Annotated in this window: 47 protein-coding genes (2 of these 47 only partly in view); 13 read left to right on the plus strand and 34 right to left on the minus strand. The window is 53.2% G+C overall.

Annotated features, from left to right (window positions below; genetic code table 11):
* A protein-coding gene (locus SK3146_RS13140; protein ID WP_249865464.1) for an S-layer homology domain-containing protein crosses the window boundary here: on the minus strand, positions 1 to 632 show its 5' end (the start). Its footprint begins 4,483 nt before the window's first position; the window shows 632 of its 5,115 coding nt (coding positions 1-632); the start codon lies at positions 630 to 632; its stop codon lies beyond the left edge, outside the window.
* A 527-nt stretch (positions 633 to 1,159) separates the two neighbouring features.
* Between SK3146_RS13140 and SK3146_RS13145 the strand changes: the two genes are divergently transcribed.
* Positions 1,160 to 1,348, plus strand: a complete 189-nt coding sequence (locus tag SK3146_RS13145) for a YqaE/Pmp3 family membrane protein (RefSeq protein ID WP_249865465.1) — start codon at positions 1,160 to 1,162, stop codon at positions 1,346 to 1,348.
* A gap of 32 nt (positions 1,349 to 1,380) precedes the next feature.
* On the opposite strand, the gene SK3146_RS13150 is transcribed toward SK3146_RS13145, so the two are convergent.
* From SK3146_RS13150 to SK3146_RS13185, 8 genes are all read right to left on the minus strand, one after another.
* Positions 1,381 to 1,611: a cold-shock protein gene (locus SK3146_RS13150; RefSeq protein ID WP_249865466.1), complete on the minus strand. Its 231-nt coding sequence runs from the start codon at positions 1,609 to 1,611 to the stop codon at positions 1,381 to 1,383.
* 101 nt (positions 1,612 to 1,712) lie between these two features.
* Positions 1,713 to 1,913 (minus strand): cold-shock protein, encoded by a 201-nt coding sequence (locus SK3146_RS13155; RefSeq protein ID WP_249865467.1) that lies wholly within the window; start codon positions 1,911 to 1,913, stop codon positions 1,713 to 1,715.
* Positions 1,914 to 2,398: 485 nt separating this feature from the next.
* The gene (locus SK3146_RS13160; protein ID WP_249865468.1) at positions 2,399 to 2,917 is read right to left on the minus strand and encodes a spermidine/spermine N(1)-acetyltransferase; all 519 of its coding nucleotides are present in this window, start codon (positions 2,915 to 2,917) and stop codon (positions 2,399 to 2,401) included.
* Positions 2,918 to 2,961: 44 nt separating this feature from the next.
* On the minus strand, positions 2,962 to 3,387 hold the full coding sequence (locus tag SK3146_RS13165) for an NUDIX hydrolase (RefSeq protein ID WP_249865469.1): 426 nt from the start codon (positions 3,385 to 3,387) through the stop codon (positions 2,962 to 2,964).
* Positions 3,388 to 3,524: 137 nt separating this feature from the next.
* Positions 3,525 to 4,088, minus strand: coding sequence for a maltose O-acetyltransferase (gene maa, locus SK3146_RS13170; RefSeq protein WP_249866286.1), 564 nt, complete (start codon positions 4,086 to 4,088; stop codon positions 3,525 to 3,527).
* Between the two features lie 117 nt (positions 4,089 to 4,205).
* Positions 4,206 to 4,466: an SRPBCC family protein gene (locus tag SK3146_RS13175; protein WP_249865470.1), complete on the minus strand. Its 261-nt coding sequence runs from the start codon at positions 4,464 to 4,466 to the stop codon at positions 4,206 to 4,208.
* Between the two features lie 48 nt (positions 4,467 to 4,514).
* Complete coding sequence (locus SK3146_RS13180) at positions 4,515 to 4,736, minus strand: hypothetical protein (RefSeq protein ID WP_249865471.1); 222 nt, start codon at positions 4,734 to 4,736, stop codon at positions 4,515 to 4,517.
* Between the two features lie 196 nt (positions 4,737 to 4,932).
* Positions 4,933 to 6,303, minus strand: a complete 1,371-nt coding sequence (locus SK3146_RS13185; RefSeq protein ID WP_249865472.1) for an aminotransferase-like domain-containing protein — start codon at positions 6,301 to 6,303, stop codon at positions 4,933 to 4,935.
* Positions 6,304 to 6,505: 202 nt separating this feature from the next.
* Here SK3146_RS13185 and blaOXA point away from each other — a divergent pair, with 202 nt between their 5' ends.
* Entirely contained in the window at positions 6,506 to 7,315 is an 810-nt protein-coding gene (blaOXA, locus tag SK3146_RS13190; RefSeq protein WP_249865473.1) for a class D beta-lactamase, read from the plus strand.
* An 86-nt stretch (positions 7,316 to 7,401) separates the two neighbouring features.
* On the plus strand, positions 7,402 to 8,589 hold the full coding sequence (locus tag SK3146_RS13195; protein ID WP_249865474.1) for an epoxide hydrolase family protein: 1,188 nt from the start codon (positions 7,402 to 7,404) through the stop codon (positions 8,587 to 8,589).
* 597 nt (positions 8,590 to 9,186) lie between these two features.
* Here SK3146_RS13195 and SK3146_RS13200 read toward each other — a convergent pair.
* From SK3146_RS13200 to SK3146_RS13235, 8 genes are all read right to left on the minus strand, one after another.
* Positions 9,187 to 11,373, minus strand: coding sequence for a helix-turn-helix domain-containing protein (locus SK3146_RS13200; RefSeq protein WP_249865475.1), 2,187 nt, complete (start codon positions 11,371 to 11,373; stop codon positions 9,187 to 9,189).
* Between the two features lie 54 nt (positions 11,374 to 11,427).
* On the minus strand, positions 11,428 to 14,484 hold the full coding sequence (locus tag SK3146_RS13205; protein ID WP_249865476.1) for a CBM96 family carbohydrate-binding protein: 3,057 nt from the start codon (positions 14,482 to 14,484) through the stop codon (positions 11,428 to 11,430).
* 70 nt (positions 14,485 to 14,554) lie between these two features.
* The gene (locus SK3146_RS13210) at positions 14,555 to 16,213 is read right to left on the minus strand and encodes an extracellular solute-binding protein (protein WP_249865477.1); all 1,659 of its coding nucleotides are present in this window, start codon (positions 16,211 to 16,213) and stop codon (positions 14,555 to 14,557) included.
* Positions 16,214 to 16,244: 31 nt separating this feature from the next.
* Positions 16,245 to 17,141 carry a carbohydrate ABC transporter permease gene (locus SK3146_RS13215; RefSeq protein WP_249865478.1) on the minus strand — a complete coding sequence of 299 codons (897 nt, stop codon included), beginning with the start codon at positions 17,139 to 17,141 and terminating at the stop codon, positions 16,245 to 16,247.
* A 22-nt stretch (positions 17,142 to 17,163) separates the two neighbouring features.
* A complete protein-coding gene (locus tag SK3146_RS13220; protein ID WP_249865479.1) occupies positions 17,164 to 18,066 on the minus strand; it encodes an ABC transporter permease in 903 nt (300 codons plus the stop codon).
* A complete protein-coding gene (locus SK3146_RS13225) occupies positions 18,066 to 19,358 on the minus strand; it encodes an ABC transporter substrate-binding protein (RefSeq protein WP_249865480.1) in 1,293 nt (430 codons plus the stop codon). The genes SK3146_RS13220 and SK3146_RS13225 overlap by 1 nt, the downstream gene beginning before the upstream one ends.
* 31 nt (positions 19,359 to 19,389) lie before the next feature.
* Positions 19,390 to 19,638 carry a hypothetical protein gene (locus SK3146_RS13230; RefSeq protein ID WP_249865481.1) on the minus strand — a complete coding sequence of 83 codons (249 nt, stop codon included), beginning with the start codon at positions 19,636 to 19,638 and terminating at the stop codon, positions 19,390 to 19,392.
* A gap of 113 nt (positions 19,639 to 19,751) precedes the next feature.
* Complete coding sequence (locus SK3146_RS13235; protein ID WP_249865482.1) at positions 19,752 to 20,285, minus strand: hypothetical protein; 534 nt, start codon at positions 20,283 to 20,285, stop codon at positions 19,752 to 19,754.
* A gap of 627 nt (positions 20,286 to 20,912) precedes the next feature.
* On the opposite strand from SK3146_RS13235, the gene SK3146_RS13240 reads away from it, so the two are divergent.
* Entirely contained in the window at positions 20,913 to 23,390 is a 2,478-nt protein-coding gene (locus SK3146_RS13240; RefSeq protein WP_249865483.1) for a hypothetical protein, read from the plus strand.
* An 86-nt stretch (positions 23,391 to 23,476) separates the two neighbouring features.
* Positions 23,477 to 28,411, plus strand: a complete 4,935-nt coding sequence (locus SK3146_RS13245) for a pectinesterase family protein (protein ID WP_249865484.1) — start codon at positions 23,477 to 23,479, stop codon at positions 28,409 to 28,411.
* 89 nt (positions 28,412 to 28,500) lie between these two features.
* On the opposite strand, the gene nagZ is transcribed toward SK3146_RS13245, so the two are convergent.
* Positions 28,501 to 29,787 (minus strand): beta-N-acetylhexosaminidase, encoded by a 1,287-nt coding sequence (nagZ, locus tag SK3146_RS13250; RefSeq protein ID WP_249865485.1) that lies wholly within the window; start codon positions 29,785 to 29,787, stop codon positions 28,501 to 28,503.
* Between the two features lie 206 nt (positions 29,788 to 29,993).
* On the opposite strand from nagZ, the gene SK3146_RS13255 reads away from it, so the two are divergent.
* A complete protein-coding gene (locus SK3146_RS13255) occupies positions 29,994 to 30,653 on the plus strand; it encodes an SGNH/GDSL hydrolase family protein (RefSeq protein ID WP_249865486.1) in 660 nt (219 codons plus the stop codon).
* Positions 30,654 to 30,829: 176 nt separating this feature from the next.
* Here the strand turns inward: SK3146_RS13255 and SK3146_RS13260 are convergent, their stop codons facing one another.
* The 4 genes from SK3146_RS13260 to SK3146_RS13275 all read right to left on the minus strand — a co-directional run bounded on the left by SK3146_RS13260 (position 30,830) and on the right by SK3146_RS13275 (position 37,577).
* Positions 30,830 to 31,924 carry a M24 family metallopeptidase gene (locus SK3146_RS13260; RefSeq protein WP_249866287.1) on the minus strand — a complete coding sequence of 365 codons (1,095 nt, stop codon included), beginning with the start codon at positions 31,922 to 31,924 and terminating at the stop codon, positions 30,830 to 30,832.
* A gap of 421 nt (positions 31,925 to 32,345) precedes the next feature.
* Complete coding sequence (locus tag SK3146_RS13265) at positions 32,346 to 35,534, minus strand: bifunctional cytochrome P450/NADPH--P450 reductase (RefSeq protein WP_249865487.1); 3,189 nt, start codon at positions 35,532 to 35,534, stop codon at positions 32,346 to 32,348.
* Positions 35,535 to 35,733: 199 nt separating this feature from the next.
* Entirely contained in the window at positions 35,734 to 36,312 is a 579-nt protein-coding gene (locus tag SK3146_RS13270; RefSeq protein WP_249865488.1) for a TetR/AcrR family transcriptional regulator, read from the minus strand.
* Positions 36,313 to 36,569: 257 nt separating this feature from the next.
* The gene (locus tag SK3146_RS13275) at positions 36,570 to 37,577 is read right to left on the minus strand and encodes a helix-turn-helix transcriptional regulator (RefSeq protein ID WP_249865489.1); all 1,008 of its coding nucleotides are present in this window, start codon (positions 37,575 to 37,577) and stop codon (positions 36,570 to 36,572) included.
* Positions 37,578 to 37,672: 95 nt separating this feature from the next.
* Between SK3146_RS13275 and SK3146_RS13280 the strand changes: the two genes are divergently transcribed.
* A complete protein-coding gene (locus tag SK3146_RS13280) occupies positions 37,673 to 39,040 on the plus strand; it encodes an MFS transporter (RefSeq protein WP_249865490.1) in 1,368 nt (455 codons plus the stop codon).
* Positions 39,041 to 39,438: 398 nt separating this feature from the next.
* On the opposite strand, the gene SK3146_RS13285 is transcribed toward SK3146_RS13280, so the two are convergent.
* Complete coding sequence (locus SK3146_RS13285; protein ID WP_249865491.1) at positions 39,439 to 39,945, minus strand: ADP-heptose synthase; 507 nt, start codon at positions 39,943 to 39,945, stop codon at positions 39,439 to 39,441.
* A gap of 629 nt (positions 39,946 to 40,574) precedes the next feature.
* On the opposite strand from SK3146_RS13285, the gene SK3146_RS13290 reads away from it, so the two are divergent.
* Positions 40,575 to 40,940, plus strand: a complete 366-nt coding sequence (locus SK3146_RS13290) for a FlxA-like family protein (RefSeq protein ID WP_249865492.1) — start codon at positions 40,575 to 40,577, stop codon at positions 40,938 to 40,940.
* A gap of 338 nt (positions 40,941 to 41,278) precedes the next feature.
* On the opposite strand, the gene SK3146_RS13295 is transcribed toward SK3146_RS13290, so the two are convergent.
* The 7 genes from SK3146_RS13295 to SK3146_RS13325 form a co-directional block, all read right to left on the minus strand.
* Positions 41,279 to 42,616, minus strand: a complete 1,338-nt coding sequence (locus tag SK3146_RS13295) for an amidohydrolase family protein (RefSeq protein ID WP_249865493.1) — start codon at positions 42,614 to 42,616, stop codon at positions 41,279 to 41,281.
* 32 nt (positions 42,617 to 42,648) lie between these two features.
* Complete coding sequence (locus SK3146_RS13300) at positions 42,649 to 43,467, minus strand: carbohydrate ABC transporter permease (protein WP_249865494.1); 819 nt, start codon at positions 43,465 to 43,467, stop codon at positions 42,649 to 42,651.
* 133 nt (positions 43,468 to 43,600) lie between these two features.
* Positions 43,601 to 44,875, minus strand: coding sequence for an ABC transporter substrate-binding protein (locus SK3146_RS13305; protein WP_249865495.1), 1,275 nt, complete (start codon positions 44,873 to 44,875; stop codon positions 43,601 to 43,603).
* Positions 44,876 to 44,894: 19 nt separating this feature from the next.
* Positions 44,895 to 45,821: a carbohydrate ABC transporter permease gene (locus SK3146_RS13310; RefSeq protein WP_249865496.1), complete on the minus strand. Its 927-nt coding sequence runs from the start codon at positions 45,819 to 45,821 to the stop codon at positions 44,895 to 44,897.
* Between the two features lie 18 nt (positions 45,822 to 45,839).
* Positions 45,840 to 46,775: a nucleoside hydrolase gene (locus SK3146_RS13315; RefSeq protein ID WP_249865497.1), complete on the minus strand. Its 936-nt coding sequence runs from the start codon at positions 46,773 to 46,775 to the stop codon at positions 45,840 to 45,842.
* Between the two features lie 66 nt (positions 46,776 to 46,841).
* The gene (locus tag SK3146_RS13320) at positions 46,842 to 47,612 is read right to left on the minus strand and encodes an IclR family transcriptional regulator (RefSeq protein WP_249865498.1); all 771 of its coding nucleotides are present in this window, start codon (positions 47,610 to 47,612) and stop codon (positions 46,842 to 46,844) included.
* A gap of 83 nt (positions 47,613 to 47,695) precedes the next feature.
* The gene (locus SK3146_RS13325) at positions 47,696 to 48,592 is read right to left on the minus strand and encodes a tyrosine-type recombinase/integrase (RefSeq protein ID WP_249865499.1); all 897 of its coding nucleotides are present in this window, start codon (positions 48,590 to 48,592) and stop codon (positions 47,696 to 47,698) included.
* Positions 48,593 to 48,727: 135 nt separating this feature from the next.
* On the opposite strand from SK3146_RS13325, the gene SK3146_RS13330 reads away from it, so the two are divergent.
* From SK3146_RS13330 to SK3146_RS35135, 4 genes are all read left to right on the plus strand, one after another.
* Entirely contained in the window at positions 48,728 to 48,931 is a 204-nt protein-coding gene (locus SK3146_RS13330) for a cold-shock protein (RefSeq protein WP_249865500.1), read from the plus strand.
* A 114-nt stretch (positions 48,932 to 49,045) separates the two neighbouring features.
* Positions 49,046 to 49,324 (plus strand): HU family DNA-binding protein, encoded by a 279-nt coding sequence (locus SK3146_RS13335; protein WP_249865501.1) that lies wholly within the window; start codon positions 49,046 to 49,048, stop codon positions 49,322 to 49,324.
* 422 nt (positions 49,325 to 49,746) lie between these two features.
* A complete protein-coding gene (locus SK3146_RS35130; protein WP_349655206.1) occupies positions 49,747 to 50,199 on the plus strand; it encodes a fatty acid desaturase in 453 nt (150 codons plus the stop codon).
* A 10-nt stretch (positions 50,200 to 50,209) separates the two neighbouring features.
* Positions 50,210 to 50,740: a fatty acid desaturase family protein gene (locus SK3146_RS35135; protein ID WP_349655207.1), complete on the plus strand. Its 531-nt coding sequence runs from the start codon at positions 50,210 to 50,212 to the stop codon at positions 50,738 to 50,740.
* A gap of 186 nt (positions 50,741 to 50,926) precedes the next feature.
* Here the strand turns inward: SK3146_RS35135 and SK3146_RS13345 are convergent, their stop codons facing one another.
* Entirely contained in the window at positions 50,927 to 51,844 is a 918-nt protein-coding gene (locus tag SK3146_RS13345; RefSeq protein ID WP_249865502.1) for a helix-turn-helix domain-containing protein, read from the minus strand.
* Between the two features lie 156 nt (positions 51,845 to 52,000).
* Between SK3146_RS13345 and SK3146_RS13350 the strand changes: the two genes are divergently transcribed.
* A complete protein-coding gene (locus SK3146_RS13350; RefSeq protein ID WP_249865503.1) occupies positions 52,001 to 53,317 on the plus strand; it encodes an ABC transporter substrate-binding protein in 1,317 nt (438 codons plus the stop codon).
* 70 nt (positions 53,318 to 53,387) lie between these two features.
* Here SK3146_RS13350 and SK3146_RS13355 read toward each other — a convergent pair whose 3' ends face one another.
* The 3 genes from SK3146_RS13355 to SK3146_RS13365 form a co-directional block, all read right to left on the minus strand.
* Complete coding sequence (locus SK3146_RS13355) at positions 53,388 to 54,653, minus strand: ABC transporter substrate-binding protein (RefSeq protein WP_249865504.1); 1,266 nt, start codon at positions 54,651 to 54,653, stop codon at positions 53,388 to 53,390.
* Positions 54,654 to 54,825: 172 nt separating this feature from the next.
* Complete coding sequence (locus SK3146_RS13360; protein ID WP_249865505.1) at positions 54,826 to 56,385, minus strand: response regulator transcription factor; 1,560 nt, start codon at positions 56,383 to 56,385, stop codon at positions 54,826 to 54,828.
* Positions 56,363 to 57,671, minus strand: partial view of a cache domain-containing sensor histidine kinase gene (locus SK3146_RS13365; protein ID WP_249865506.1) — the 3' portion only. 479 nt of this gene lie beyond the right edge of the window; the window shows 1,309 of its 1,788 coding nt (coding positions 480-1,788); the start codon falls outside the window, past its right edge; its stop codon occupies positions 56,363 to 56,365. Before SK3146_RS13365 ends, SK3146_RS13360 begins: the two co-directional genes overlap by 23 nt.

Here is a 57,671-nt window from a genome sequence, read left to right on the forward strand (position 1 = left end):
TGATCTACGGTTACGGTATCCCCTGCCAGACTGCGTATAAGTCCGGTCGCCTCCTGCCCGGCGGGCAGATGAAGCAGCCTGGATACGACCTCCGCCATCTCCTGTCTCGTCACAGGGCGCTTAGGAGCGAACTGCTGACCGTCGCCTACCATTAATCCCGTTTTGTTAACCGCTTGTACGGCCGCCTTGGCCCACTCGCTGATATCATCCTTGTCGGCAAAGTCCGGCCCCGTTTCGTTATTCGCCGCGCGAATCTGCTTGGCCCTTGCCAATACGACGGCCAATTGCTCCCTTGTAAGCGTTTTCCCTTCGCCGAAGCTTCCTTCTTCCTCGCCTTGGAAAATGTTCGCCTTGACCAACGCTTCAACATAAGGAAACGCATAATGAACAACCGGAATATCCCGGAATGTGGCCGTAGACGGCGGATTGCTCACGTCAAGCTGCAGCGCCTTGGCAATCAGCACGGCAAAATCCTGCCTTGCGATATACGTCTGCGGCGCGAATGTATCTCCGCTCACCCCGTCCACAATCCCCATTCGTTGAAGCTCCATAATCGCGTCTTTGGCAAATGAAGCGTCAATGTCGGTAAACACAGCCGGATCGGCAAACGCCGTGGCCCCTTGCGTAAGCAATAACAAGGATGCCGTTATAGAAATCATCTTTTTCCTCATCGATCCCAGCCCTCTCCCACAACTACAAATCTAGTACTAATATACTACTTACTGCTGGGAAATGTAATGTGAAATTACACACTTTATCAGAAAAAGCAAAGGATCGTGTCGAATCCTATCACAAAATGTCATTTTTTTCGTAACATCATTATACTAATCCAACCGCATTCTTCATATTAAAACATAATTGATCGTCTTGCCCGATCCCACAGTAACGATTAAGGATTGACAGGCGCGAAGGATTGGCGGAGAATAAATCAACACGATTTTCAAAAATCTGCATACCAATAACGGAACGGATGCCCCGCTCCCAGGCGCCATGTCTTTTGCAATGGCATGCCGCGCAGCCAATAGAATCCTCCGGACATCATTGAACAAAGCCGGGGGCGCAGGCGGTACAAAACAGGCTGCCTGGCCGTCCCCGCCCGAAACTCTGCTAATTCACAGACGTATGATTAATTAACTTAGAAAAACGCGAGGTGATTGACATGTATTTATTGGCGATCCTGCTTCCCCCGGTTGCCGTCTTGTTTTGCGGGAAACCGTTTCAGGCTGTTCTTAATCTGATTCTGACCTTATTTTTCTGGTTGCCTGGAGCCATCCATGCGTGCATGGTCGTTCACGAGAGAAAACAGGATAAGCGAATGGAAAAAATGACGAGGCATTGGAACAAATAAACGTCCCGAATTCTGGAGGCAAACCGGTGAGGTTAGGAAATTTGAATGCCTTTTTTGATCAGTTTCAAATTTCCGTTAGTGTTGACAAGCAGCGGCAGCATTCTCATGCTTTTTACCATAGGGGATTGACATTGCCAGCAAGTCGGTACGTATTCGAAGGCAAAGTTGTCACGAATCCATCCTGAGCAGTTTTCTTTGGTGCAAGACCAAATCATAGTGTCCTCTTCCGGGACATTTTCCATTGTTTTTTTTCTAGAATACATGTTTACCCCTCCTCGTTTTAATGAACTCATGCATTATGAACCGGTAATAAAAAAACTGCCCCTAACACATGTTAAGGGCAGTTTTTGTAGTGGAGCAAAGCTTACAGCTTTACTACGTTTTCTGCTTGTGGTCCGCGGTTGCCTTGAACAACGTTGAACTCAACGCGTTGGCCTTCGTCCAAAGATTTGAAGCCGTCGCCTACGATTGCGCTGAAGTGAACGAATACGTCGCTTCCGCCTTCTACTTCGATGAAACCGAATCCTTTTTCTGCGTTAAACCATTTAACTGTACCTTGTTGCATAATGTATTACCTCCAAAATTGGTATTTAACATGTTCTTTTTATTTTGTAAAATAAAAAATTCACACATTGTAAAAGGCTCCATCGCACAAATGACAACCCTTTACAACACGTGAATAAGGTTCTAATGTATGATTTAATGTTAGAATAGCATACTTTTTTATTAAAAGCAAATGTTTTTCTTGTTTTCCATCTTTCTTTTTTCAAAAAAATTACCGCTTTGAAATGTACAGCCCTCTTCCATTGATGCCAACAGGTTAACAACATTTACATAACCGGGGAACCAAGTGTCTGGCGTAAACCAAGATTCATCCGATCGCCTCACATTCGTCAAGATTCAAACCGCATCATCCTCACTCTACAAATAAGGCAATATTCGTTTTACTTCAGGATGTCTCTGCAGTTCTTTAACGGGAACCACTTTAATTCGAGTAGCTCCAGATCGGCAGCGTCTCCAATCAGCCACCGCTCTTCGTAGTAGAAAACGTTATATCAGCGTTTTGGTCATTATAAAATCAATTTGTTCTTCGTCGCCCATGTAAAAAGAGTGCGCTCCGGTTTGCACAAAACCCATTTTTTTATAAAAGGCTATTGCGTTCTCATTCTTTTCCCATACGCCCAGCCAGATCGTCTTTTTGTTTTGTCCGCTGGCGATGTCCATCGCTTTGTTCAGCAGGTGTCTCCCAAGCCCTTTTCCTTGAAAGGAGCGTCTCATATAAATCCTCTCGATTTCGAGCGAATGCTCGCCCATGGGTTCGGATTGGGACTCGTTCGCATTGACCTTTAAATACCCGGCAAGTTGTTCATTGAGATAGACGAAATAAAATTCCGAAGATGGATCGGACAATTCCTTTTCCAGCTGTCTGGCGTTAAATGCTTTTTCCAAATAAGCTTTCATATTTTCAGGCGAGTTCTGCTCTTTAAACGTATCGTTGAAGGTTTCCATACTTATTTCTTGAAGTTTGTGTAAATCTTCAGGGCCGCACTTTTTAATTTCCACAGTCATTTCAAATACTAGCTCCTTTACATTCGTCCCACGTTCGCAGCAGCCTAACAATCCTTGAGCGGAATCGAAAATTCAACATAAAACGGGTGAAGCTTTTCATCCAAACAAAACTGAATTCTTTGCTTAAAATTCCCCCAGCTTACCATCTCCAATGCTGTTTGGATTGGGAAAAATCCTACTTCCAAAGACTCCGTAGAAGTTGTTAATTCCCCGCCGACTGGTCTGCCCAAAAATAAAGTGTTACAAATACAACTGCTTACATTTTGAAAAATACCACAAAACTTGGTCACTTCTATATCCATACCGCTCTCTTCCTTAGTTTCCCTTATCGCTGCATCTTTCAACGATTCGCCTTCTTCAACCTGCCCTCCCGGCATTTCCCATCCTCGTTTAGGCCCTTTTATCAATAAAATTTCGTTGCGCTCATTAATTACAATGGCTGCCGCAGAAACTATATGTTTTGGAGCCACTTCATCGTCCTCCCTTTTTTACAAATGAATACAACTATATTACCACTAATTTCCTATTGCAGTATACTACCGGTTAGCGCAATAAAGCTGCCGTTCACCGCGGCAGCTTTATTATGGTGTAATCGTACGCTAGCTTACTAGCCATTATCAATCTGCTTGATGACCTTGGCGGGGCTGCCGCCTACGACCGCATTGTCGGGGACGTCTTTGGTAACGACCGCACCGGAAGCTATAACCGCGTTATTGCCAATTGTGACGCCAGGGTTGATAACGGCTCGCCCGCCGATCCATACGTTGTGCCCGATCGTAACCGGCTTGCCGAACTCGGCTCCGGAAATTCTCTCTTGGGCCTCTAGCGGGTGCGTCGCCGTATAGATATGCACACCGGGAGCAAGGAAGCAGTTATTGCCTATACGAATTTCACATACATCGAGAAACACGCAATCGAAGTTCGCATAGAAATTCTCGCCGACATGAATGTTGTAGCCATAGTCGCAGCGGAATGTTGGCTCTATGTAATAATGGTTCCCCATGGAGCCGAATAGCTCCCGTAAGAGTTCTTTTCTTAGTTCGTCTTCCGTTTCGAGCGACTGATTAAATAATCGGGTCAACCGGCGTGCGTTCAAACGATCCTTCGTTAACTCCGGGTCAGCCGCCTGGTAAAGCTCGCCGCTTACCATTTTTTCTTTCTCCGATTTGATTTGCACAGAAGTATTCCTTTCACAAATTTTTTCTCAATTGTACCATCTGCGCCCTTTTTTAACCACGCTTTTACAGAGATTCTAAGAATCGCTTGATTGCCAGACATCCTGCCTCGACTAAGGGTTCGACGCGCTGTGATGGGTGAAACCGCCGTCCGCTACGCTATAGGCTAAGCGGCATGTTTCTTCATCTACACTTACAAGCCGCTCTTGAACGACGTATCCGTTGTCGAAAGTCACCGTTCGCATGCCCGCAGTCTCCCGGCAATCCACCAAGACGCCGGCGAACAAGCTTGCGGCATTTCCGAAGTCCCGAAGCTGGGCCCAAGCTGTATCAAGGCTGCAATCGATTTCAAGTTCACGATGGATAGTTGCCATAGTTTGTCCCCTCCCAATGTTCCGATTCATAGATAATCAAAGTTGATGTCAGACGGTCCATGAGCCTTGTAATTTACGGATGAACACGATTTGCCCGGTATGATAAATGTCGTGAAGAGCAAGATCCGATACCCATTGATAAATCGTGATCCCATCCAATTCCTTCTGCAGTTTTTGATCGTCCATCGTTATAAGCTTTTCGCGAACGCGCGTATGTACATTTTTCAATTTCGCAACCGTTGCCTGCCACTCTTCCTCCGTTATCATCACCAGGATCTAAACGCCAAGGATTGGAAACCTGGATAGCCATTGAGCGATTAGCGGAGAGGGCAGGCGCTGCCCGTCCGGTCGAGTTGGCGGAACTATTGCGCATGTTATGCAATGGCGCCGTTATGCTGTCCTATATACAACAGTCCGACTTTAATCCCGATAATTTTTCCAAAGCGGCTCATACGCTCGTTGATTCTCACTTGTCCGGCTGGGCTGGACGGAATCTTCCGGATCGTTGAGGCGCCGTATTAAGCAGTTCCTTCATAACGTGCGCTATTTTTTGAACCCCAATGCCGATCCGTTCCTCCTCCACCTGCGACACGCTCAAGCGGATGACCGAATCTTGTTCAAGCTCGGGCAAATACATACTTTTGGCATCGGCCACATGCACGTTTTCCTTCTTCAAATGCTCTATAAACGTCTTGGCCTTTAGCGGACTCGGCAGCCGGATTGTCGAATAGAAGCCCGAGAGCGAACCCGAATATACGACGTCGCGCGGCAGCGTCTCTAGATAGGCCTTTTGCAATAAAGCCGCTTTCCTTCTGTAGATCGACCTCATCCGCTCAATATGAGCCTTAAACATCCCGCTCTTCAAATAAATCTCCAGTGCTCCTTGCGTGAGAACCGGCGAATGCAGATCCGAAGCGAACTTGGCATTTAGAAACGAGTTTCGCATGGGCTCCGGAATCACCGCCAGTCCCAATCTTAAGCCGGGCAGCATCACTTTGGAAAAGCTTTTGGTATATATGACTCTTCCTGACGGATCATAAGCGAACATCGGGTCCTGACGCGTGTCGGAGTCCAGATCGCCCAGGTAATCGTCTTCGATGATATAAACGTCGTATTTTTGCGCCAGCTCCACCATTTTCCGTTTTTCCATGTTCGAATAGCTGTAGCCTGTCGGATTATGAAACCTTGACACAGTGTAAAAAAATTTAATATCGTTGCATTTGAACAGATGTTCCAGACGCTCCATGTCGAGTCCATTAGAAGTAATTTCAATCCCGTATGCCGTGGCCTGCTGAAATTTGATCGATTCGACCATACTCATATGCGTGGGCTGTTCGACGCAAATATTCCTCTTGCCGTTGGGAAACGGAAGCGCGATGAATAGATGAAGAGCCTGCTGCGACCCGGATACTACGCATATTCGATCCGGCACCGTAAACACCTGCAGCTCCCGCAGATGACGAGCCAGCTCCTCCCTTAACGAATACAGCCCCTGAATCTCCGAATACGTAAACATCTCCTCTTTATATACTTCAATGGCTTGATTAATACAGTGCTGATAGTCCCGGTAAGGCATTGCCTTCTTATCCGGTCCGGCCGACAGAAAGTCGATGATTCCCGCGTCCGTTGAACCTAAGTAGCCGGAGGGAACCCGCTCCACCACATAGTAGCCGCTCTTGGAGACGGAATAGATGATATGCTTCTTTTCCAATTCGGAATAAGCTTTGATGATCGTATTGACACTGCACTCGAACCGCTTGGCCAGAGACCTGATGGACGGCAGCCTCTTCCCCGGCTTTAACTCGCCGCTATTGATTTGCCGTTCAATATGTTTCATAACCTCGGCATAGATCATTGATGTCCCCCTCCCCCTCTTCCAATCTGTACAGGTACAAACCGTAAAAAACATGATTTACTTGCCGCACCCGTATAACTAGACTAATAATATCAAAACGCTTTTGATATTGGGAAATTGTTCCTCTCGATGGCCATCGAAACCATTCCCGAAAAAAACGAACGCACTAAGGAGGGATTCAGGAGTGTTACAGGTGAAAAAGGCAAGCCGACTATCGATTTTTATCGCTATATTCGCTATGGTTCTTTGCTTATTTGCTTACTCCCCGGGCGCCGATGCCAAGTCGCGCTTTCATCAGCTTGAACTGGAAGATATATTTCATAACACCCAAGGGACAGTGGTCCTCAAGAACCTGAAGACCAATCAAGTATATGAATACAATCCTGAAAGAAGTAAGGAACGGTTTACCCCGGAATCCAGCTATAAAGTGGCGAATGCGCTAATCGGGCTGGAAGTAAAGGAAGTGGCCGACGAATACGAAGTCAAGAGATGGGACGGTATTGTAAGAGAGTTCCCGGGCTGGAACCGGGATCATTCGCTCGCTTCGGCCATGAGGGAGTCGGCGATTTGGTTTTACCAGGCAATGGCTCGCGATATCGGCCAAGAACGGATGCAGGATTACGTAAATCGAATCGGCTACGGTAACCGCGACATATCGGGAGGAATCGATACGTTCTGGCTGGACAGCAGCTTGAAGATCTCTGCCGAAGAACAGGCGGAATTTATAGAAAAGCTGGTTGAGGAGAAGCTCCCTTTTCAGAAAAAAACGATGAAGACGGTCAAGCGGATTATGATCGACAACGAACAGGACGCGTATACGGTTCATGGAAAAACCGGTACTAGACTGTCGGACATGGGGCTTGGCTGGTATGTCGGTTATATTGAAACGGATAAGGATATATGGGTTTTCGCGACGAATGTAGCCGGCAGCGGTTCAACCGCCAAACAATTGACGCTGGATACGCTGAAAAAAATGAAGATCGTGAAAGAGTAACGGGCAAGAAGCCGAACATGCTGCAACAACTTCAGTTTCCCCGGCAAACCGTTGTCAGGAAACAATCCATAGGAGAGGAACTTCAAATGATGAATCCAATATATTCCGCAGCGACAAAGGATATCCGGCCTTTTCGAATCGAGACCTCGCAAGAGGCTTTAGACGATCTCAGTAACCGTCTGGCGCTCACCCGCTGGCCTGACGAGCTCCCCGGAGTGGGCTGGAATTACGGCGTTCCGCTGAATTTCGTGAAAGAAATGACCGAGTACTGGACAGCGTCCTTCGACTGGCGCAAGCAAGAACAACGCCTGAACGAGATCCCGCAATATATGACGACGATTGACGGTGCCAACATTCATTTCTTCCACATCCAATCGCCGGAACCGAATGCGACGCCGCTTCTGCTCATTCACGGTTGGCCGGGCTCCCCGGTCGAGTTCCTGGATCTGATCGGACCGCTGACAGATCCCGCCTCCTATGGCGGAGATGCGGGTGACGCTTTCCATCTGGTCATTCCCTCGATCCCGGGCTTCGGCTTATCCGGGCCGACGAAGGAGGCGGGATGGACGTCCGGCCGCGCGGCTCAAGCCTTCGCCGAGCTGATGAACCGGCTGGGCTATGAGCGATACGGCGTGCAGGGAGGTGATATGGGAGCGATGATAGCGCCCGAGCTTGGTCGCTTCGCGGCTGATCGAGTTATCGGCGTGCACGTGAATGCCGCTACGCTAGGATTCATACCGATGGGGCAGGTGGAAGAGGAAGTATTGGGCTCGCTTTCGGATGCCGAAAAAATCCGGTTGGGTCGTCTCGGCCAGTTTATGAAGGAGCGGTTCGGTTTTAATGCGATTCAATCAACTCGACCGCAGACGTTGGCCTACGGACTTCACGACTCGCCGGTCGGTCTGCTCGCTTGGACTTCCGAATTGTTTTATGGCTTCGGAGATGCGGTAGGAGCCGTCGACCGAGACCGGTTTTTAACGAATCTGATGCTGTACTGGCTGAGCGGAACGGCCAATTCCTCGGCAAGAATGTATTATGAAGGAGCGCATGATCCGGCAGCCTGGGCACCTAAAGCCCCATCGAATACGCCTGTCGGCGTTGCGGTATTTCAGTCATCTGATGTCGCGATCCGCCGCTACGCCGAGCAAAGCAACCGTATCGTTCATTGGAGCGAGTTCGACAGAGGCACTCATTTCGCTGCGATCGATGCGCCTGATTTAATGATCGGCGATATCCGCAATTTCTTCCGCGGGTTGAACGTACTTCGGGTTTAGAGATACGATGAAGGCGATCTGAAGCCCGTTGTTTCAACGAAACGCAGCGAGTCTGACGCTATTATCGGCGTATCTTTGGGTTCCTTCGTTTGCTCCTTAAAGCGCCGACGGTGTCATACTTCCAATGTGGTAAGCGTTCCGAAGCAAGCGATAGCGGCGATAAAGATTACCCAACGATGTATCGGATTAGTGGGATCAAATAGACCGATCATTGTTCAGCTCAATATATAAATAAAATGTCGCTATCTCGTCCTTTAGTTACTCCGGGCAGCAAGACTAAACTTCAGTAATGGGCTAAAATCATATTACAACACGTTTTTCCTTCAGACGCCAAATAACCCCGTCATTAGCTCGACGGGGTTTTATCGTATATAAATGTCTATCGAACCCGTTGGCCTGACGGGCATTTTTCCTTAGGCCCCCCCTAAAATCAGCTTCAATTGTACGCGGCTACACGCAGCAATTTCAGCACTCTGACGGAGTTCCCTCGGATCACCGGTTCAATCATTCTCCGGCCAGTCCCAGCCAAGCTTAAGGAAAAGTCCAAGACGCTTTTTCCATCGTTATCCGTTCCTTTCGCTGCTTATGCACGCAAATCTAACCCTGGCTTCGGTAATCCCCCGGCGTCTTGCCCACCCAGCGTTTGAATGCGCGAATGAACGAATACGAATGAAGATACCCTACCTGTTTGGCCACATCCTGAATGGAATCCTCCGTCTCCTTCAGCAGCTTTTGCGCTTGTTCCACCCGGATACGAGCCAAGTAGTCCATGAACGTTTCCCCGATTTCTTCCTTAAATAGACGGCTGAACTGCGGTGAGGTCATCTGGAAGAGCTCGCACATCTTGGCAATGGACAGATCCGGGTCGGCATACTGTTCCTGAAGCAGCTCCCGCGCCCTCTCAATCGTCGAGCGTCCCTCCCTCATCTGCCGCATAGCTGTCAAGGCAGCGCCGAAACGCTCCAGCGATCCCAGGACCCGCTGCGTCAGCTCCTCCATCGTGACCAGCTGCGCAACCGCTTCCGACAGCTCCAGTGAAACGCGGTTCCACAGCCTCTGATACTCCGCAGACATTTCGCTCATCTCATTGCTGAAGCAATAAATCAAATAATTCATCAGATTGATAATCTCCGCATTGGATAAGTGCTGAGACTCCATATGCCGGAAGATCCCGGCAAGCTCCGCCCTCCAAGAATCCCGGCCAAGACGCAGCGACCCGGCCACCGAGCGAAGCTGAGGCAGATAGCCGTAAACCTCCCTCTCCTTGTCGTCCTGGGCATCCCAATAGCCTATTACCTGATTAGTCCCAAGAGAAGCGCTGTAATTCAACGCATCGAGCGTGGTTTGGCGGGAGTGGCTCACATGCTCCATCCCGGCCACCGGCTCTCCGATGGCAATAGTGACATCGAGCTTGTAATGCCTGTTGACCCAATCCCGCAGCTCGTACCCGTACTGAGAGGCGAGTTTTGCGAAATCCCCGTCCTTATTGCTTTGCAGTATAATGCCGATCTGATGGCTCGCGATCCATTCATGCCACACGTGCAAGCCGTGATTGTCGGCCATTTCCTTGACAACGCTGTAAATCGCGAATTTAAACAGATTTTGATCCCGGTACGAAAATTCCGCTTCAAACTGCGAGTAGCGGTCGATCCCCAAGACAGCAAAAAGAAACTGGTTGCAGCCGGGGTTCAATCCCAGCTCCCATAAGCTTTCTTCCTTCACGCTCTCGAACACGGTCAGATCGCCTTCTATCAGCTTGTTGAAAAAATATGTTTTCCGAAAAGCGGCGTTTTCCTTGGAGAAGTCCTCCACCTGCTGCGACGTCTCAAGCAGCTGCTCGATCGAATGCTGGATGAACTGAAATTCATCCCATTCGCCTTCCCGGCGCGAGAACCGCTGGAAGGAGGCGATTATTTTTTCAATCGGCTTGTAATTTCGGTATACGGCGTAGATTAGCCAGCCGAAGCAGCCGAGCAGCACGGCAAAGCCTGCAAGCACCCACGTATGCGAGAAAAGCGAAAGCTTCCTCAACGGCTCATTGAGCTGGATATACGTGTCCATCGTCCAACCCGTCAGCTTCGAGGGCAGTCTGGAGGCTACATCTTTTACTTCCGGCAGAGGTCCGAATATCCGTTGTCCTCGGCTATCCAGCAGAACCGATGCGGCAATCGACGATTGGGTATAGTCGGTAAATATCCGCTCCAGCTTGCGCATATCCAGATTAACGACGACGAGCCCCTTATTCCCCGAGCCGAAGGAGACCTGCTTCGTTAACGAGACGACGGCGACGGGCTCCTCCGACATATACACCTTAAACGGGCGAGGATCGGACCATACGGCCCGATCGGTGCCCCCCGCATAATATTCCACATTCGCCTTATCGCCAAAAGCGCTTAAATCGGTCGTTCCGTAGGTGGAGACGATCATCTCGTCGCGCGTTCGGTACAAATAGAGCGAGCTGATAAGATCATTGGCATTTTTGAGGCTTACCAGGTACTCCAACATTTGATATTGCTCGAACACATTGAATTCCTGCTGATCAAAAAACGTTTTCAGCTTGGGGCTGGACAAGATCTCCGCCGTTATCAACTGGTCCACGGAAGACAGTGCGCGTTCGTACAGCTGCAAGGAATTTTCCGCATGAGCCTTCGCCATTTCCTTGGTATTGCGGTCTACGTAATCCATAAACGTCAGTACAAAAGCTAAAATCAGCACGATCGACGAAATGGCGAATACGGGTAGGTAGGAAAGCAGCAGTTTGTGAAATCCTCTGTTACGCATCATGTTGTTCGTTTCCCCCTGCTCGATAGGCTCGTTGGATTTTAGCGTAGTACGACGTTAATGATATGTCAATATTCCGCTCGCAACCGTGAACGGAACGGATACGCCGTTGACTTTTAGCGAAGTAATGGTCTGGGAGCCGATATTCACGCCGACCGTCCCCAGACTGGAAGGGGATTGATCGACCGTGAGCGACGAGCCGTCAACCGCTGCCGAGAAGGTCCTGGGCGCAGCGGCTGCGGTGAAATAAACCGTTCCCCCGACGTTCACGTTGGCGTATCCAATATTTTCAATTCGTGCGACCTGCCCGGACGGCGTCTTGGCTACATAAGCAAACATATTATGATCCAGGTCGTACCGGACATAGTCCATTCCCCCGCTGCTGCGGGTAATCTTCACGGCGGTGCCCTCCAGGCCGACGGAAGCTGCCTGCGGACCCGCTGCCGTATTGAACGGCTCATGCACCGAAATAAAATCCGTATTGCCGGTGGACGCAACCGATTTGCTCGCCACCAGAACGGGCCCGGTCTCTCCCGGGGACACCCCGATCCCCGGGGCCAGACCTGCGGTCACCTGCATACCGTTCATCGGAACCATCGATATTTTATATTTCAAGGAAGGATCGGCGTTATCCGTAAATACCGCATTCCACGCAGCGTTGGTCGTTCCCTGCTGCAAATGGTCGATGTAGGAGTATCCGTTGGCCGTTCCCAAGGCTCCCGGGACGGAGCTTAAGGATACGCCGTTGACGCTCAAGCTGCTGTTCGGATTATGATAAGCATAGTCGTAGATGACGCTGCTGTTGCCGTCAATAAGCAATACAGGCGGATTCGCAGCGTTCTCCGAGCTGTTGAAAATAACCGACCGTCCCGAATGGCTGGAATCGACCAGCACAAAGCTCGCCTTTTTATCGCCGATATTGTCGTTTATAAATGAAGTCACATCCAAGCTGTAATACTGGCTCACATTGGACACCTGCAGCGTTCCAAGCAAAGTGGCCGTCGAGCCTATGTCAGTCACCGCCGCGTCGGTCGAGCTGTGATTCGGCGAGCCGCTATTCCAGGTCATCGTGGAAGCGTCCCACGTATCGTCCGCAATACCGTACACATCTATAGGCACCGTTGCGGTATCCGCGGCATTATGACCATACAGCTTCAACGTAGCCTTGCCTGTGCCGGGGTCCGTAAATCGGCTGAAATCCATCTGCACGTAAGCCATTCGTTTCGTGCCGGACGAATTGATCCCCTTCACCGTTATCGTTGTGGAAGAACCAAAGTTGGTGTCGCTTGCGCTTCCATCTTGAATATTCGCATCCTGAACGGCCGGATAGGCGACTTCGCTCGCATTCGCCACACGGAACAAATCGACGACATACGGCTTGATCAGCACGTTCGCGCGCATATATTTGGCGCTGCTGCCGTAGGCCCCCGGCGCTTCCGCCTCCGCCACATGCATCTGGCCGGAAGTCCGTAATACGCGGTATGCGGCATCCGTTTCGTTCTGCGATTCATTGCGAATCCCCAGTGTATTATGGGCAATGGTTTTGATGAACCAGCCGTTCTTGAGCGGAGAGCCGTAGTTGGGGGTGCCCAAATCTTTCCCCCATATATGCCCTTTGCCGTATAAGGTCATGTTTAGTTTGTCGTAGTGCCCGTGTTCGCCGCCGTGCTCGCCGTAGTCGAGCGTGGATTGCAATTCATCTCCGGCCGCCGTGCTATCGCTAAGGCGAAGCGTTTGCATCCCCAGGTAGGCGCCTTCAGGGGAAGGAACCGCCGTATTGGCCGAGCTGTAAGGTTTGCCGATGAACATCGCCTTATATCCGTACAAATCGGTCGTGCCCGATGTGAGATCATACCGGCGCAGCGTCCCTGAGTACGCCGCATTCAGCAAATCGGCGTAGACCTGATCCCCGTAAAGACTGTTCGCCGCCTCCAGGTTGGCGACAATCGCTCTTTCCTTAATCACCGTCTGAATGGTGGAATCGTTATTCATCTGCAGACCGCCGTCCGGATAGGCCGCCTTGGTCAGCATTTCGAACATTTTCTCCATATTGGCATTGCCGTACAAATTTTCGTGGGTAGAAGCCCCCCGGCGGTAAGCGGATTCGGCCAGGATAAACAAATTATCGAGCACCATATTGTGATAAACCATGGTCCCTTCCCACCAGAAACCGTCTGACCTTACCTGATTGTTCATCTGGAAGGCGAATCCGTCTTTCGCCCTTTGCTGCATGGTCGTGTCTCCCAGCAGATAGCCGACCGCCGCCTGAGCGGCGCTGTTGACCGTCCCCCAGTTGTACGGAACGCTCCACTCCGCATCGGGATCGCTGGTGGAGGGAAGAAGGGCTACCCCGCTGCGGAGAGCGCTTTCAATCGCCGTTTTATCGGAGGACGACAAGTATCCTGAGTCGAATAGCATATCGTAGGCCCAGGCGCCCGGCTGCAAGAAGAAGGAGGCGTCGTCCAGCCATTGCACCGAAGCTTTGCCGGCGGTCGACTTGACGGCGGCAGGCTCCACGGCCCCCGCGTTGTCGTGCCGCTTGTAATTCACATACTTGGAGCTGTAATCGACCAGAAAATCCCGGGCCTTCTGAGCGTAGAGTCCTTTGCTCGGATCGGTCGCATCGGCCAGCTGGTAGGCGAAGGACAACTGCAGGATGGCATTCAGCTGGTCAAACTCCCGGCGGGTTTCCCAGCCGTGAATCAGCTGCGTCCATTGAGCCGGCGTCACGTCGGCTGCGGTGATCGTATGGTTATCCGCTGCGGAGCCGATGGAACCGTCAGGTCCCGGACACAGAAATGATGACGGAATCGTAGTGGAATACTCATATTGCGGAGCGGCGTTATCCATGACACAGATGAAATCGGGCCTCTGGGTGTAATGGGACTCTGCGTCTGTTTCGAATATCGGTGCTCTCGAAAGCCAAACATCGGCTTTCGAAAGCAGGTTGTTCTTGAAGGTTTGCGCCCAAGCATCGGAGGCAACACGGTTGTTGATATCGGTCATATCGATGAACCAGGGGTGAGGATCGGCCGCAAGCGCTTTTGGCGCAGGCAGCCACGGAAGAAACAACAGTGACGAGACGAGCCCGGTTACGAGCCATTTTCTCCACATATGAATAAACCTCCCTGAAATACGGTTATCCTTGCTCGACTTGGACTTTCATAACACACTCTCCCCAAGCTTACGGATACAAGTCCTCCACCTTCGGAATGCTCTTGCTCCCCTTCTGCCACCAATCCTTCATCCATGCCTCGACTTTACCCCCGCTTGCCAGCTCCCAAGCCTTGCGGGAATCCGCTACCGCCTGATCAACGGTGTAAGAGCTGCCGCTTACGATCGCTTTCTGGAAATTATCATAGATCGCTTTATAGCCGTTAGTTTGATTAATTTGCAGATCGTCGGGCATAATCGGCTGAAGAATGTAAGTCGCCGCCTCCGGCCGTTCTTTGACGACGTACACTTTTTTCGCTTCATCCTGCAAATGCTTATACCATTTGTTGATTTCGAAAGTAGCCATAACCTCCGGGGTCCGAGCTTTCGGCTCTCTGATCACCCCGTAGCATTTCCCATACTCTTTGGATAGCTGGTTCCATTCCAGTACAAACATGGCGCGCATGTCCGACGTATATACGAGCTGCTTGTTGTTTACCACCGAGAAGTCGCTTGGGTCCGGGCAGCCGTCTTCGGCAATCGCATAGTTTTGATTCTCAACGCCGAACCAGAACATGGTTTTGGCTTCCGGAGTCAGCATGAAGTTAATGAACTCCATAACCGCCTTCGGGTTCTTTGCATTTTTATTAATCATGGTAAAATTGCTGAACGGCGGCGAGATTTGAGCCGAGAACGAGCCGAACGTCGTTGTCGGCAGCGGCATAGGCACCAGATCGGCGTCCGGGTTGGCCGCCCTGAATTTCTTCAGCGTATTCTGGTCATAGCCGCTGTAAACGCCAAGCTTGCCGTTAATGAAGTCCTGATCCGCCTTCTGCCCTTTGTCATCCGTCAAGTAATCCTTGCTGACCAGACCGTTGTCGTACAGCTTCTTCTGGAAAGCTACAGCCGCTTGGAGATTGTCCCAGCCGAATTCCAGATTGCCCTGCTGGTCCTTCACCCACGGATGCTTCTCGAACTTATCCAGCCGGTTGCCGAACATCATGTGGACGGCAACCTGACCCCGCTGCGACAAATTCATGCCGAACGTATCGTCTTTCCCGTTGCCGTCCGGATCTTTTTCTTTAAATGCCTTCAGCACGTTGTAAAAGTCGTCGAGGGTCGCCGGCATCGCAAGTCCCAGCTTGCTTAGCCAATCGCGGCGGATCAGCAAATAGTCGAGCGGCTCGACCGGCCGCGGGTTCCCGATCACATACAGCTTGCCGTCCGGGTAGGTGCCCGCCTTGCGCAGCGCCGGGTTGGCATCCAATATTTGTTTGTAATTCGGGGCGTATTGAATGAGATCGTCCAAAGGCATAATCTGCTTGGTGTTGTACAGCTGCGCCTGGTAGGCCGGATCGTACTCCAGGATGAGGTCCGGCGCATCCCCTGCGGCGAACAGCGCATTCAGCTTCTGGGCGTACTCATTGCGCGGAATGGCGACGAATTCGACATCCACCGGAGCGTTCGCTTGAATCCATTTCGTCCAGCGGTTGTTCGTAATCGTTCCCTCTTCGGGCGGCACGTTGCCGCGATCGTAGATCGTCACGCGAATTTTCGGCTTCGCGCCGCTCTCTTCCCCGCCGGACTTGACCTCCTCACCGGCCGCGGCCGGCTGCTTGGCGGAGCAGCCCGCCAGTAGTGTACCTGCCGCCAAAGTAAGCGCTAAGGCGGTCGTTAACTTTGTATGCATGTCATAACCCCTCTGTCTTATATTAGTAAACTCAACCTTTGATCGCGCCGATCATCATACCTTTAACAAAAAATCGCTGCAGAAACGGATAAATCAGCAGCATCGGCAGTAAAAACATAAAGATGCCCGCCGATTTGACGCTTTCCTGGGAAAGCTGATCATATTTCATGCTTTCCTGCTGTGACATGACCTCCCCGGAGGTCATGACATCGGACAGGGAAGACGCATTGCTGATCATTTGCTGAATAAGAACGGTCAAATTATATTTGGTCGTATCGTTAATGAAGATAAGGACGCTGAAATACGAATTCCAGAAATGCACGGCATACAGCAGCGTTAAGGTTGCAAGCATGGGAGCGGACAGCGGCAGCAAAATCCGGACAATGAACGGCAGCTCGCCGCAGCCGTCCATCCGCGCCGCCTCCTCCAGCTCGCCCGGCAAGTTCTCGAAAAAATTTTTCATAATGAGCATATTAAACGGGCTGATCAGTCCCGGCAGCCAAAGCGCCCAATAGCTGTCCACCAGACCTAGCGATTTGACTACAAGATACAACGGGATAATTCCTCCGTTGAACAGCATCGTGAATACAATAACCATCGTAAACAGTTTTCGTCCGCAAAATAACTTTTGCGACAACGGGTATGCCGCCAAAAACGTACAAAGCATACACGAGGTCACCCCGATTGCCGTGATCGCCACGCTGTTCGCCAGCGCTCTTGCCACAGACGAGCCGGAGAACAGCGTCTCATAGGCAATCCATGTCAGATGAACGGGCAGCAAAGACACCTTGCCTGCCATAATCGCATCGGAGGCGCTTAGCGATACCGCCAATACGTGGACAAACGGCAGTATGACGGAGAAGGAAGCCAGCGTCAGCAGCGTATACGTGATGCCGTAAAACCAGGCTTCGTCCTTTGATCGTTTCATTCAATTCCCTCCTGCCAGTTGCCTACCATAAACCTTGGTCGAATTTGCGGGCAATGCGGTTCGCGGATACGACCAGAATAAATCCGACCAGCGATTCAAAAAAACCCATCGCCGCCGTCAGGCCGAATCTGCCGCCCTTCAGACCATTTTTGTAAATGTATGTGCTGATCACCTCGGAAACTTGGGACACGATCGAATTTTGCAGGATGAAAATATGGTCGAAGCCTACCTCCATCACACGTCCCATAGCGAGAATCAGCATCAGCACCGCAATCGACTGCAGTCCGGGAAGCGTAATATGCCGCAGCTGCTTCCATTTCCCGGCGCCGTCGATGCCGGCCGCTTCGTACAGATGGGGATCGATGCCCGCCAGCGCCGCCATATAAATGATGGCTGCAAAGCCGGCCTCTTTCCACACCCCGGAGCCGAGAAAAATCCCGAGCCATGTAACCGGGTCGTACAAGAACGGGTACGGTTCGCCGCTCAGATGCCGGATCATCACGTTGACGATCCCCGTTTCCTGCGAGAATATCTCCAGAATGATCCCGCCGACAATGACCCATGACAGAAAATGAGGCAAAAACAACAGCGTCTGGGACACATTGCGGAACCATTTCAAACGAACCTCGTTCAACATAATCGCCAGCGCGATCGGGAACGGAAACCCGACCGCAATGGACAAAACGCTGATCAGCAGCGTATTGCGGATCGTATTGAACGCGAGAGGGTCCGAGAACAGCAGCTTGAAATTGTTCAATCCCACCCAGGGGCTGCCCCAGATGCCGTCGGAGAAATTATAGTTTTTAAAAGCAATGATCAAGCCGCCCATGGGCAAGTACTTGAACAGGATAAAGTAAATCATGACAGGAATAAACATCAGCAGCCAAGGTCGGTTTTGCTTAAATCGCCGGGACGCCGCGCTCATTATTTTTTCTTCTCGGCTTCCACAGTTTTTACGGCATCCTCTTGGATCGTGGCGAGCACGGTATTCAGATCCGGATTGTTTAGGATAATGTTCTTGGACTGTTTATTGAACGAGCGCTCGACCAGGCTGTCGTACTTCGATTTCGGTGCAGGGGCTGCGTATTTATTGCTGTACAGCGCATTCTTAACGTTTTTATCCTTATACGCCGTTTCCGTGGCAAACAGCTTTTTAATCTCGTCGCTTTTCAGCACCGGTATTCTTCCCGACTTGGCGTAGTAGCTTTGGAAGGCATCCGACGTCAGCGCTTTGATGTATTCCATCGCCTGCTCCTTCTTCTTGCTGTTCGCCGAAATAAACATGAAATTCGGGTATGGCTGGGTTCCTACGCCCGGCAAATCCTTGAAGGTCGGCAGGGAGACGACATCCCAGTTGAGTCCTTCGAAATCCTTGCCGTTCTGCAGGCCGTAATTCATGACATACATGGCCACATTGCGCTGCTTGGAGAAGCCGTCGTTGGCCGGAAGCCCCTTATCGCGCACCACCGTCCGGTAGCCGTCATCCTCCGCCGCCCGCACCACCGTCGTTTGAAGCAGCTGCAGCATTTTCGGATTGCCGAAATTCGGCTGGCCGCTCGCAGAATCCAGCACCGGGAGGGAGTACGAGTTCATTCGCAGCAGATGCGGCGGCGAGATGACCAGCCCCATATACTGCACTCCGTCCTCGCTGCGCGTCAGCTTTTTGCCCAGCTCGATCGCATCGTCCCATGTCATCCCGTCCTTCGGATAAGACACGCCGAACTTGTCGAATAAATCTTTATTGTAATATAACACGAGACCGCCGCTGTTGATGGGCAATCCGTACAAGCCGCCGAACTGCTTGACCGCTTCCAGCATGGAGGGCTCGAAGCGCGAGAGGTCGATGCCGCTTTTTTGGGCGAGTTCCGTAATATCCGTCTGGTAGCCCACATTCAGGATGGAACCGGCCGCATTGCCAATGGACGATTGAAACAGGTCGATCTCCGTCCCGGAAGTGACCATTCCTTCGAGCGTTCCCTTCTCTTCCCCAATGTACTTGATGGTATAATTGGGTAAAATCTTTTTCACTTCATTGCCGATCGACTGATCGAATTCCTCCTGCGTGCCCCCCGCATCATTGTACAGAACCAGCGTGACCGGTTCGGCCGAGTTGCTCTCGGATTGCGCCGCATTTGTTTCCGGTTGAGACGCACCCGGTTGACAAGCTGTAAGTAGGGTGAAGATTAAACCGAGGACTCCCCATTTCCAATGGCTCATATGTTGTTGACCACCTTTCTGAATTCATGCTTCATGTTTGATAACTGCCGGCTATATTAGCGTAATCGCTGCGGTTCATTGCATCCATACACATTTGTTGCACATCCACATGAGGGGTTGCTCCGCTCGTATCAAGCTTTTCATCGGCCCATTGGTCTGATAAACCTGTGTTCATTCCGCCCATAGCCCCTGTAAAATTATCCCCATTGGCAATCCGTCCTTCATTTGCGGGGAAGGTGAACAATAGGCTGGATTTGACGCTTGCGATTGGATAATTCATCGGGAAAAGAATAAAGCCGGGCGGAAATCAGGGAAACTGCCTGATTCCGATCGGCTCATCGGTAAACTTAATTAGGCTCCATACTTAAGTGTGGCGAAAACGCTCTCCCAGCTTCAAATGGCCCCCATAAATCGTATCAAACCTAACAGGGCGAAGCCGAATAGCACCGTGCCGGCGCCAATGCCCGTAATCGCGCTATTCGCCACTCGGAGCTTAGGAGCTATAATTACGGCAACAATCGAGACGGCAATCATAAGCGCTGCCAGAATCCATAAGCTGGGATCATCGAATACGCTCTTCAAGCCAATAAAGTGAATGCCGACGATAAAAGCGATCCAGGGGGAGATATAAGCTTTGCGCTTCGATCTGCTCAGTACAAAGGCTCCGGCCCCGGCCAAAGCAAATTCTGCATAAAACGAGATTAAATAATTCCGGAAGGCGGACGCCTCCGACAAAGCGGATGGCGCTTCCCAGTTCGTCAAGCTTAAATAGACACCCGTTAAGCAGACTGCAAGCGCAATACCGGATGCAATCCCGATATATAACCGCCAGGTTGGCCTGGGGCCTTCTTGCGCCCAGCCGAACCAGACAAAACTAAACATGCCAAATACGGATGCATACATGGCGTAATCCCTAACGTATTCCATTAATTCCCGCCTCCGTTTCATTAGTCAGCCGAGCCGCCTTTCTCAATAGCCGATTTATCCCATCCTCCCTCCATTCTTTACAATAGACGAAACGTCCGGGCAAAGTGTTACGTTAATCTGCCTTTAACGGAACGAGACTGTCGATTATGTCGGCAGCCTCACCCTTGTTGTTCATTACGCTCTTGTTTCTCCGCTTTCAGAATTCCCCCTCATTTTACCGCAAAACATTGTAATATAATTGAAATATTACTTTCATCTTGCTTTAATATAGCTGGGCTATAATAATACATGACCCCCTTTTTAAAATATAAACCTTTGACCCGCGGCCCGTTGCCGACGGGTTTCTTTTTGTATATTTAGGAAGTTTGTAAATATGATCGTTTTCCCCCATGTATTTGAAATCCTCCCCCTATTAGGTAAGAAGCTTTTTGTAATACAGTAAGTTGGGATGTTCCTAGTTTTTATTATTTTTCAAAAAGGAGGAGGGAAATCCCCTGAAAATGTGAAAGCGATTACACTTTTCGTATGCCCTTGCCAAAGGAGGTGCCCGTTTAGAAAGACGATCGATTCATTTCTAGCCGTCATCAAGCGAAAAACATGGTTTATTGAAACCGGAGGTGTATAGATTTGCGATCTATTATTTATCGCCTGCTATGCTTTGCTTTATTGATTCAACCGTTAGCAGCCGGAGGCCTGCTGCTGCCGAATCCGGCTCCTGCCGCCGCAGCCTCCGTGAACGATATCGAGACGATGCTGGAAAAGGATTTTTCCGTTATTGCCGAAGGTACGTCGGGCGCGCAAATGGGGTTTGATTACGGCTCGCTCCCGGCCGGCGCCGAAGGCACTGCCGTTATCGAGACCGAACCAGCCACCGGACAAAGGGCGCTGCACATGTCCGTCAAAGATGCCGGGGAAAATATGTTCCTCATGAGCAAAACCTTTTCAGAGAGCCAAACCGGCACCATTACCGCCGAAATTACGTTTTTGCAGCCCGGCAGCAAAAAACAAGATCAGCTGCTTCAGCTGTACAATTCCGGTATCGGCACCAACAGCAAATATCTTGTCGTAGGCGGCATTGATCCGAATAAAGGGGCCGTCTATTGGACCGATACCGCTCCTGCGGATTTGAAGATTCCTTATCAAATCGATCAATGGCATACGATGAAGATCGAAGTGAACACGGTTAATAAAAGGTTCAGCCTTTGGCTCGACGGCGTTCTGATACGCGCGCGAGAGAAAGCCAATTTGTTTTCCGTACCCGAAGCCCAAGTAGACATATTCAATTTTAAAAAGCTGGTTATCGGAACTCCGAAAGGAGACGGCGATCTGTACGTGAAGAAAATTAAGGTGACCCGTGCGCCTTTTGCCAAACCGGAGACACCGCAAATCGCCTACTGGCTGGAGCGCAATCAATCTATAGCCGTATGGATTTATCCCGACACTGCGGTTACCCGATACGTCTTGAGAATTAAAGCCCGGGAAGAGGATCCGTGGTACATCTCCACTTCTTACACGGGAACACCGCAAACAATCCCTATTCTTGCGTCTCCATCCGCAAACAATGAGTGGGATTACGACTTAAACAAGGCCGTCAAAATTACAAACGGCAAAAAATATTATATCGGCATTACTGCGATTACAAGGGACGAGTTTAACAAAGCAGATATTGAAAGCAAAATGACCGAATTTGAGGCTACGCCTACTGCCGTCACACCGATGGAGACACCGGACACCAATATTATCGGAACGATTCAGGCTTACAACAATTACAACATTAACCGCTGGTCGCTGCAAAGCGGATTGAAGAAGGGCGATGAAGTATTCGCCGACAGAACCTCTCCTCTCAAGATCGATGAGGCGCCTGCCAAGTATCAATCCGTCGACAGAATTAAAATGCACGCGGATACGATGAAGTACAGCGATACCAGCCAAATTGCGACGTTCCCCGTACGCGACAAAGCCAATGTATATGTGGCGATGGATCAAAGGGAGACGCCTCCGGACTGGCTTCAGCCCGAGCAAGGCTGGTCGGATACCGGAGATACGGTGAAGCTTTCGGATACGGCCCTGTCTTATACGTTCAAAATTTACAAGAAAGTGTATGACGCGAACGAAGAGGCCGTCATGGGCTTGAACCGATACGCCGATTATAACAGCGGCAAGAACGCCGGGTACTTCGTCTTCGCCGAACGCATTCCCACCGGGCTAACTATCGATCCGGTAAAGGAGTATACGAATACGGCTCACTATACGATCTCAGGCTCAGTCACCGATAACGTGTACGCAGCCAGCGTCTCCTCTTCGGTTTACCAGAGCGTATACGATGCCCCGGGCAGCGTCACCTTAGCGGTCTATCATAACAAAAGCCTGGTCTATAACAGTCCGCTGTCCGGCAACCGCTATGAGCTGGATCTTACATTGACACCGGGCGAAAATCTGGTCGAAGTCATAGCGTCGCGCAGCCATTCCGCCTTCTCCGATCAAGCGACGGCGCTTATTCATTACGACCGCGACACGCCGGAGCTGCAAATTCCTGCCCCGCCCTCGGTTGTTAGAGAACCCGTCTACAACCTGGAAGGAACCTTAAGCAAAGCCGCTTCCTTGACCGTCAAGCTGAACGGCCGAGTCGTTGCGGACTCCGTCGGGCAGTCCGTTTACGGTCCGTTCGCCTACCCGCTGACCTTGGATGAAGGCAGCAATATCATTGAAGTATCCAGTGTGGATTTGGCAGGCAACGAAGCGTCGGTCAGTTATATGATCCGGTATGAATTTTGGGCCGGGCTGCCGCAGGCGTTCGACTTAAGCGGAGCCCCCGTTTCCGATAATCGCTTCTCCGACCAAATGCTCGCCCGCAAGCAAATCACGAATACGACAGCAACCGTCAAACATGTGACCTTGTGGTTCGTCCTATACGACGACAACCGTACGATGCTGGACTACTCCAGCTTGGAGACGGAGCTTGCGCCGGGCGAGACCAAGTCGCTGCATGCAGGATTCTCGGTTCCCGCTTCCTTCAGCGGCTATGTGAAAGCCTTCGTTTGGGACAGCATGACCGGCATGAAGCCGCTGTCCGATACGCTTAAGCTCAGCGGATCGACGGAGTGACCCCGCAAAGTACCTGAACGGACTTAGGAGCAAGGCCCCGCTTGGGGTTATTTTGGGATTGCATAACTTGAAGGAGGGTTGACCCTATGAAGATTGCCCTGCGGCTAGGGCTTTGCCTAATGATCAGCATGAATCTGACGCCTGCGACTCTCTACGCCGAAGCTGCTTCGGCATCCGCCGCTGCGGCGCAGACGGCGGCGGTAGTGGAGCGCCCCGCCGAGCTGGCGGCCATAGCAGGAAACAACCGCGTTTCCTTATCTTGGAAATCAGTTGTGGGTGCGGATACTTATCAAATTAAACGGAGCACGGTAAACGGAGGACCTTACGCGCTCATCCAAAGCATTCCAAGCTCAACGGAATATACCGATCTGACCGCAGAAAACGGACAGACATACTACTACGTCGTTACAGCAAGCCGCGCCGCTGCGGAAAGTATGATTTCCGATCAAGTCAAAGCGGTGCCTTACGCTCCTCTAGCAGGCGTTCCGGAAGCGCCCCGCGATTTTGCGGCGACGGCGCATTACGGCAGCGTCGATTTGACGTGGACGGCCGTTCCGGGCGCAGCCTCGTACACTGTGAAGAGAGCCGAAGCAAGCGAAGGTCCCTACGTGACAGCTGTTGACGGACTTACGTCCCCTAGCTTCACGGATAACGTAGTGGAAGGAGACTCTTCCTCCATACAAAACGGAAAAACATACTACTATACCGTTGCGGCAGTCAATGAACACGGAGAGAGTCGGCCCGCAGAGGAACTGGCCGTCTCCCCTGCCAAAGTCATTACAGTCGCTCAAGACGGCAGCGGAGATTTTACGAATCTCGCGGATGCGGTTGTCGCCGTCAATGCACAGCAGCAGGACAGCCGAACCGTCTTATATGTAAAGAAAGGAACGTATACCCAAGCCGATTCGGTTCAAATTACGGCGCCTTACGTCAGCCTGGTCGGCGAAGGCTCGGATAATACCAGAATTGTAGGCAACAAGTCCAATGCGGACGCTCCGAATCAAGCGATTCAAAAAGCGACGCTGCTCGTTAGCGGAGATCATTTTACAGCCTCCAACGTGAGTATCGAGAACAACGCCGCGCCGGAAAAAGGACAGGCCGTTGCCTTAGCCGTCCTAGCCGATCAGGCTGTTATGGACAATGTGAAGCTCGTCGGCTATCAGGATACGCTGTATGCGGGCATACGCAGCGAAAGCCCCCGTCTCGGGCGGCAATATTACCGGAACAGCACGATTATGGGGAGAACCGATTTCATCTACGGTCCCTCGAACGCGGCGGTATTCGATCATGTTGACGCCATCAGCATTAACAGCGGCGACAGCGGCGGCGTAATCACCGCCCCGGCGACGAATAATAAGACGGATGCAGGGCTCGTTTTCATAAATTCCCGCCTTTTAAAGAACGGTACAACGCAGGGAAAGCATTATCTCGGCAGGCCGTGGCAGGACAACCCGATCATCCGGTTCATTAACACGTACATGGATGATCATATCGATCCAGCGGGCTGGACAACGATGCAGGTCCCTCCTTATTTGTTTGCCGAATATAACAGCACCGGACCGGGAGCAAGCCCCGGCACGCGCGTCATGGGAACGCAAATGACTGCGGAGGAAGCAAGCGAGCTGACGATTCCGCGGATATTCGACGGCTGGGACCCGACCCGCTCCCTTATCGTTCCGGAGATGTTTCCCGAACTTAGAGCGCAGGTGGCGCCTTCCTTGCCGGACGGATTAAACGGCTCGTATACGAAGCCCGTGATGATCTATTTGGAGCAAAATGAGGAGCTGCCTGAATCGGACCGGGTGCAGTACCGGATTAACGGAGGAGACTGGACCGCGTACGCGGCGGAGTTTGAAGTCGCGGCATCCGGGGCAAATCGGATTGAATTCCGCTACGTCGACAAATCCGGCAATGCAAGCGCCGTCCAGTCGATCGCCGTTACGATCGATCCTTCGGCGGAAGCCCGCGTTCCCGCCTTCCCGGGAGCCGAAGGAGCCGCCATGTACGCCAAGGGCGGCCGCGGCGGCGAGGTCTACGAGGTAACGACGCTGGACGACTACGATACTGCAAGCGGAGAGGCCCCGATTCCCGGTACCTTGCGCGATGCCGTGAGCCGCGGAAACCGCATCGTCGTTTTCCGTACGTCCGGAACGATCCATCTCAAGCGTGAGCTCGACATTACTTCAGGCAATTTGACGATTGCGGGGCAAACCGCTCCCGGAGACGGTATTGCCGTAAGCGGCTATATGGTCAAATTCGGCAATAACGATGTCGGCACCGATCTGATTATCCGGTATATCCGGTTTAGAGACGGCATCAATGTGCTCAGCGACGCCGCGGACATTACCGGCAACAATATTATCGTCGATCATTGCTCCTTCAGCTGGAGCTCGGACGAAACGTTCACCATCAAAAACCGCAAAAACTTCACCGTACAATGGAGCATTATCAGCGACAGCCTCAACCTGTCGATTCACGGCAAAGGAGCGCACGGTTACGGCGGTATTTGGGGCGGCACGAATGCGACCTACCATCATAACCTGCTGGCGAACCATAACAGCCGGAATCCGCGATTCGACCGGCAGACCGATCCGGATAATTATCCTACTACAATCGATTACCGAAACAACGTCGTGTACAACTGGGGAGGCAACTCCGCCTACGGCGGAGAGCAAGCGATCGGCATCAACATGATCAACAACTACTACAAGCCGGGGCCAAGCACGTTCGACGGCGTGAAGAACCGGATTGTCGCTCCTTCCGGGGAAGCCAACAGCGGTTCCTGGTATATCGACGGCAACTATATGGAAGGGGCGCCCGATGTTTCTCAAGATAACTGGGTGACCGGCAGCGACGGGAAGTGGAAGGCGATCAAGCCGGACGGCCCGCTTGTCCGTAAATATAAGCCGTTTCTGATTCCTAACGAAATGGACCCGATTGGCGGTCCCGTTGCTACGGATACCGCGCAGGACGCCTACGCCAAAGTGCTTGAATCCGCGGGAGCATCGCTGCCCAAACGAGATTCGCTGGACGCTAAGGTAATCCAAGATGTGAAGGACGGGACGGGACGAATCATCAATACCATTCAAAGCGACGGCGGATTGCCTGAACTGAATTCGGCTCCCGCTCCTGCGGATAGCGACCACGACGGAATGCCGGATGATTGGGAGCTGCAGCAGGGACTCAATCCGAACGATAGCTCCGACGGCGCGTTGACGGCGAGTAACGGCTATACGAATCTTGAAAATTACATCAATTCGCTGGTTGTGCCCGTCACCCCCAATCCTGAAGTAAAAACGACGGGAATCCAAATGCACCAAGCGTATACCGCCGGACAACCGATTGTCATCCAAGCCGATGCGCGAGCGGAGAGCGGCATTGCCAAGGTCGTATTCTATACCGGCGATCAGGAGATCGGTCAGGACAATACCGCTCCGTACGCTCTGGAATGGAAGGACGCCCCGCTCGGCGAGCATTACATTTATTCCAAAGCGATCGACAACACCGGCCGGATGACGCTATCCTCCGTTACGATCATTTACGTCAACGGAGCAGGCGATATCGCCCCGTGGGCCCAGCAGGATATCGGACAGATCGCCATACCGGGGAGCGCCAGCCTGGAAGAGCCGACCTTCACGGTTAAAGGCTCGGGAGCGATCAGCGGCGGCTCCGATTCGTTCCATTATGTGTACCAGCCGGTGCAGGGAAATTTCGAGATGATGGCCTATGTCAATTTTAATTCGGAAATCGACGATCCGGCCAAAGCCGGGCTGATGGTTCGCGGCAGTTTGGCGCCGAACGCTCCGGGAGCCGCTATCATGCTTACGCCGGACGTCAGCGACCATGCCGAATCGGGGCGGATGGGGCTGTTCATGAGCCGCTCCGCCGAAGGCCAAAGCTACGTCTCCAAGTCGGCCACTTCGAGCATCCTGAAGGCTCCGTTCTGGCTTAAGCTTACGCGAACCGACAATACGATCGCCGGTTATGTTTCGACCGATCAGATCAACTGGGGCTTGGTTGACTCCAGCACGCTGACCTTCCCGGACACCGTCTATGTCGGCATGGCGGTCGACGCTCCCAAGGCGACGAGCAATTCCAACTATTTGACCTCGGCCACGTTCACCGGGGTTCAATTGAACCGATCGGCGCAGTTTACTTTGCAGAACCCGGCGGAGGAAACGGCCGACATTCCCGAATACACCGTCACGGGCACGGTAATTGACAGCGCAAGCGTCAGTATTGCTCGAAACGGAGAAACTGTCGTCAGCTCCGATCATTATGACGCTGGGGCGCAATTCTCTTACGACCTTGCCTTGAAAGAAGGAGTTAACACCATTACCGTATCGGTCCTGGGAGACGAGCCCGGCAGCGTCGTCTCCGCCAAAACGATTCAGGTCACTTACAACAAGTCGGCCGTCGTATTTAAGCCGGAAACGGAACTGCCCGGACAAGTGTCCAATCAGGAACTCACTTTCACCGTGAACGTGAATAGAGATGCGACGGCCTCCGTCCGGCTGAACGGCAGCGTGATTATGCAGAATGTCGCCGCGCATGCCGGAACCCCGCTGCTGATTTCCCTGATGCTCCAGGAAGGAATCAACGAGATCGTCCTATCGGGAACGGATGAATACGGCAACTCCGGCTCGAATACGTTCCGCGTGAAATACAACAAAGATTGGGGAGCGGGCAAGTTTACGATTCAAAGGCTGACGTTAACCGATCTTAACGGCAATCTGACGTACAGCTTGAGCGGGTTGCGCGATATCGTCGCAGAAGTGCAAATATCCAGCAACTCCGAGGTTGAACAAGGCGGTACGATAGTCATAGCTGTCCTGGATTCGCAAAATCGTATGGTGCGTTACGCCTTATTGCAGCAAACCGTGCCGGCAGGGGCAAGCGTTCAAGCCAAAGCCGTAGTAAGCCTGCCTGAAAAGACGGATACCGGATATAACCTGCAGGCCTTTGTATGGGACGATCCCGCAGCGCGGCAGATCGTGTCCAATGTCATTACCGTGCCTTAACCCGGGCTGCCATTCGTGCTCCAATCGATACTTTCACCGATATTGAAATAGAAAGCTCCCCCATCCGGTTCACGCGATGGGGGAGCTCTTTATTTGGCCGAACCGCTATTTCCGGTCCGGGTGCTGGCGGAGTTCACTACCGAACGAATATCCGCAGCCAGCTTCCCCGTATCCGGCTCCGGCAAGCTATCGCTGTCGGCCGGCAGCTTCGCCTTCTGCTTAAGCTTGACAATGCGGGCCGCGCTCGCGTCGATCGCTTCCTTGGAGAGAGTCCCGTCCTCCGCGGCCTTCTTGAGCGCGTCCAATACCGCTTGCTGCTGCGCCGGATCATGGCCGACCAGAACGATGTCCGCCCCCGCTTGCACCGCTTTCACTGCAGCCGTACCGATAGGCATCGTCTTCGTGATCGCCTCCATCGTCAGATCGTCGGTAATCACGACGCCTTGGAAGCCGAGCTCCCCGCGCAAATAATCTTGAATGATTACGCGGGATAACGACGAGGGCACATCCGGATCGAGCTTGGTGACAAGCAGATGGGCTACCATCACAGCGTCAGCCCCTTGACGGATCGCTTCGGCGAAAGGAACGAACTCCAGGCTGCGCAGCCGGTTTATATCGTGGTTAACGACGGGAAGATCTTTATGGGAATCGACCGACGTATCGCCATGCCCCGGAAAATGCTTCACGACGGAAATGACGCCTTGCCCCTGCAGCCCTTTCATTTCCTGAATGCCCATTGTGCTGACCGTATCGGCCGAATTGCCGAAGGAACGATCGCCGATCACCGGATTATTCGGATTGCTGTTTACATCGAGCACGGGGGCGAAGTCGACGTTCAAGCCGTACGCATTCAGCGCCTTGCCCAGCATGCCGCCTATGCGGAGGGCATAGTCCGGGTCCTCCGTCTTCCCAACTGCCAGACTGGTCGGGAAAGCAGGCAGCTCCTTGGGCAGCCGCGCTACCCTTCCGCCCTCCTGATCCGCACTAAGCAGCAGCGGCAGCTTTCCTCCCGCGTTCGCCTGCCTCATATCGCTGATCAAGCTCCAGGCTTGATGAGTATCCTTAATATTATCGCTATAAAAAATAAATCCGCCTACATGGTCATCCGTAATATGCTTGCGAGTTTGCGCGTCGAGCGCGGTGCCTTGCACGCCGAACAGCATCATCTGGCCCAGCTTCTCCTCCGTAGTCATCCGGTCCGTAACGGCGTGTACAGGGTCCGGTGTCGGAGTGGGCGCAGGGGAAGGACTCGGCGTTGTAACCGCCTCCGGCGTCGGCGCCGCTTCCTGACGGCTCGGCGCGGAGCATCCCCCCGCCGCTATCACAGCGCAAACGATCACCGAACCAAGCGCTGCACGCATCCATTTTGAGGTCATTTCATCACCAGCTCCTTCCTCCATGTTCATCTTATCTAGTTTGACTTGAACGATGCCAATTTATCCCTTATTCGGCGCGAAAATCTCCCCCGGGGACGGGCGGCCAATTTAAAGCTAAAATCACTTGCCGGAAGGAAAATCATCCCGCCGGCGAGAATAGTACATGGAATAACGCTACCTAATTATGAGAGAGGATGAATTCAACCATGCTATTGCAAAAAAAAGACCGGCTGGTCATGATCGGCGATTCCATCACCGATTGCGGCCGCAAAAAACCCGAAGGCGAAGGGCGTAACGACGCTCTTGGCAGCGGTTACGTCGCCTTGGTCGACGCATTTCTGCAGTCGGTATATCCGCAGCTCGGCATCCGCGTCACCAATATGGGCATCAGCGGCAATACCGTGCGCAACCTGAAGGAAAGATGGCAAACCGACGTGGTCGACTTGAAGCCGGATTGGCTGTCGATTATGATCGGCATCAACGACGTATGGCGTCAGTACGATCTGCCGCAAATCGGCGAGAAGCACGTTTACATAGATGAATACGAGCAGACGCTCCGCGAGCTGGTAGAGCGCACCAAGCCTTCGCTGAAAGGTCTTATCCTGCTCACTCCTTACTATATTGAGCCGAACGAAGCGGACGGCATGCGCGCGGCGATGGATCAATACGGTGCCGTTGTCAAGAAGATCGCCGAAGAAACCGGCGCGATTTTCATCGACACGCAAAAAGCGTTCGAGCCGGTGTTAAAGCATATTTATCCGGCTACTCTGGCCTGGGATCGCGTCCATCCGAATATGACCGGGCATATGACCTTGGCAAGAGCCGTCCTTAATGCCATCGGTTTTTCCTGGAACGGAGACAACTAAGCAGCATACGGTTCCGATCAGGACGATGGACGATTGGCTTATGCCAGCCTCTTCCAAGGAATGAACCTCGGGCCGCCGCTATACAGCGCCGGCCTTTTTTCTCGTTTCATCCCGAAAGACAAGCTCCGTATCCGTTTCGGAAGCCGCGCCGCGGCAGCCCTCCGCAAACAAGCGGACTAAACGCCGATGACCGTCAATTCCTTGGGATAAGAAGTAAGCACGCGAGCTCCATCCTGTGTGACGAGCACATTGTCCTCGATCCGTACGCCGCCAAGTCCCGTAATATAGATGCCCGGTTCGGCCGTAAACACCATGCCTTCCCGCAGCACATCCGGATTGTTGCCGTGGATCGACGGATACTCGTGAATTTCCAGACCGAAGCCGTGCCCGGCGCGGGTAATGAAATATTCCCCGTAGCCATGCGATTCAATGACGCTGCGCGCGGCCCGGTCGAGGCTGCCGAACGTAACGCCCGGCCGTACGGCCTGAATCATGTGCTCGTTAGCTTTCAGCACAATATCGTAAATTTCCCGGCAGCGCTCTCCGACATCCCCTACCGCGAACGTTCTCGTCAAATCCGAAGCATAGCCGTCTACGAAGACGCCGGCGTCGATCAGCAGCAGCTGTCCTTCCTTCACCGGGTCGGTCCCCGGAGCGCCGTGCGGCAGTCCCGTCTTCTCTCCCGTCAGCACCATCGTATCGAAGGACGGCCCTTGCGCTCCCAAGCGCTTCATCCGGTATTCCAGCTCCGCTACAAGCTCGATTTCCGTAACTCCCGGCTTCACGAGCGCGACCGTCTCCTTGACCGCTTCCTCAATACAACCGATCGCCCGCTCGATCGCGGCGATTTCCGGCTCGCTCTTCAGCACGCGGAAGCCCGCAATGGCGTCGTCGAGCTCCACCGCCTGCCGCGCGCCCGTCGCTTCCATCAGCCCGCGATAGCGTCTGACATTCAGATGCTCCGCTTGAATCCCGATCCGGTTCATCGTCTTGCCGGATGCATGACGCCGCAGCACTTCATAGGGGTTATCCGTATCCTCGTGAGAGATGATGCGTTGAACGCTCGAAGCCCGCGCCGCCTTCTCGTAATCAAGGATCGGAACCATCAGAAACGGCTCCTCTCCGCTAGGACAGACAAGGGCCATAAACCGCTCGTGCGGGTCGGTGTAAAATCCTGTAAAATAGTAAACCAGCTTGGGCAGCGTTATGAAAATAACATCAAGCGATTCCTCTTGCATAAGCGTATACAGCTTCCCGATGCGTTCCTTCATCAAATCGATCCCTGCCTTTGCCCGTAATTTTCGTTGGGATAGTTCTCCAATTAAATTGTACCATAAACAACGCCCGGGTCTCATCCGGGCGCGGCCGTTAACGAGTGCGTCCCTCCGTCGCATCGCCCTCGTGCGGCCCCCGTTTTCCTCCGGAGCCGTCATACCGAAGGCGAACGCTGCCGCTTATACAGGCGGTCTCCGCAAGCCTCGTCTTCTGGTTCATCGAGCTTTCAGAAGTATGACGTTTAACGTTAAAAGCTTTGCATGGCAAAAGGACCGTCCGGTCGTGAAGACCGGACGATCCTTATATTCAGCATAAGCCGGGCCGTTACAGCCGCCTCCGAGGGCAAGCCAGCATACGGAAGCTGCCGGTCCGCCGGTCCCGCCCGCTTACGGCAATACAGAAGGAGCTTACCGGCTGTTATAGCCCGGCCCACACATCCTTTACATACCGGCCCTCGGTCTGCAGACCGTCCAGCCAGCTTGTCGCGGTTTCCTCCGCCGCGCCGTGAACTTCGCGGTACGCTTCGCGCAATGCCGCTTCGACCCCCGGCGCCATCCGGCTGCCGTCTCCGCATACGTACAATATGGCGCCCCGGTCGAGCAAGCCGACGATTTCGGCGCCGTCCCGCTTCAGCATATCCTGCACATAAGTTTTCGCATGCCCTTCCATGCGGGAGAACGCGGTATGCAGCTTCACCAGCCCGTCGCGTTCATATTGCTCCAGCTCCTCGCGGTACAAGTAATCCTGCTCCGGATGGCGGCAGCCGAAGTAGAGACGCGCCTCTCCGAGAGTATGTCCCTCCTGCCGCAGCGCCCTCCGCGCTTGCAGGAAACCGCGGAACGGCGCCACGCCGGTGCCCGGTCCGACCATAACGATCGGCGTTTCCGTCTGCTGCGGCAGCTGGAAGCCCGATTCCGGGGTGCGGACGAACAGCACGACGGCGTCTTGCTCGCGGCGGCCTGCCAAGTAATTCGACGCTACGCCGCGATATTCGCCTCTTCCGCTCTTGGCCGGGCCTCGCACGACGCCGACGGTAATGCTGGCCGTATCCGCGCCGGCCTTGGGCGAGCTGGAAATCGAGTAGTACCGCGGCTTCAGCGGCGGCAAAAGCTCGATGAACCGCTCGAACGGCAGCTCGCATGCCGGATACTGCTCCAGCAGCTCGAGCATCGTCAGCCGCTTGCCGAGCACCTCTTCCTTATAGGCGTCCTCCTGAAGGAGTGCCTCCAGTTCTTTCTTATGCGGGGGGCAGACCGTGAAGGCGGCCAGCTCCCGCAGCTGCGCCCGGGTGGCCGCTTCCTGCAGCTCCACGCTGTGGCCGAGCAAATCTTGCACGCTGATCGGCCGGTCGAGCGGCAGATGGGCGGCGCTGCGCCCGCTCGCGCTGATAATGATATGATCGCTGGCATGCAGCCTGAATCGGCGCAGGACGCGATCGACGAGCTCCGGAGCATTCTCCGGAATGACGCCGAGATGATCCCCTTCCTGATAGGCAACGCCTTCCGGAAGCCGAATCTCCAGATGGCGCGTGCTGCGTCCGCTGCCCGGCTGCTGCAGCTCGCGGTTTGCGACGACCGTCGCCAGCTGCGCCTCGTAGCTGTCGGCGAGCGGCGTGCCGACAAGGCCGCTGACGAACTGCACGCTGAGCGTGCTGCGCTCCTGCTTCTGCGCCTGCCCGCCGATTTTCAAGCCGAACGCTTGAAGCACATCCGGCCACAGAAGGTCGCCCCATTCCTCGATTTGCTTCTCGAAATCGCCGCTGGCGTCCGCTTCCCCGCGTACGGCCAGCCTAGTTGCGCCCTTGGCGGCGAGCTGCTCGTCGATCAGCCGCGGCACCTGCTGGTAGGTACCGGCCCAGTTATGGTCGCCGCAGCCGAATACCGCATAGCGAACGCCTTCCAGCTCGCCGGGTTCCACGCCTTCGAGCCATTGCACGAATTCGCGCGCATTGCTCGGCGGCTTGCCGTTGTAGGAGGCCGATATGATGAAGACGGCCCCTTCCTTCGGCAGCTTGCCGACACGGTCGTTCAGCGGCGCGACCTCGCTTACGAAGCCTTGGTAACGGGCGGTGTCGGCCAGCTCTCTGGCGATGCCTTCGGCCGTGCCGAGGTTGGAGCCGTAGAGCACCAGAAGCGGCGTATGATGCGCTTCAACTTGAGCAGACGCAGTCTCTACCGCTTGCTGCTTGCTTCCCGCGGCGGGCTCTGCCCCGGGCGCCGCGAAGGCAAATCCGGCATGCGCGCCGCGAGAGCGGACGCGCATCGTGAAATCGTCCGGCTTCAAGGTCAGCGTTTCTTTAACCTTCAGCTGATAGTTGGTATGATCGATGATTTCAAAATGCTTCAGCACCATGCCGAGCACGAGCGTCGCCTCCTGCAGGGCGAATTGCTGCCCGATGCAGGCGCGCTGGCCGTTGCCGAACGGTTTGTACGCGTGATACGGAATTTGACTCGGGTCCTCGAACCGTTCCGGTACAAACTCCTCGACATTGTCCCCCCATACATCCGTATCGCGGTGAAGCTTCGGTATAAGGACGTTGACGCTGTCGCCTTTTTTCAGCGGGTATTTGCCCGCCAGCATCGTGTCCTCCTTCGCATAGAGGGAGAACGCCGGAGCGGTTGGCCACAGGCGCAGCGCTTCGTTCAATATCATCCGGATATACTTCAGCTCGCGCACCTGCGTATAGCTCGGAATCGGGTCCGTCAGCACCCGGTCCACCTCTTCGTAGGCTTTGCTCAGCTTCTCCGGATTTTTCAGCAAATAATAAATCGCGAAGGACAGCAGTCCGCTTGTCGTTTCGTGCCCGGCGATCAGGAAGGTGATGATCTGGTAACGGATATTTTCGTCATCCAGCGCTTCGCCCGTATCCGGGTCTTTGCCGCTCAGCATATGGGCCAGCAAATCCTCGCCGCCCTGCAATCCGTGCGCCTTGCGCTCGGCAATCATTTTGTCCACCAGTGAGAACATCGCCTGAATATCGTGCTTATACTGCCGCTTCGTAATGACCATCAGCTTATCCTGCAGCCCGAGCCGCTGCAGCTGGTTCATCGCCTCGTTCAGCGCGCGCACCATGCTGGTGATAAACGGATGCGGCTGGTCGCGGTAAAAGCTGTTAAAGCGGTAATTAAATCCGCATAAACCGATCGTATCGAGCGTCAGCCGGGTCATGTCCTCCGGTACGTTGACGCTTTCGTCGGGATTCAGCCGCCCCCACTTCTGAATCAGCTGCAGCGCCAGATCGACCATCATGTTATGGTAACCCTGCATCGCGCGCTGGCTGAAGCTCGGCAGCAAAATGTTATGCGCCTTTCGCCAGTTCGGCTCCTCCGTTTCGCTGGTGAACAGACCGTCTCCGGCAAAAGCGCGCACCTTTCTAAGAGGCGCCCACACTCTTTTATCGAAACGCGATTCGTCGCAAGCATCCTCCACCAGCTCATAGCTCGAAATGAAAATTTCCGATCTGCCCGGCAAATCCATACGAAAAATAGGGCCGTACTCATTAGAAAGTTTGACCATCGACTGCACGGGCTCCTCCAAATTGAGCTGAGGCAGATTGCCCAGCGGGCCGAAGGTTTTGGGCTGCGGGATATGAACAGATGATGACATGGTGCTTCATCCTTTCCTGTAATAGTCGGTTTCATTCCGTTATACTTCCAATATCCTGTTAGTTTTCCTAAAGAAATGATTACTATGCAGCTTTCACCACAGGAATGAATATTCATTCCGTTCGGGATAAAAAGACGGGCAGAGCGCATTCTCGTTCCAAATCCGCTAAAACCGTCTTTATTAAAAGGCGCGGGCCCAATTACGGATGATGAATCCGTACCGCATCCCAGCAGCTTTCTTCAATCTGCGCGAGCAGCTCGGGCGTTTCCGCCAGCTTGCCGGCCCGGATCAGCGTGAATATTTTCGTAAAGGCGCCGAACACAATTCCGATCAGCGCGTCCGCAGGCAGCGGGCGAATCCAACCCTGCTCCTTGCCGCCGTCGGCATAGGAGTGAAGAAAATCGAGCAGCTGCTGGAATCGGTCGCGGCTGAGATCGTCCAAATAACGGGCATTGCTGTGAGTCTCGATGAAGTACAGCTCGTGAATATGCTCCTTGGCAAAGCCGACCATGCCGTAAAATATATGCCGGAACTGCTCGCGGATCGTTCCCGAAGACGGGTAGCCGCGCATTACCGATTCGTGCAGCCGCGCGACGCCTTCTTGGAACAGCACGTTAACCAGCACTTCTTTGCTCTCGAAATAGCGGTAGATCGTCCCCGCTCCGACTTCCGCCTTATCGGCGATCATCGGCACGGTCGTTCCGTCGTACCCCCGTTCGGCGAATAAGACGAGCGCCGCCTCGGCGATCTTATCCCGCTTGCTTATCGTCGCTTCCAAGTGATATTTCTCCCTCCTTGTTAAAGTATGGTAAATTTATACTTGGTCTGCGGTCAATGGACAGTGGCCTACGGCCCGCAGGTTAAAAAAGGATGTGCGGAATGAATGTTCATTCATAACGTCATTGTACATGAAACGTCCTCCTCTTGCAAATGCGGCCAAGTGCGCAAGCGGCCGCCCACCTTCTCCAAACGATCCGAATCGAGGATCTTTTCTTAAAGGAAAGCGTCTTGCCGATCGGCAGCCGGGCGGCTCCGTTAGGAATACAAGCGCATGATCTTCCCGGCGCAGCTCCGAAGTTTTTCTCGCAGCTCGGACGGTTCGATAACCTCCGCATCCATGCCTAAGGCGAGCATCCGGTCGGCGGCCGTCTCCATGTTCTCGAAGGCCAGTACCCATCGCTGCCAGCCCGGGCGAACGGGGGGCTGCGCGGCGGCGGAGACGCTGTCCTGCGGCACCGCCCTGACATCCCTTACTTTGGCCAGAAGCCGACGCGCCCGGTCTTCCGGGAAGTCGGCGACGACGGAATAACGGAATTGTCCGGCTTCCCAATCCGCAACCCACTGCGGCCAAAATACGGACAGCTTAAAGCCGTCCGGGCGAACGAATCCCTCCTCCGTCCGTTCGAAAGAGCGGATTCCGGAGAGCCGCAGCGCGGTAATGCGCCCGTTCAGGCCCGCAACGATAAACCAGACGCCTGCCTTGGCGACAAGCCCGTACGGGTCGATCATCGCTGCGACGGCTTCGCCGGACCGGTTGACGTAAAGCATCCGGACCCGCTTCTCTTCCCATACCGCCTGCTGGGCGGCCGTAAGGAAAGCCTCGTCCTCCGGGTGGGAGCGCCATGATTCCGTATCGAGAAAGATCCGGTTTTGAATCCACTCCGCATCCAGACGGCTTTCGCTCGGCAGCGCATTAAGCAGCTTCAGCAGAGCGGTCTGCAGCGCAGAGCCGATCCCCAGCTGCCGAAGCGGCTCCCCCGCCAAATGGACGAATAGCGCATGAATTTCCGGCGTGGTCAAGCCGTCGAGCCGTGTCCGGTACTCCTTGGGCAGCGAAATGCCCCCTCCGGCGCCGGAGTCCGTATAGACCGGAACTCCGGCTGCGCTGAGCGCCTCGATATCGCGGTATATGGTGCGCTCCGACACTTCGAGCCGCCGCGCCAGCTCCTTAGCCGTCATCCTGCCTTCCAGCTGCAAATGCATAATAAGCGAAATAAGCCGATCTGCCCGCATAATGCCTCCTATGCCCGTCTCCAATTTCATCCTAATTGTATATCACTGACAGTAGATGTCAACGATCGCCTGCTACAATGACTGTATCCTTGCGGATTACCGGAAAGAAGAAGAAGGTGAAGTAATTGAAAAGAATCCAAACGTGGCTTGGCACTCATCGCACCGCGCGGCTCCTGCAGACTGCCGCTATTTTGCGCAGCATGTGCCAAGGCATCGGCGTGGTAGCCTTGACCTTATATTTGAAAGAGCTCGGCTGGAGCGGCGGCGCCGTCGGGGAGCTTCTGGTCGCAGCGGGCTTGTTCAGAGCGGTGATGGCCGCCTTCGCCGGAGAGTTGAACGCGCTTCTCGGACCCAAGCGGTATATGCTTCTATGGGAGACGGTCCTTGCCGTCTCGCTGCTTGCCATCACCTGGACGGCGAACCCGGCCGCGTTGTGCTGCGCCGCCGTGGCGTCCGGCTTTGGACGCGGTCACGCCGGATCGGGCGGTCCCTCCGCGGCGGTCGAGCGCAAATGGCTGATCGCCTGCTCGGGCAAAGCCTATTCCCGCGCTCTCGGCGTGCATGCCTTCGCCGGTTATATCGGCATGGGAGCGGGCGCACTGCTCGCCGCTCTCACACCGCTCTGGCAGCATGCGCTGCCGGGCGCAATGCAGTTCCGCCCCCTGTTCGCCGCGGCGTTTGCGCTCGCAGCGGGCTGCACGCTCGTCATCGCCGCCGTTGCCGGAGGCGAGCGCAAAGCTGCCGCTCCGGCCGGCGCCCGAACGCCGAAGCGTATGGGCGCGCCGGGTGCAGACGGGACCGGAGCGGCGCCGGCGAAGCCGTTATCCGGCTTCGTTCATCTGCTCAACGGCATGGCGGCCGTTATGGCGACGACGCTGACCTCCTACTGGCTGTCCGCCAAATTCGGCGCTGCTCCGGAGATGATCAGTCTCGTATTGGCCGCTTCGTACGGCGGCGCGGCGGCATCGGCGCTGCTGAATATCCGCCTCGCCGAACGCGTCGGGACGCACCGGACCGTCGTCTGCATGCAGCTCGGCGGCATCGTCTTCGCGCTGCTGCTCCCTTGGTCGCCGTCGTTCGGACTGGCGGCGCTGCTCGTAGCCGGCTGCACGACATGCAATTTGGGCACGCGCGCCAGCCGGACGGATGCGGCTGTGCAGACCCGGACGGAGCGAGGGCAGACAAGCGCGCAGCTGTGGCTCTACAGAGCCAAGAGCCTGCTGCTGCGCTTCGGCATCCTTCTGTGGCCGGGGGCCTTCGGGCATATGATCGACCGCGGCCATTGGGCGCTGCCCTTCTATATCGCGGCCGCCGTCCAGCTCGCAACGACATGCTGGTATATCCGCAGCCATGACCTCCGCTCTCCGCCGCGTCGGTCCGAACCCGCAGCGGCGGCCCCAACCGAAGGCGCAGACCGGGCAGACGCCGCAGGCGAACCTCCTGCCGAGACGATGCCCGGGGCAGGGAACGTTCCCCTCAAATCCGGAACTTAAACGGATTTGCAGCCCATGTTTACGGCGCTGCAGGCAAGGCGCTGCCCTCGCAGCAAGGATGCCTCTCCAAACGCCTCTATGCCGGGTGCCGCGCCAACGTCAAAAAGCCGTCCGAATCCATCATTCCGGACGGTTATTTCTTCAAGCTCTTGTGCGCCGAACGCTGCATTCGCTTATGCCATGCCTTTCGTTTTGCGGCCGCGGCGCCGTCAATTTCGATTTCGTTGTCCGCAATCAACGGAATGTTACATAATCCATTGAGATCAACCTAGCCTGCGGATATGTCCCGGCCGAAACCCGTACATTTGGGTATGGGGAGGGAATCGGATATAGGATTCCGACCGTACTCCCTCTTGGATCTACCTCGAGCTCTTGCGCTTCCCTTTGCCGGCGCCCGGCTATACCATGCCTTCTTCCTCCACGGCAAATTCGAAGTCGTCGAGATCGAACACTTGAACCGGAATTTCCGCTTCGATAATTTTTTCGATAAGCTCCAACTGGTCCGTCATAATCGGCGCCTGCGCGCGCATCGCGGTCAAGATAAGCTCCGTCTCGATAGGATCGAACGCTTCACCGTACTCCTCGTTGTCGAAGGAATTGACCATCGTCAGCGTCACATGATCGCTAAGCGGCATGGGCGGGCTTTGCGTCCAAGGCACCGTCAGCGCTTTCTCGATTTTTTTGCGGTTCAGCGGCTCTTCCAGAAGTTCTATAAGCTCTTTGATTTTGGTTCTGACGTGGGTCTCATCCTTGGCGTCCGGCATGATCGGCTCGGGCGTATCCTTCAGTTCATACAACTCCCGTATCGTAGTATAAGGAATAATATATTCCACCGGCTGGCTAGGAACGAGCATCTCTCCGTAAACCGCCAGCATAACAGCTTCAATGACAAATTGTTTGCGCATCCGCTCCGCTCCCTCTCTTCTCTTATAAGGGTGGTGATTGAGCCCTTGTCCTGCGGTCGGTAGAAGTTTCACTCGCTGTTCCCACTTTCTACCCGCTCTCCGGCCATTTTTCACCACGCCTCTATATCATCGTAGTTAATACTTAAATACTAATTATAGCATGATTGCCGCCCACATACACCCGGGATGCGCCGCTCTCTGCGGGCGCTTTTCGTAAATCGCGGCTTCTTTCCCTCATTACGCTGTATCGTGCGGCACGTTGGAGCGCGCAAAACAGGAACAAATCCCCCAAAAGCCATCCATGCCGCTACGCGGCACCACAGACAATGGAAATGGGGTACCAAGAGTAATTTCCAGGGTAGTGACGTGATGCTCTGAAGCTTATTCCGTGCAAAATCCAAACCCCTTTGGCCTCCAGCTCCTAAACGCCCGCGCGCAGGACAGGCAATCCCAATATATTCATCGGCTGTTACTATATGAACCGAATATTTCTACGGCAGAGCAGCCTTGCTGTAAAGATTAAGCATTCCTTCAGCGTATCCTCAGCTTCCGTTCAGCTTGGCTGCCGATCTATAAGTGCAGGTCCGGTCTCCAAGCACCGTCCCTATCATAAGAAGGAGTGAACTCACATGAACATCTCATCGGCTTCCCTATCCTCCCTGTCGTCTTCCTCGTACTCGGCAAGCGGCTCCAGCGACACCTCTTCCCTCGAGAAGCAGAAGGAGAAGCTGCAGTCGCAGCTGGATCAACTTACCAAAAGCGGCAGCTCCAAGGACAATGAGAAGCAAATCCGCCAGCTCCAGCAGCAAATTCAGCGAATCGAGCAGCAAATCGCGCAGAGCCAGGGCCAAAGCCAAACAAGCGCGGCCGCCCAAGGCGCGCCCCAGCAGCCCCCTGCAGGAGGCACTCCGCCGCAAGGAGCAGGCTCGCCGCAGGGCCAAGCTCTCGGTCAAAACCGGGCGTCCGGCAGCTCCACGATCGATATTCGCATTTAGCGCCATGACGAATCGGACTCCTGGTAAAAGCCCCAGGTTACCGGGAGCGGCCTAAACCGGAAAACTGGTTCTAACGTCCCGGCATGTGAACCAATCCCCCAAAAGTGACGTGAATGCTCTGAAGCTTATTCCGTCCGCATCCAGCTTCGGCTGGATCGGCGTCTAACCAATCCGCCGGGATCGTTCTATGGTTAGACATTACTTTCGGGGAAGCCCCCGGATTTCCACAGGATATGGCTGCGCATCATTTCCTAAACAAAAACAAAAATCGCCCCCGTATCCGGTCTTTATCCGGACATCAGGGGCGATTCTCTTATTTTGAGGAGGCCGCAGCTCTCTTAAATTCCCGCTTTGCGGGCTATAGACTCCATCGTTTTTTGGCTTTCATGCATAATCCGCTCTTCGTCGAGCGTCAATACTTGACGGTTTTTCATGACGATCTTGCCGTCGATGACGACATCCTCCACATCGCGGCTCGTGACCGACTCCACGATCGTATTGATCAGGATGCGCGTCGGCGTTATATGCGGCTGATCGATGTCGATCAAAATCAGATCGGCTTTCTTGCCGGTTTCGACCGTTCCGATTTCATGCGCAAGCTGCATGGCGCTGGCTCCGCCGATCGTAATCATCTTCAGCAGCTCGTCGGCCGGCATCACGAGCGGATCGAACACTGGCAATCCCCAATAAGCATGTATGCCCGAGCGGAATACTCGCATTTCATCGAACAAGCTTAAGTTCGAGCCCGACGCCCCGTCGCTGCCCATACCGATCGACATACCCATCTCGATCATGCGCGGCGTTTTCGGGAAGCCGTGGGAGTTGAAGTTGGCGCGCGGGCAGTGCACGATTTTGACGCCGCGTTCCTTCAATATTTCCAGCTCATGCTCCGAATAGACGACGTTATGCGCCGTCAGCAAATTCGGTCCGAGCGCGCCGAGCGATTCGAGATACTCGACCGGACGCTTCCGGTAGCGCTCCAGGCAGTAGCGAACTTCGTCGCGATGCTCGGCCAGATGCATATGCAGCCCGGTATTGTACCGGCGCGCCATCTCCGCCGCCGCTTGAATCAGCTCCGGCGAACAGGACATGACCTGGCGAATGCCGAACCAGATATGGACCCGGTCGTCACCGGCCCCGTTATACGTGCGGTACAGCCACTCGTTGTTGTCGATGATCTGCTCCATCGGCTGCTTCATCGTGTCCGGCAAAAAATCGCCGATATCGATGCAAGAACGAGTGATCGCCGCCCGCATTCCCGATTGCACCGCCGCTTCGGCGACCTGATGCATATGGACGCCGCCGGCATCGGCGAAGGCGGTCGTTCCCGACTTGATCATCTCCAGGCAGCTCATCTCGGCGCTGACCCGCACGTCCTCTTCATTCATATTGCCTTCGAACGGAACGAGAATGCGCGACCAGATCATCGGTAGCTCGTCCATCGTCCGCCCTTTAAGCAGCTGCTGGCAAGTATGCGTATGGGCGTCGACCAGCCCGGGCATGCACAGCTTGCCTTTGCCCGATAACGTCTCTGACGGCTCATATTTGGCCGCCAGTTCTGCGCTCGGTCCGATCTCCACAATGCGCGAGCCGTCAATAGCTATAGCGCGGTTATCTTCGATAGTAAACTCTGGCGTCATCACGCTGCAGTCTTTGATCAACAAATCGCATTTCATGTTATCACCTTTTTTCTATGCCTGCTTCCGTATCATTTGACTCCGCCCTCGGTCAGACCTCTGACGATAAACTTCTGGAAGAACAGCACCAGAAGCAGCACCGGCAGACTGCCGACGATTCCGGCGGGAAACATGATTTCGTAGGCGACCCGGTCTTCCCCGATAAATTCCGCCATTCGGACAGACAATGTTTTCACATTCATATTGGTCATGGCGCTGGCGAACAAAAATTCGTTCCACGCGCCCATAAATACAAAAATCCCCGTCGTGACAAGCCCTCCCATAGACAAAGGCAGCACGATTTTGCGAATGATCTGCAAGCGGGTGCAGCCGTCCAGCTTCGCCGCTTCTTCAATCTCGTAAGGAATGGAGACGATGAAAGCACGGAACATCCACACCACATAAGGCAGCGAAAAGCTGATGTAAGTCAGAATCAAGCCCTGGTGCGTATACAGCAGCCCCGTCATCCGCATGATCATAAACAGCGGTATGAGCAGCGCCATGTGCGGCAGCATCTGCGAGGCCAGCACCGTCAGAAAGAACGCGTTTTTGCGCGGAAATTGAAAGCGTGCGAACGCGTAGGCGCCCAACGAGCCGATCGTCAAGGAAATCGCGGTCGTAAAGCCCGACACGATGAAGCTGTTCAGCATGGCGGATGTGAACGATTTCTCCTTCAGCAGCTGAATATAGTATTTGATCGTCCATTCGCTCGGCCATACTTTCGGAGGATTGCTGAACAAATCTAGCGGAAGCTTGAAACTGGATAAGAGCAGCCATAGGACGGGAAACAAGATAAAGATCATCAATAAGATCGAGATCATCACCTGAACCGCTTTTTTCGCGTACTTCACACTCGAAAACATCCTCTCGTTTGAGAATAATTGCCGGAGCTTCAAGGAAGGACGGAATCCCCAGGACCTCCTACCCGGAAATTCCGTTCCTCCGCCTAAGCCGGTCTGACGCAGGTTAAAGCCTCACAAGAGGTTACTTGCTTTTGCCGATCATCGCCAATATTTTTTGCTCCGCATCGTTCATCGCTTGCTCCGGCGTTGTTTTGCCGAGGAGAGCGGCCAATAGGTTGCGGGACAGCTCGTCGGTAATTTTCGTCGCCTGCTCATGACGGAACAGACCGAACGGATACTGCATTTGCTCCGGCAGCAGCGCATAGTTCGGGTACTTCTCCTGCAGCTCCGCATCCTTCACCACGGCGTCGTCGCTCGGGATTTTGCCGTTCGCCAGCGACATTTTCTTTTGCTGATCGGCGCTCGTTACAAATTTGATATATTCCATCGCCCATTCTTTTTTCTTCGAGGAAGCCGGAATCGCAAGGCCGCCGGTTTCGCCGTAAGAAGCGGTTTTCAATTTGCCGCCCGGGATCAGCGCCACGCCCATTTCGCCGACAACCTTCGATTTTTCTTTATCGTTGGACATTGCGAGCGTCTGCGGCGTATTCATGTTCATCGCAATTGTGCCCTGAGTCAGCACTTCGGCCATCGCGCCGGAGCTTGTAAACTCCTTGGACTGCGGGCTCATAATGTTATGCTTCAGGTTCATATCGACCATCGTCTGCAGCGCCGCCAAGCCTTCCGGGCTGTTGAAGCTCGGGCGGTCGTTTTGATAATCCCAGAACTCGCCGCCGTTTGCGCGCAGATGAACGATGAAGCTGGAGTAGGACAATATGCCGCCCCAGGATTCGGCGTAAGGAGATACTTTATCCGACTTGATTTGCTTGGCGACGGTGATCAGCTCGTCCCATGTTTTCGGCGGGTTCTGCATCAGCGTCTTGTTATAGTAGAACTGCCACAGCCATACGTAGCGCGGAATCGCGTACTGCTTGCCCTTGTAGGACATCGCTTCCATCGTCTGCGGATTGAGCCGTTTTTTCATATCGTCGGTCACATAAGAGTCGAGCGGCTCCAGGAAGCCCTTGGAAGCGAACTCGGTCGCCCAGTCGTCGCGGACGTGGATGACGTCGTATTCGCTGTTGCCGGCCGTGAACGAAACGAATACTTTGTCGTGAAGCTGCATGAACGGAACCGTTTCATACTTGACCTTAATGCCGGTCGCTTTCGTAAATTCCTCATTTTGCTGCTTCCAGAACGGCTCGTCCAAATAGAGGACGGTAATTTCCTTGTTCTCTTGACCTGCTTTGCCGGCAGTCCCGGCTTGATCGGCCGATGCCCCGCATCCGGCCAGCATCGAGGCGGACAATGCGCCTACGACTCCCAGCTTCAACCATTTAAAATGCTTGTTCTCCATGATTGGTTCCCCCTGTTTTTTAATCGTTTTTGCCTATTGTTTTTAAGTAAACTGCGGTAAAAAGCAGTGTACAAAGCGTAATGAAGAACGCCAGCGCCGAGCCGTAGCCCATATCGAAGTTGCGGAACGCTTGCTCGTAGGCGTAGACGTTAATGACCATCGTTTTATCCAGCGGGCCGCCTTGCGTCAGCACCCAGATAATGTCGAACGCGCGCAGCGCCCACATCGTTTCCATCACGAACAGAACCATCAGCACCGGCCGCAGCGAAGGCAGCGTAATATGGAAAAAGCGCTGAATCGTTCCGGCGCCGTCCACTTGCCCGGCATCGTAGAGTTCCTTGGAGATCGTCTGCAGTCCCGCCAGCAAAATAAGGGCCGCGAACGGAACGCTCTTCCATATATCGGCGATAATGACGGCGCCGAGCGCCGTCGAGCCTTCGGCGAGCCAAGATTTGTATTCGTCGATGAGGCCCAGCTTCTGCATCAGCTCATTAATAATCCCGTTGTTGCCGTTGTACATCCATTTCCACATCAGCCCGTTCACGACGTTGGACAAGGCCCAGGGAATCAGAAAAATGCGTTTGAAAAACTCGCCTCCCCAAATGCCGTGGAAAATCGTCAGCGCGATGCCGAAAGCGATAAAGAGCGTGCCGGCCACCTTGACGACCGTAAATAAGAAGGTTTGCAGCAGCACGTTAGGTATTCTGGCGTCCTGAACGAGCTTGATGTAGTTATCCGCCCCTACGAAGGTAAAATGCGCATGCCCGGAGACGAACTCCATCTTCGTAAACGAGAGGAACAAGGCGTAAGCCATAGGGAACAAGATCGTCAGCGCGAGCAAAATATAAGTCGGCGTCAAATAAACGCCGGCTGCGGCCGAATCCGACATCCGGTCAAAGCGGGTTAACCATCCCGGGCTAGGGGCGGCCTTACTGGGCTTGCTCATGGGTGTAATCCTCCTTCATTATCTGCTAAAAGCTTGATCGACCCGGCTGAGAAAACGGGAGACGAAACGTTCGGCGTCGACGGTCATACATACCCTCGTGTTGGGCTTGTCCGGGGATTCCCTATGCAAATCCTCGGTCGTGCGGCCAAGCGCATCTTCCTCCAGATCGACCTTGATGTGCATCGGGATCGTATGAACCAGCTCGGGATGCACCGCAACGCCGACGGCCAGCGGATCGTGCAGCGCGCAGCCCTTTAAGTACGGATGATATTTGCGGTAGGCTTGCATGTAAAATTCGGTAAATTCGGCAAAAAGCAAACTGCACGGCGTGTTCATCTCCCGCCAGCGTTCCACCTCTTCCTGCCGCAGCAGCGTTTTCCTCGTCACATCGAGACCGACCAGCGTAATCGGCAGCTCGGAGGCAAACACGAGGTCCGCCGCATGCGGATCGATGATAATATTCGCTTCCGCGAATTTGCTCGCGTTCCCCGGCGTCGCCACCGCTCCGCCCATCGTCACGACGCGGCCGATGCGGCCGACAATATCCGGCGCCTTCCGGATGGCCAGCGCCAAATTCGTCAAAGGCGCCGTCGTCACGAGCGTCAGCTCGCGGCCGTGCTCGCGCGCCTGCGCGATAATGAAATCGACGGCATGCATATCCGCCGCCGCCCGTTCAGGCTCGCGGACCGCCGTATTGCCGAGCCCGTCGGTTCCGTGGAACGTTCCGCTGTACTGGCGGGTTCGGACTAGCGGCGCTTCGGCGCCCCGGAACACCGGAACGTCGCATTTCAAATGCTCCAGAACGAGCAGCGTGTTGCGCACCGAGCAGTCTACGGGAGCCATGCCGTAGGTCGTCGTGACGCCGAGAAATTCGATCTCGGGTGAGGCTGCGGCGTAGGCGATGGCTAACGCATCGTCGATGCCCGTATCTACGTCCAAAATCAATTTACGCATGTAATAAATCCCCCTTTAATTGTTCTCTTTTCAAGGACGTTGTTCTTGTTAACTCTCAAAAAAAATTTACAACGCTCCGAGTCTCTGAGAAATCAGCTTCGCCGCATTTTGGCATTGCTGCAGCAATTCATCCGTTATTTTACTCATCCTAAATTCCAGACCCGAAATGGACAGCCCGGCGATAACCTCTCCCGTATGATCGCGGATCGGCACGGCAATGCCCATACCGCCCAGGGAAAAATCGTTGGATGAGATGCAGTATCCCTGCTCTCTTATCGTTTGCAGATGATCGAGCAGCTCGGACGGATCGACGATCGTATACTCGGTATATTTTTGCAAGCCCCCGGAAATGATCTGGTTAATCTTGTCCGGCGGCAAATTCGCCATCAATATTTTGGTCGTGGCTCCTGCATGCAGGGACACCCTTTTGCCCAGCGGAGATGTATATCGCACGCTCTGCGAGCTTTCGACCTTCTCGATACAGATGCCTTCGAGCCCGTCGATAATCATCAGCATGACGGTTTCTCCCGTGCTCTCGCACAGCTTCTCCATAATCGGCTTCGCCACCGTACGCAAGCTCATCCGGTTGGCCACGATCGTTCCCAGCTCAAAGAGCTTGATGCCGAGCGTGTATTTCTGGGTCACCGGGTTCTGAATGACGAATCCGCGATGCTCCAGCGTAACCAGCATTCGATGCACGACGCTTTTATATAAGCCCAAGTGCTCCCCAAGCTCGGTAACTCCCCATTCCGGCTTTTCGGCGGTAAAGCATTCAAGCATTCTTAATATCCGGTCTCCGGTTTCTAGAATAGCGGTTTTTTTGACATGGTTTGCCATGGCTACGACCTTTCGTACCGCAAATAAGAACGGCGTTCTATTTTTCTCAAGATTTATTATATATCATTTTATGTCGAACGCAATCATTTTTTGGAAGAAAAATTTAAGGCTTCCTTAACATAAATCTTGGTTGAATTCAGGTTGTCATGTCCCATGATTTGCGACAAGCGATGCAATGCGGTATTTGCTGCCATGACATAGCCGAATCGGTGGCGCAAATCGTGGGCGCGCAGCCCTTCAATCCCTGCGGCTTTCATATACTTTTGAATCAAATGGCGCAACGCTCGCTCCGTTAGTCGCGTGCCTGTTTTCTCCGATGGAAAAAGATACGAAGCGTCAGGGGAGAGCGTTGCCAAATAATTGTCCAGAGCAGCTCTGCACGCAGCATTCAAAGGAACTTCGCGTAGTTTAATCCGTTTCCCCGATCGAACGGTAAGATAACTGCCGCATTCACTGATTTGAATATCCCCAGGGGTTAAATCACAAACTTCCATAGGCCGCAAGCCGGTGTTAAGCATCACGGATACAATGGTCCGATCCCGGAGGGAGCCGTATCGCTCGGTTGCAGCAATCAATGCCGCTTCTTCTTGGTCGGTCATCTGTCTCGGGCTCGCCTTTTCTTCCGGCACCAGTTTGACCGGCTTGGACGGGTCGCGGTTAAGTTTGGCTTCCGAAACGGCCCATTCGAAAAATCGTTTCAGCGCAACAAGCCGGCGATTAATCGTGGCCGGCTTTAATTGCATGGTTCCAAGCATGGCTTCCCGATAACGTATTAATGTTGGGGTAGCCACATCTTCAATTCGAAAAGTCATTCCTTCTCCCGAGTGATCGGCCGTTTCAAACCAGGCAATAAAATGCCTTAAGTCACTCGCATATTCCTTCAGTGTTTTGGGACTCAAGCCTTTATGTGCGGAGAGAACATGGATGAAGTTTTTAATCATCTGCCCACCCTGTATCGAAATCCGGATCGCTTCTTTCATTAGTAACCTCCAAAAGTCTCCTTGACTTACATTAGCGGACATGGTAATCTTATCTTAACCGAAACATTAGCGGACATCAACGACAAATTTTGAAATATCTAATGATCGTGTTAATACGTTCTTTGGAGGAATTTCATGCAAACAGGTACAGTTAAATGGTTTAATGCTGAAAAAGGCTTCGGTTTTATCGAAATCGAAAACGGGAATGATGTATTTGTCCATTTCAGCGCAATTGAGGGAGAAGGTTATAAATCGTTGGATGAAGGTCAACGCGTCCAGTTTAATGTGACCCAAGGTAATCGGGGGCCGCAGGCTGAGAATGTCGTTAAAGTGTATTAATTTCTTTAAAGCTGCTCAAAGTATGAGTAGCTTTTTGTTTATTTTTGCCGGCCATTACAGTACGAGCGCTGCCATTTTTTGCAACTCCAATAATATAAAAGCGAGGTATCCCAAATGAACAAGGATCAACTGGTGGAAGAAGTTGCGAAATCCAGCGGCTTTTCAAAAAAGAACGCAGAAAAAGCGGTGACGCATGTACTGGACTCGATTTTTGCCGCTTTAAAGCAGGGAAAAGAGGTCAAATTAGTTGGCTTCGGTAAATTTGATGTCCGCAGTCGCGAAGCGCGTATGGGGATAAGCTCCAAAACAGGCGAAGAAGTGGAGCTCCCGGCGGGGAAAGTCCCTATATTCACGGCAGGCGTCGATCTGAAAAAAGCTTTAAATCAGGACTAAAAATGCTAATTTAAAAAAGATGGGGCAACCATCAGAAAAGTGGTTTTTTATCAAAATAATTACACAAGATACGAATGCCGATGTCGTTTTTTCTTCAATTGACGACATTATTCGTTTTTATTCCAACAAACAGAGTCCGCAAAGAAAGTTGGACGAATTGAACCATTTCGAGAATCATGTCAGCAAGGAAGGGACGGCGGGGAAATGATTGTTTACAACCGGTCTATAAAAACTACGGATAAAAATTATTGGTTGATCATGATTTCCTGCGTATTTACTTCGTTTATTTTTACCGTTTGGGGGGGATGCCTTTTGCTTGGATGCCTCCTTTACATTGCCTTTTCGAAACGAAGAATTAAAGGGCTATTGGGGAATTACGGCAATTCCCTGCTGCCTGCGCTTTTCAAGAAAAGGGGACTGCGATGAAATCGCTGCAAGAATTCACTCGTTGGAAAAAAGACGTGGCTTCTCATTGTAAAGCGGATTTAAGGAAAAGCATCTGGCAATTGATTAATAGCATCGTACCTTTTATTCTGCTCTGGGGTCTTGCTTACGCCAGTCTGGGGATTTCGATCTGGATAGCGCTGGCGCTGGCGATACCGGCTGCCGGATTTCTGATTCGAATCTTTATTATTTTCCACGATTGCTGTCATCAGTCGTTTTTCAAGGAAAAAAAGGCAAATGAGATTATCGGAACGATAACAGGAATCTTTACCTTCTTCCCATTTGGTCAATGGAAAAACGAGCATTCCGTTCATCATGCGACAAGCGGGAATTTATCCCGCAGAGGCACAGGGGATATCTGGACGTTAACTACCAAGGAATATACCCGCGTTATCCCCTTGGAAACGTCTTGGATACCGGTTATATCGTAATCCGTTGGTTATGTTCGGACTTGGCCCCGTATTTCTTTTTATGATTGAATATCGAATGAATCGGAAGGGCGCCAAACGAAAAGAACGCATAAGCACATACTTCACAAACGCAATACTGGCCGGTTTGATGGGGCTGCTCTGCTGGACGCTGGGCTGGAAAGAGGTTCTCTTGGTACAAGGGTCGATTCTGTACCTGTCCGGCGCTGCGGGCATCTGGCTACTCTATGTGCAGCATCAATTTGAGGATACGTATTACGAACATGCGGATGAATGGGATTATGTTAGCGCGGCAATACACGGCAGCTCTTATTATAAACTACCCAGACTTTTGCAATGGATGACCGGGAATATTGGCTTTCATCATATTCATCATCTGGTTCCCCAAGCACCGAATTATCACTTGCAGCGCATACATGAGAGCAGTGCCGCTCTGAAGAACGTTCCTGCCATTGGATTTCGATTGAGTTTACAGGCGCTTCGATATCGGTTGTGGGACGAAGAAAGCAAACGTTTTGTAGGGCTGAGGGCAATAAAGCTGTAAACCATCGGCAGACCGGGGAGAACCGGAAAAATCAGTTGTGCAAGCAAAGAACCTGCAAATCCGCTCGGGGCGGAGCTGCAGGTTCTTTGCTTAACCGCTGGAGCGGGAAAACTCCGTCTACAAAGGCGACCGCTTGCGCTGTTCCAGCTTTTCTATCGACTCTTCGGCCACTTTTCATGCACTCGTCTATTCCTCCCCCGCCTCCCCTTCTCCGCCGCTTCCTTCCCGCAGCCGCAGCCTGAACTCCTTCGGAGAACACGGGTTGTACCGCCGGAACATCTTATAAAACTGGGCCACATTCGGAATTCCTACGCTGCAGCCGATTTCGGCAATGCTCAAATCCCGGGTCAGCAGCATGCCTTCGGCCAGCTTGATCCGCTTGAAGTTAACATAATCGAGGAAAGTTACGCCCATCACCTTTTTGAAATATTTCACAAAGTAGTGATAGCTCAAATTCAGCAGCCGGCAGACGTCATGCACGGAAATTTTCTCCGCGATATGCGCATCCACATAGTTAAGCACCGGCTTCAGACGGATGATCTCGACATCATCGGAGCCTTTGAGCAGCGCCCGCTTATCGCAGCGCACGAGCAGCAGCATCAAGCTTCTCACCGAGATGGCGATCGCCATTTCATACCCTCTCCGCTTGGTCTGCATCTCCGCGAAGATGTGCATGACCAGTCTATGAGCCTCGCGGCGGGCGTCCGGGTCCGTCCTGAAGATGTAATTCAAGTCGTCGAGCGGATTGGTCAGCTCGGAGAAGCCGTGCAGAAACGGCAGCGTGCTTTGATCCAAATATTGCGTCAAGCTCACCTGCAGCACCACATACCGGATAGGATTTGCGGAAGGCCGGTCGGTCCGGTGCAGCTGGGACGAGCCGATCAAGAACACATCCCCGTCCGCCAAAGGAACCGTTTCGCGCTTCGTGTACATGACCATATGGCCGCAGTCGACCGCAACGAGCTCCACTTCCTTATGATGATGCCAATTTCCAATAAGGACGGAATTGCGCTTCAGCTCCCATACTTTCAGGAACAGCAGCGGGTTCTGATAGATGACCAGCTCGTTAATCGCTCCGGACATCGCTTCGATAGGCTTTTGCATTAGGCTTCATACCTCCCGGCGGAATTTCAGCACGACTCTAATGACAATTTTGAATAAAGATTGATTAAAAATTAGAATATCATTTTCATGCCCCGGTTTCTATAATTTACCTTAATGGAATCGTTTACAAAATCGTTCATTGGAGGTCTTAGGGTCATGTTAATAATAAAAAGAACATGCAACACGCTGCTCAGTCTCATTCTGCTGACGGGAGCGCTCGCCGGCTGCAGCACCAAAGATACTGCCCCGGAAGAGGCTACGGCGAAGGAGAAAACCGACAATACCGATCCGGTAACCGTAACATTCGGCATCCGTCCAAGCTATATGACCGACAGCGAAATCCAGCGCTACGTCATTGATCCCGTAAAAAAGAAATACCCGTATATTACCGTCGACATCGTGAAGCTTGACGATAAAAACAATTCCTTCGATAAGCTGCTCGCCGCGGACGCTCTGCCCGATATTAACGTAACGAACTCAGTGACGCTCCAAGGCACGAAGCTGCTCGGCATTCAGCAGGATTTGACCGATATCATTAAGGAAAACGGTTACGACTTAAGCCGCATTCAATCCGAACTGCTCGATACGATCAAGGCGAATAATCAGACCGATTATCTCGTCGGCCTGCCTTATTACGTCCAGTTCAATGCGCTTTATTACAACAAGGATATATTCGATAAATTCGGCGTACCGTATCCGAAAGACGGGATGACCTGGTATGAGGCGACCGAGCTCGCCAAGCAGTTGACAAGACAGGATAACGGCGTTCAATACCGCGGCTTCGAGCCGGATTCGGTCTACCGGCCCGCGTCCCAGCTGTCCCTGCCGCTGATCGATCCGTCCACGTACAAATCGATTGTCGATACGGATCAGTGGAAAACCGTGCTAGAGATGGTGAAGAATATCTATAGCATTCCGGGCAACAACAAGGTTCAGCCGTTCAGCTCGGGCGTCAACAGCTTCATCAAAGACCGTACGATCGCTATGTTGGCCGGCTTAAACAATCTCGGCCCGTTATCCGACGTAAAGAACGATTGGAATAATTGGGACTTCGCCTCTTATCCCGTATTTCCGGAAAGGCCTGGCATAGGGACGCAAGCGGATTTTCATCTGATGCTGCTATCCCCGTCCTCCAAAGTGAAGGACGCTGCCTTCAAGGTGATGACGACGATCCTCTCCGATGAAGTGCAGCTGGATATGGCGCATATGGGCAAAGGCTCCGTGCTGAAGGATAAGAAGTTCCAGGATGAATTCGGCCGGGATCTGGACTTCCTCAAGGGCAAAAACATTCAGGCCATATTCGCAACCAAGCCCGCTCCGGCATTCCCGCCGACCGAATTCGCGAGCGCCGCTTTTAATAGAGTAACCGATCTGATGAAGGCGATCATGAAGGACAATCTCGATGTCAATACGGCGATGAGGCAGTATAACGAAGCGATGGATAAATTCATCGAGGAGAACCGGAATCATTAGCTGCGCAAGCAAAGAACCTGCAAATCCGCTCGTAGCGGAGCTGCAGGTTCTTCGTTTATGGGCGGCGGCGTTACTTGCCGACGATTTCTTCCCACTTCTTCTTCAATTCGTCGTAGCCTTGCTCCGGAGTGATCTTACCGAAGCCGATCTGCTGCGAAATTTTGTTATATTCGCTGGCGAAGCTGCCGTAGCCCTTCGGTCTGCTGTAGAAAGGGCTGGCTATCGGAGCCGCTTTTTCAATCAGGTCGACTTGCTGTTTCTCTACATCGCTGTAGGTCGGGCTTAACGCATCGGACACTTTCTTGGAAACCTGCGGCCCGCGGCTTAAGCCGAGAATTTTGCCAGCTTCCTGATCGTTAATAAACCAGTCGATAAACTTCTGCGCTTCTTCGGCGTATTTGGAATCCTTCGATACGGCAAAAAATTGCGCCGGCAGCAGGAAGGAACCGGATTGCTTGGCGCTTGGAGCGACCATCAGGCCGAACTCGCCCGGTTTCACGCCGTCGATCGCGCCAAGGCTCGCCGCATAGCCGCGCTGCACCATAATCGTGCCGTTCAGCAAATTATCGAGCTTCGGATCATTCTCTTTGTTCGCCACCGTTACGTCGATCGGCGGCACGATGCCTTCCTTGCGCAGCTCGGCGAACAGCTCGTTAAACTTCACGAACGTATCCTTGTCGATATTGAACTTGCCTTCGGCGTTATTGGCCAAGCCCTTCCCTTGAGCGGCCTGGTAAATTTCGTACTTGTCGATTTCCACCTGGTTGACGCCTACGGACATATCCTGCAGCAAATATTTACCCTTTTCCAGCTTCGGCTTTACATCCCGCGCAAGCTGTATGAGCTCGTCCCATGTAAAGCCTTTATCCGGTACTTTAATTCCGAGCTTATCGAACATCACCTTGTCGTATTGAAGCGCGATAGCGTTGCCGCCGATCGGCACGGCGTACTGCTTGCCTCCGACATTGCCGACCTTGGCCAGCTGCGGATCGATATCCGCCATATTGATATCGCTTCCCAGCTCCATCAATTGTCCGCGTTGGGCGTACTCCAGCAGGTTGTTCGTATCGATCTGCAAAATATCCGGCAAATTCCTTGCCGCAGACAGCGTGCCCATCTTGGTCCAGTACGTATCGAAGCCCATATAATCCGGCTCGAAGGCAATGTTCGGATGCAGCTTGCTGTAAGCGTCCAATGCCTTCAAAGTCGCGTCATGTCTAACCTGAGACCCGGCCCATGTAATTTTTAGCTTAATTTTGGAGTCCGCATTTTTTTTGTCCGAAGCCGCTTCATTTCCCGCGTTCCCCGCGCCGCATGCGGACATCAAGAGCGCCATACTGACGGCGGAAAGCAATACTGCCTTTTTCCTGCTTACAAGCTTCATATCAACCATCCCTTTTCCATTAGTGTCTTGTGCTTACTTAAATTATAAAAGTGCGGCAAGGCGATGGATATGACATAAACCTACAAAAGTTTGCAGAAAACAACAAATTCCGTATTTTCTTAAATTAATTTATTAAATCCGTCGGATTATAACCCGTTATTTTTTTAAACTGCGTGCTGAAATAAGAAATACTGTTGTAGCCGACTTTCTCGGCCACTTCGTAAATATACAGATTGCCTTCCAGCAGCATGCCCTTGGCTTTCTCCATGCGAATGCGCGTAACATATTGGTTGAACGTTTCCTGCATGACGTTTTTGAAAATTTGCCCCAAATAATTTTTCGATATTTGCACCTTATCCGCAAGCAAACCGAGCGTAATATCCTCCATATAATGCTCGTGAACGAATTGAATGACGAATTCGACCACCTTGCGGTGCCGCATATTCTCGCTCATATGGGTGCTGTGAATAATCGTCGTCACGATCGTCTCAAGCCACGGCTCCAGTGCGCCCGACGTTTCCGGCACCGGCTCGAAAGCCGGATAAATTTGCTTCAGATCTACGCCCACATCATATAGGGAATAAGCGATAATCGCCCACAGCTCCCCCGCCAGCAGCTTCATATCCGCTTTGGCGAATGGACTGCGCTCGGCTATATAAGTCCGCACCAAGGCCTTGGCCTGCTCTTCCTGGGCGTTCCGTATCGCCTCGGCGAGCTGATGATAGAAGCGGACGGAGCGGCCGGCCGCCCCTTCCGGGCTCGGCCCCCCTTCTTCCGGCAGTTGTCTCAAAGCTTGGGAAGCGGATTCGAACGATTCGCAAATGCGGTTCCAATCGTCCTGAACCGTGCCGATTCCTGCGGCCGTATGCAGCTTCAGATGCTTGGCCAGACTCGTCGCTATGCTCTCTTGGGCTGGCACTGCCTGCTTCGGAAGCGAGCCTGCATCCGCGCCTCGTTCATCCGAATGGAGGATGAGAGCGAACTGCCTTCCGTTCATCTGCACGTAATCGTAATCGAGCGCCTGCTGCTCGACCAGCTCTTGAACGATATTTTGCACGGCGAATTGCATCACGCCGCGGTCGAACGCGTACCAATTATCGAGCCCTTCGCTTTCCAGCAGCTCCAGACAGAGGACAAGATGAGTCTGACGCTCCCACTTGGCCGCCTTCAGCTTGATCAATTCCAGATCCATAACATCCTTGGCAGCACTTCCGACCAATACGGACTTCAGCCATTCTTTGACGATATACGGTTCGAACACGCGTATTTTCTTATCGGCATCCTCATTCTCCGAATGACGCATTTTTTCTTCGCTCAGCCTGCCGATCGTCCGGCTCATCACGTTCATCAGCCCCTCGATCGTGATCGGCTTGCTTACATAATCGTCGACCTCCAGGCGGAGCGCCTGACGGGCGTATTCGAAATCGGAGTAGCCGCTCAAGATAATGAACTTGCCTTGATACTTCCGCTCGCGCAGCTTCTCGATCATCTCAAGCCCATTCATCACCGGCATATTAATATCGGTAATGACGATATCGGGCCGATGCTCCAGCACCCATTCCACTCCCTGGCTGCCGTCCAGGCATTGCCCCGCCCATTCGGCGTTCAGCTCATGCCACGGGATCGACTCGCGCATCCCTTCCAGCAGCGAAGGATCGTCGTCAATGATCGCTATTTTCCACATGATCGGCTTCGTCCTTTCCTTGGTTGTTCGAGGCAAGCTTGGGGATTCGCAGCGTGACCTGCGTGCCCTCGCGCCCTAATCCTTGGATATCCAATTGATAATGATGCTCAAAAAACGCGTCCAGCCGGGAACGGACATTGCCGATGCCGTAGCCGCCGGACGTCTTCTTGCCGATGGTCTGCGCATAGCCCAAGCCGTTTCCGTTGTCGGTAATAGTAACGAGGAGCCAGCCGTCCTCGACCTCCACGCCGATCGCAATAGCTCCGTGCTCCCGTTCGTGAAAACCGTGCTTGATGCAATTCTCCACAAAAGGCTGCAGTGTCATCTTAGGAATATAAAGCTCAAGCGCTTCTTCGGAGGCGTCCACCCGGTAATGAATTTTGCTGTCGCCAAGACGAGTGCGCTGAATCTGCAAATAATATTCGACGAAATCGAGCTCCTGCGATACCGGGATCAGCGACTCTCCGCCGGACAAGCCGATTCTCAGCATCCGTCCGGTCATATCGAGTACCCGGCTCATACGGGAATTGCCGTCTTTGATCGCCATCCAATTGAGCTGATCCAAGGTGTTGTACAGAAAATGCGGGTTGATCATCGCCTGCAGCGCCTTGATCTCCGTCTCCTTCTTGCGCCGGTATTGCTCTTCCAACGAGACCAGCAAATCCTTGATTCTTCCGAGCAGCCTGTCGTACCCGGTGAACAGCTGGCCGAATTCGTTGTTGTAATCCCGAGGCAGCTTCGGATTCAGATCCAGCTCGGGATAGCGGTTCATGCTCTGCAGCAGCAAGTAGATCGGCTTGTTGTACATCCGGGTCAAGTACAAGCTGATCAGCAGCACCGCCACAATCGATACCGCGCCGATCGCGCACAGCACGCCGATCATCGACCAGCTGTCCTGCGCCAGCAGGTGCCACGGGGTAATTTCCGTCACGATCCAGCCCGAGCGCGTCATTTGAGAGGAGACGATCAAAGCTTTTTCAAATGAAAGCAGCTGTTTCACCGAGCTGGTTTGATGGGCTTCGCTCAGCCCGTCGACGCTTCTCACAATATTTTGGTAATCCGTTTCGTTCAGCACGATGCCGGGATTGCCGGCCTGGACGATTTTGCGGCCGCTCGAATCGAGCAGCAGCCTTAGGGACTGAAGCCCCTGCTCTCCGAGCATATCCTGAATCGTCGAAGCCTTGATGTTAATGAGGATGACGCCGGCATAATCGCCCGAGATGGAGGTCAGCTTGTGGGCAAAGCTCGCTACGGGAATGACTCCGTTCTGCGTCTGGGCGTTATGC

Origin of the sequence: Paenibacillus konkukensis (assembly GCF_023523925.1) — a bacterium.
In the GTDB taxonomy this organism is placed as follows: domain Bacteria; phylum Bacillota; class Bacilli; order Paenibacillales; family NBRC-103111; genus Paenibacillus_S; species Paenibacillus_S doosanensis.

Bases quoted from the DNA above. Each gene is read 5' to 3' on its own strand.
- SK3146_RS13145 (WP_249865465.1), top strand. From the start codon at position 1,160: ATGTATTTATTGGCGATCCTGCTTCCCCCGGTTGCCGTCTTGTTTTGC.
- SK3146_RS13150 (WP_249865466.1), bottom strand. From the start codon at position 1,611: ATGTATTCTAGAAAAAAAACAATGGAAAATGTCCCGGAAGAGGACACT.
- SK3146_RS13155 (WP_249865467.1), bottom strand. From the start codon at position 1,913: ATGCAACAAGGTACAGTTAAATGGTTTAACGCAGAAAAAGGATTCGGT.
- SK3146_RS13160 (WP_249865468.1), bottom strand. From the start codon at position 2,917: ATGACTGTGGAAATTAAAAAGTGCGGCCCTGAAGATTTACACAAACTT.
- SK3146_RS13175 (WP_249865470.1), bottom strand. From the start codon at position 4,466: ATGGCAACTATCCATCGTGAACTTGAAATCGATTGCAGCCTTGATACA.
- SK3146_RS13185 (WP_249865472.1), bottom strand. From the start codon at position 6,303: ATGAAACATATTGAACGGCAAATCAATAGCGGCGAGTTAAAGCCGGGG.
- SK3146_RS13195 (WP_249865474.1), top strand. From the start codon at position 7,402: ATGATGAATCCAATATATTCCGCAGCGACAAAGGATATCCGGCCTTTT.
- SK3146_RS13200 (WP_249865475.1), bottom strand. From the start codon at position 11,373: ATGATGCGTAACAGAGGATTTCACAAACTGCTGCTTTCCTACCTACCC.
- SK3146_RS13205 (WP_249865476.1), bottom strand. From the start codon at position 14,484: ATGTGGAGAAAATGGCTCGTAACCGGGCTCGTCTCGTCACTGTTGTTT.
- SK3146_RS13210 (WP_249865477.1), bottom strand. From the start codon at position 16,213: ATGCATACAAAGTTAACGACCGCCTTAGCGCTTACTTTGGCGGCAGGT.
- SK3146_RS13215 (WP_249865478.1), bottom strand. From the start codon at position 17,141: ATGAAACGATCAAAGGACGAAGCCTGGTTTTACGGCATCACGTATACG.
- SK3146_RS13220 (WP_249865479.1), bottom strand. From the start codon at position 18,066: ATGAGCGCGGCGTCCCGGCGATTTAAGCAAAACCGACCTTGGCTGCTG.
- SK3146_RS13225 (WP_249865480.1), bottom strand. From the start codon at position 19,358: ATGAGCCATTGGAAATGGGGAGTCCTCGGTTTAATCTTCACCCTACTT.
- SK3146_RS13230 (WP_249865481.1), bottom strand. From the start codon at position 19,638: ATGAATTATCCAATCGCAAGCGTCAAATCCAGCCTATTGTTCACCTTC.
- SK3146_RS13235 (WP_249865482.1), bottom strand. From the start codon at position 20,285: ATGGAATACGTTAGGGATTACGCCATGTATGCATCCGTATTTGGCATG.
- SK3146_RS13245 (WP_249865484.1), top strand. From the start codon at position 23,477: ATGAAGATTGCCCTGCGGCTAGGGCTTTGCCTAATGATCAGCATGAAT.
- nagZ (WP_249865485.1), bottom strand. From the start codon at position 29,787: ATGACCTCAAAATGGATGCGTGCAGCGCTTGGTTCGGTGATCGTTTGC.
- SK3146_RS13255 (WP_249865486.1), top strand. From the start codon at position 29,994: ATGCTATTGCAAAAAAAAGACCGGCTGGTCATGATCGGCGATTCCATC.
- SK3146_RS13260 (WP_249866287.1), bottom strand. From the start codon at position 31,924: ATGAAGGAACGCATCGGGAAGCTGTATACGCTTATGCAAGAGGAATCG.
- SK3146_RS13265 (WP_249865487.1), bottom strand. From the start codon at position 35,534: ATGTCATCATCTGTTCATATCCCGCAGCCCAAAACCTTCGGCCCGCTG.
- SK3146_RS13275 (WP_249865489.1), bottom strand. From the start codon at position 37,577: ATGAAATTGGAGACGGGCATAGGAGGCATTATGCGGGCAGATCGGCTT.
- SK3146_RS13285 (WP_249865491.1), bottom strand. From the start codon at position 39,945: ATGCGCAAACAATTTGTCATTGAAGCTGTTATGCTGGCGGTTTACGGA.
- SK3146_RS13290 (WP_249865492.1), top strand. From the start codon at position 40,575: ATGAACATCTCATCGGCTTCCCTATCCTCCCTGTCGTCTTCCTCGTAC.
- SK3146_RS13295 (WP_249865493.1), bottom strand. From the start codon at position 42,616: ATGAAATGCGATTTGTTGATCAAAGACTGCAGCGTGATGACGCCAGAG.
- SK3146_RS13305 (WP_249865495.1), bottom strand. From the start codon at position 44,875: ATGGAGAACAAGCATTTTAAATGGTTGAAGCTGGGAGTCGTAGGCGCA.
- SK3146_RS13310 (WP_249865496.1), bottom strand. From the start codon at position 45,821: ATGAGCAAGCCCAGTAAGGCCGCCCCTAGCCCGGGATGGTTAACCCGC.
- SK3146_RS13315 (WP_249865497.1), bottom strand. From the start codon at position 46,775: ATGCGTAAATTGATTTTGGACGTAGATACGGGCATCGACGATGCGTTA.
- SK3146_RS13320 (WP_249865498.1), bottom strand. From the start codon at position 47,612: ATGGCAAACCATGTCAAAAAAACCGCTATTCTAGAAACCGGAGACCGG.
- SK3146_RS13325 (WP_249865499.1), bottom strand. From the start codon at position 48,592: ATGAAAGAAGCGATCCGGATTTCGATACAGGGTGGGCAGATGATTAAA.
- SK3146_RS13330 (WP_249865500.1), top strand. From the start codon at position 48,728: ATGCAAACAGGTACAGTTAAATGGTTTAATGCTGAAAAAGGCTTCGGT.
- SK3146_RS13335 (WP_249865501.1), top strand. From the start codon at position 49,046: ATGAACAAGGATCAACTGGTGGAAGAAGTTGCGAAATCCAGCGGCTTT.
- SK3146_RS35130 (WP_349655206.1), top strand. From the start codon at position 49,747: ATGAAATCGCTGCAAGAATTCACTCGTTGGAAAAAAGACGTGGCTTCT.
- SK3146_RS35135 (WP_349655207.1), top strand. From the start codon at position 50,210: ATGTTCGGACTTGGCCCCGTATTTCTTTTTATGATTGAATATCGAATG.
- SK3146_RS13345 (WP_249865502.1), bottom strand. From the start codon at position 51,844: ATGCAAAAGCCTATCGAAGCGATGTCCGGAGCGATTAACGAGCTGGTC.
- SK3146_RS13350 (WP_249865503.1), top strand. From the start codon at position 52,001: ATGTTAATAATAAAAAGAACATGCAACACGCTGCTCAGTCTCATTCTG.
- SK3146_RS13355 (WP_249865504.1), bottom strand. From the start codon at position 54,653: ATGGCGCTCTTGATGTCCGCATGCGGCGCGGGGAACGCGGGAAATGAA.
- SK3146_RS13360 (WP_249865505.1), bottom strand. From the start codon at position 56,385: ATGTGGAAAATAGCGATCATTGACGACGATCCTTCGCTGCTGGAAGGG.